Annotated in this window: 49 protein-coding genes and 1 tRNA gene; 23 read left to right on the top strand and 27 right to left on the bottom strand. The window is 41.8% G+C overall.

From position 1 onward, the window contains the following. Nucleotides 1–367: 367 nt before the first annotated feature. Nucleotides 368–2,290 (bottom strand): CHU_0125 family OmpA-like outer membrane integrity protein, encoded by a 1,923-nt coding sequence (locus ACFFIP_RS14505; protein WP_382388412.1) that lies wholly within the window; start codon nt 2,288–2,290, stop codon nt 368–370. Between the two features lie 53 nt (nt 2,291–2,343). After that, nucleotides 2,344–2,835 (bottom strand): hypothetical protein, encoded by a 492-nt coding sequence (locus tag ACFFIP_RS14500; RefSeq protein ID WP_382388411.1) that lies wholly within the window; start codon nt 2,833–2,835, stop codon nt 2,344–2,346. Nucleotides 2,836–3,098: 263 nt separating this feature from the next. On the opposite strand from ACFFIP_RS14500, the gene ACFFIP_RS14495 reads away from it, so the two are divergent. Next, nucleotides 3,099–3,587 carry a hypothetical protein gene (locus ACFFIP_RS14495; RefSeq protein ID WP_382388410.1) on the top strand — a complete coding sequence of 163 codons (489 nt, stop codon included), beginning with the start codon at nt 3,099–3,101 and terminating at the stop codon, nt 3,585–3,587. Nucleotides 3,588–3,778: 191 nt separating this feature from the next. Here ACFFIP_RS14495 and ACFFIP_RS14490 read toward each other — a convergent pair whose 3' ends face one another. Together ACFFIP_RS14490 and ACFFIP_RS14485 are read right to left on the bottom strand one after the other, a co-directional pair. Next, the gene (locus ACFFIP_RS14490; RefSeq protein WP_382388409.1) at nt 3,779–4,570 is read right to left on the bottom strand and encodes a (Fe-S)-binding protein; all 792 of its coding nucleotides are present in this window, start codon (nt 4,568–4,570) and stop codon (nt 3,779–3,781) included. Between the two features lie 106 nt (nt 4,571–4,676). Continuing rightward, on the bottom strand, nt 4,677–6,011 hold the full coding sequence (locus ACFFIP_RS14485; protein ID WP_382388408.1) for a 4Fe-4S dicluster domain-containing protein: 1,335 nt from the start codon (nt 6,009–6,011) through the stop codon (nt 4,677–4,679). Nucleotides 6,012–6,114: 103 nt separating this feature from the next. On the opposite strand from ACFFIP_RS14485, the gene ACFFIP_RS14480 reads away from it, so the two are divergent. From ACFFIP_RS14480 to ACFFIP_RS14450, 7 genes are all read left to right on the top strand, one after another. Next, nucleotides 6,115–6,187: transfer RNA gene (locus tag ACFFIP_RS14480), tRNA-Phe, on the top strand. Between the two features lie 210 nt (nt 6,188–6,397). Beyond that, nucleotides 6,398–6,880, top strand: coding sequence for a GFO_1088 family ECF-type sigma factor (locus ACFFIP_RS14475; RefSeq protein WP_382388407.1), 483 nt, complete (start codon nt 6,398–6,400; stop codon nt 6,878–6,880). After that, nucleotides 6,877–7,302, top strand: a complete 426-nt coding sequence (locus tag ACFFIP_RS14470; RefSeq protein WP_382388406.1) for a PG0215 family putative anti-sigma factor — start codon at nt 6,877–6,879, stop codon at nt 7,300–7,302. The genes ACFFIP_RS14475 and ACFFIP_RS14470 overlap by 4 nt, the downstream gene beginning before the upstream one ends. A gap of 3 nt (nt 7,303–7,305) precedes the next feature. Beyond that, nucleotides 7,306–7,830, top strand: a complete 525-nt coding sequence (locus tag ACFFIP_RS14465; RefSeq protein WP_382388405.1) for a DUF4252 domain-containing protein — start codon at nt 7,306–7,308, stop codon at nt 7,828–7,830. 202 nt (nt 7,831–8,032) lie between these two features. Further along, nucleotides 8,033–8,563 carry a hypothetical protein gene (locus ACFFIP_RS14460; RefSeq protein ID WP_382388404.1) on the top strand — a complete coding sequence of 177 codons (531 nt, stop codon included), beginning with the start codon at nt 8,033–8,035 and terminating at the stop codon, nt 8,561–8,563. A 7-nt stretch (nt 8,564–8,570) separates the two neighbouring features. Continuing rightward, nucleotides 8,571–9,059, top strand: coding sequence for a DUF4252 domain-containing protein (locus ACFFIP_RS14455; protein ID WP_382388403.1), 489 nt, complete (start codon nt 8,571–8,573; stop codon nt 9,057–9,059). A 420-nt stretch (nt 9,060–9,479) separates the two neighbouring features. After that, entirely contained in the window at nt 9,480–10,067 is a 588-nt protein-coding gene (locus ACFFIP_RS14450) for a T9SS type A sorting domain-containing protein (RefSeq protein ID WP_382388402.1), read from the top strand. Between the two features lie 59 nt (nt 10,068–10,126). Here the strand turns inward: ACFFIP_RS14450 and ACFFIP_RS14445 are convergent, their stop codons facing one another. The 7 genes from ACFFIP_RS14445 to accD all read right to left on the bottom strand — a co-directional run bounded on the left by ACFFIP_RS14445 (nt 10,127) and on the right by accD (nt 17,271). Then, on the bottom strand, nt 10,127–11,761 hold the full coding sequence (locus ACFFIP_RS14445) for a pseudouridine synthase (protein ID WP_382388401.1): 1,635 nt from the start codon (nt 11,759–11,761) through the stop codon (nt 10,127–10,129). A 112-nt stretch (nt 11,762–11,873) separates the two neighbouring features. After that, on the bottom strand, nt 11,874–12,683 hold the full coding sequence (gene murQ, locus ACFFIP_RS14440; protein ID WP_382388400.1) for an N-acetylmuramic acid 6-phosphate etherase: 810 nt from the start codon (nt 12,681–12,683) through the stop codon (nt 11,874–11,876). Continuing rightward, entirely contained in the window at nt 12,680–13,522 is an 843-nt protein-coding gene (locus ACFFIP_RS14435; RefSeq protein ID WP_382388399.1) for an N-acetylglucosamine kinase, read from the bottom strand. Before ACFFIP_RS14435 ends, murQ begins: the two co-directional genes overlap by 4 nt. A gap of 1 nt (nt 13,523) precedes the next feature. Further along, on the bottom strand, nt 13,524–13,754 hold the full coding sequence (locus ACFFIP_RS14430) for a cytochrome b5 domain-containing protein (RefSeq protein ID WP_382388398.1): 231 nt from the start codon (nt 13,752–13,754) through the stop codon (nt 13,524–13,526). Then, on the bottom strand, nt 13,755–14,906 hold the full coding sequence (locus tag ACFFIP_RS14425) for a formimidoylglutamase (protein ID WP_382388397.1): 1,152 nt from the start codon (nt 14,904–14,906) through the stop codon (nt 13,755–13,757). An 87-nt stretch (nt 14,907–14,993) separates the two neighbouring features. After that, nucleotides 14,994–16,289 carry an NADH:ubiquinone reductase (Na(+)-transporting) subunit F gene (gene nqrF, locus ACFFIP_RS14420; RefSeq protein WP_382388396.1) on the bottom strand — a complete coding sequence of 432 codons (1,296 nt, stop codon included), beginning with the start codon at nt 16,287–16,289 and terminating at the stop codon, nt 14,994–14,996. A 139-nt stretch (nt 16,290–16,428) separates the two neighbouring features. Next, nucleotides 16,429–17,271 (bottom strand): acetyl-CoA carboxylase, carboxyltransferase subunit beta, encoded by an 843-nt coding sequence (gene accD / locus ACFFIP_RS14415; protein ID WP_382388395.1) that lies wholly within the window; start codon nt 17,269–17,271, stop codon nt 16,429–16,431. Between the two features lie 411 nt (nt 17,272–17,682). Between accD and ACFFIP_RS14410 the strand changes: the two genes are divergently transcribed. Then, nucleotides 17,683–19,314, top strand: a complete 1,632-nt coding sequence (locus tag ACFFIP_RS14410; RefSeq protein ID WP_382388394.1) for a carbon starvation CstA family protein — start codon at nt 17,683–17,685, stop codon at nt 19,312–19,314. Between the two features lie 42 nt (nt 19,315–19,356). Here the strand turns inward: ACFFIP_RS14410 and ACFFIP_RS14405 are convergent, their stop codons facing one another. The 3 genes from ACFFIP_RS14405 to ACFFIP_RS14395 are packed head-to-tail and all read right to left on the bottom strand — an operon-like array spanning nt 19,357 to nt 22,991. Continuing rightward, on the bottom strand, nt 19,357–20,475 hold the full coding sequence (locus ACFFIP_RS14405) for a hypothetical protein (RefSeq protein WP_382388393.1): 1,119 nt from the start codon (nt 20,473–20,475) through the stop codon (nt 19,357–19,359). A gap of 39 nt (nt 20,476–20,514) precedes the next feature. Next, nucleotides 20,515–22,056, bottom strand: a complete 1,542-nt coding sequence (locus ACFFIP_RS14400; protein ID WP_382388392.1) for a vanadium-dependent haloperoxidase — start codon at nt 22,054–22,056, stop codon at nt 20,515–20,517. A gap of 11 nt (nt 22,057–22,067) precedes the next feature. Beyond that, nucleotides 22,068–22,991 (bottom strand): transporter, encoded by a 924-nt coding sequence (locus tag ACFFIP_RS14395; protein ID WP_382388391.1) that lies wholly within the window; start codon nt 22,989–22,991, stop codon nt 22,068–22,070. An 80-nt stretch (nt 22,992–23,071) separates the two neighbouring features. Between ACFFIP_RS14395 and ACFFIP_RS14390 the strand changes: the two genes are divergently transcribed. After that, a complete protein-coding gene (locus ACFFIP_RS14390; RefSeq protein ID WP_382388390.1) occupies nt 23,072–23,209 on the top strand; it encodes a hypothetical protein in 138 nt (45 codons plus the stop codon). On the opposite strand, the gene ACFFIP_RS14385 is transcribed toward ACFFIP_RS14390, so the two are convergent. From ACFFIP_RS14385 to rimP, 5 genes are all read right to left on the bottom strand, one after another. Next, nucleotides 23,206–23,751: a hypothetical protein gene (locus ACFFIP_RS14385; protein ID WP_382388389.1), complete on the bottom strand. Its 546-nt coding sequence runs from the start codon at nt 23,749–23,751 to the stop codon at nt 23,206–23,208. The two genes, ACFFIP_RS14390 and ACFFIP_RS14385, sit on opposite strands and share 4 nt — an antisense overlap. A 139-nt stretch (nt 23,752–23,890) precedes the next feature. After that, nucleotides 23,891–24,049 (bottom strand): hypothetical protein, encoded by a 159-nt coding sequence (locus ACFFIP_RS14380; RefSeq protein WP_382388388.1) that lies wholly within the window; start codon nt 24,047–24,049, stop codon nt 23,891–23,893. 103 nt (nt 24,050–24,152) lie between these two features. Next, nucleotides 24,153–27,107, bottom strand: a complete 2,955-nt coding sequence (gene infB / locus ACFFIP_RS14375) for a translation initiation factor IF-2 (protein WP_382388387.1) — start codon at nt 27,105–27,107, stop codon at nt 24,153–24,155. Between the two features lie 70 nt (nt 27,108–27,177). Continuing rightward, nucleotides 27,178–28,422, bottom strand: a complete 1,245-nt coding sequence (gene nusA, locus ACFFIP_RS14370; protein ID WP_382388386.1) for a transcription termination factor NusA — start codon at nt 28,420–28,422, stop codon at nt 27,178–27,180. A gap of 5 nt (nt 28,423–28,427) precedes the next feature. After that, nucleotides 28,428–28,898 (bottom strand): ribosome maturation factor RimP, encoded by a 471-nt coding sequence (gene rimP, locus ACFFIP_RS14365; RefSeq protein WP_382388385.1) that lies wholly within the window; start codon nt 28,896–28,898, stop codon nt 28,428–28,430. 222 nt (nt 28,899–29,120) lie between these two features. Here rimP and ACFFIP_RS14360 point away from each other — a divergent pair, with 222 nt between their 5' ends. From ACFFIP_RS14360 to rodA, 5 genes are read left to right on the top strand one after another with little or no spacing between them, the layout of a single operon-like run. Next, complete coding sequence (locus ACFFIP_RS14360) at nt 29,121–30,149, top strand: rod shape-determining protein (RefSeq protein ID WP_382388384.1); 1,029 nt, start codon at nt 29,121–29,123, stop codon at nt 30,147–30,149. Between the two features lie 7 nt (nt 30,150–30,156). Continuing rightward, nucleotides 30,157–30,990 (top strand): rod shape-determining protein MreC, encoded by an 834-nt coding sequence (gene mreC / locus ACFFIP_RS14355; RefSeq protein ID WP_382388383.1) that lies wholly within the window; start codon nt 30,157–30,159, stop codon nt 30,988–30,990. Continuing rightward, nucleotides 30,983–31,501, top strand: coding sequence for a rod shape-determining protein MreD (locus tag ACFFIP_RS14350; protein ID WP_382388382.1), 519 nt, complete (start codon nt 30,983–30,985; stop codon nt 31,499–31,501). The genes mreC and ACFFIP_RS14350 overlap by 8 nt, the downstream gene beginning before the upstream one ends. Further along, a complete protein-coding gene (gene mrdA / locus ACFFIP_RS14345) occupies nt 31,501–33,300 on the top strand; it encodes a penicillin-binding protein 2 (protein ID WP_382388381.1) in 1,800 nt (599 codons plus the stop codon). The genes ACFFIP_RS14350 and mrdA overlap by 1 nt, the downstream gene beginning before the upstream one ends. Before the next feature lie 4 nt (nt 33,301–33,304). Continuing rightward, complete coding sequence (rodA, locus tag ACFFIP_RS14340; protein WP_382388380.1) at nt 33,305–34,579, top strand: rod shape-determining protein RodA; 1,275 nt, start codon at nt 33,305–33,307, stop codon at nt 34,577–34,579. A 65-nt stretch (nt 34,580–34,644) separates the two neighbouring features. Here rodA and ACFFIP_RS14335 read toward each other — a convergent pair whose 3' ends face one another. The 5 genes from ACFFIP_RS14335 to ACFFIP_RS14315 form a co-directional block, all read right to left on the bottom strand. Next, nucleotides 34,645–37,407 (bottom strand): M14 family metallopeptidase, encoded by a 2,763-nt coding sequence (locus tag ACFFIP_RS14335; protein WP_382388379.1) that lies wholly within the window; start codon nt 37,405–37,407, stop codon nt 34,645–34,647. Beyond that, on the bottom strand, nt 37,408–38,031 hold the full coding sequence (locus ACFFIP_RS14330) for a hypothetical protein (protein WP_382388378.1): 624 nt from the start codon (nt 38,029–38,031) through the stop codon (nt 37,408–37,410). Between the two features lie 36 nt (nt 38,032–38,067). Next, nucleotides 38,068–39,654, bottom strand: coding sequence for a SusD/RagB family nutrient-binding outer membrane lipoprotein (locus ACFFIP_RS14325; protein ID WP_382388377.1), 1,587 nt, complete (start codon nt 39,652–39,654; stop codon nt 38,068–38,070). A 20-nt stretch (nt 39,655–39,674) separates the two neighbouring features. After that, nucleotides 39,675–42,929 carry a SusC/RagA family TonB-linked outer membrane protein gene (locus tag ACFFIP_RS14320; RefSeq protein WP_382388376.1) on the bottom strand — a complete coding sequence of 1,085 codons (3,255 nt, stop codon included), beginning with the start codon at nt 42,927–42,929 and terminating at the stop codon, nt 39,675–39,677. Nucleotides 42,930–43,471: 542 nt separating this feature from the next. Then, entirely contained in the window at nt 43,472–44,587 is a 1,116-nt protein-coding gene (locus ACFFIP_RS14315; protein WP_382388375.1) for a DUF8457 domain-containing protein, read from the bottom strand. A gap of 36 nt (nt 44,588–44,623) precedes the next feature. Here ACFFIP_RS14315 and ACFFIP_RS14310 point away from each other — a divergent pair, with 36 nt between their 5' ends. The 3 genes from ACFFIP_RS14310 (at nt 44,624) to recO (ending at nt 46,299) form a co-directional block, all read left to right on the top strand. Continuing rightward, a complete protein-coding gene (locus ACFFIP_RS14310; protein ID WP_382388374.1) occupies nt 44,624–44,950 on the top strand; it encodes a 2Fe-2S iron-sulfur cluster-binding protein in 327 nt (108 codons plus the stop codon). 6 nt (nt 44,951–44,956) lie between these two features. Then, nucleotides 44,957–45,544 carry a thymidine kinase gene (locus ACFFIP_RS14305; protein WP_382388373.1) on the top strand — a complete coding sequence of 196 codons (588 nt, stop codon included), beginning with the start codon at nt 44,957–44,959 and terminating at the stop codon, nt 45,542–45,544. A gap of 65 nt (nt 45,545–45,609) precedes the next feature. After that, on the top strand, nt 45,610–46,299 hold the full coding sequence (gene recO, locus ACFFIP_RS14300; protein ID WP_382388372.1) for a DNA repair protein RecO: 690 nt from the start codon (nt 45,610–45,612) through the stop codon (nt 46,297–46,299). Nucleotides 46,300–46,596: 297 nt separating this feature from the next. On the opposite strand, the gene ACFFIP_RS14295 is transcribed toward recO, so the two are convergent. The 3 genes from ACFFIP_RS14295 to ACFFIP_RS14285 form a co-directional block, all read right to left on the bottom strand. Continuing rightward, the gene (locus ACFFIP_RS14295; protein WP_382388371.1) at nt 46,597–46,848 is read right to left on the bottom strand and encodes a hypothetical protein; all 252 of its coding nucleotides are present in this window, start codon (nt 46,846–46,848) and stop codon (nt 46,597–46,599) included. A gap of 159 nt (nt 46,849–47,007) precedes the next feature. Continuing rightward, a complete protein-coding gene (locus ACFFIP_RS14290; RefSeq protein ID WP_382388370.1) occupies nt 47,008–47,367 on the bottom strand; it encodes a cupin domain-containing protein in 360 nt (119 codons plus the stop codon). Between the two features lie 215 nt (nt 47,368–47,582). After that, nucleotides 47,583–47,915, bottom strand: a complete 333-nt coding sequence (locus ACFFIP_RS14285; RefSeq protein ID WP_382388369.1) for a winged helix-turn-helix domain-containing protein — start codon at nt 47,913–47,915, stop codon at nt 47,583–47,585. 227 nt (nt 47,916–48,142) lie between these two features. On the opposite strand from ACFFIP_RS14285, the gene ACFFIP_RS14280 reads away from it, so the two are divergent. From ACFFIP_RS14280 to ACFFIP_RS14260, 5 genes are all read left to right on the top strand, one after another. Next, nucleotides 48,143–48,307 carry a hypothetical protein gene (locus tag ACFFIP_RS14280; RefSeq protein WP_382388368.1) on the top strand — a complete coding sequence of 55 codons (165 nt, stop codon included), beginning with the start codon at nt 48,143–48,145 and terminating at the stop codon, nt 48,305–48,307. A 386-nt stretch (nt 48,308–48,693) separates the two neighbouring features. Beyond that, complete coding sequence (locus tag ACFFIP_RS14275; protein ID WP_382388367.1) at nt 48,694–48,996, top strand: transposase; 303 nt, start codon at nt 48,694–48,696, stop codon at nt 48,994–48,996. A 137-nt stretch (nt 48,997–49,133) separates the two neighbouring features. Beyond that, the gene (istA, locus tag ACFFIP_RS14270; RefSeq protein ID WP_382388366.1) at nt 49,134–50,705 is read left to right on the top strand and encodes an IS21 family transposase; all 1,572 of its coding nucleotides are present in this window, start codon (nt 49,134–49,136) and stop codon (nt 50,703–50,705) included. Between the two features lie 2 nt (nt 50,706–50,707). Next, nucleotides 50,708–51,430, top strand: coding sequence for an IS21-like element helper ATPase IstB (istB, locus tag ACFFIP_RS14265; RefSeq protein ID WP_382388365.1), 723 nt, complete (start codon nt 50,708–50,710; stop codon nt 51,428–51,430). 97 nt (nt 51,431–51,527) lie between these two features. Next, nucleotides 51,528–52,772, top strand: a 1,245-nt coding sequence (locus ACFFIP_RS14260) for a transposase (protein WP_382388364.1), incomplete at its 3' end; no start/stop codon positions are given.

The raw sequence follows: 52,772 nt of genomic DNA, 5'->3' as shown, positions 1-52,772 counted from the left end.
GACAAACATGGACTAATTTAATAAAATCATCCCCTGGGACACCCAAAACCGAAACTTAAGAATCCATAAACATTGAAATTCAATAACTTAAAAAATTACGGTGAATAATCTGCGGAAGTCAGGAAAGTAACAAATTCTATTGTGAATGACAGCCACTAGCCGCAAAAATAAGAAAGGGATCCCTATCAAAAGATCCCTTTCCGAAAATTGTAATTGAAGGAACAGGAAACCGTCACTCTGAGTGAAGCGAAGGGTCTCCTGTTACATGAGAGATTCTTCTCCCGGATTACTCGGGATCAGAATAACGGTACCCTAGATGTCATTCCTTTCTCTAAATGTTAATTTTATGAACTCAAAGTGGGGGTAATCACTCTCTAATCTCAATCACCTTAAACTCCGTCCTTCTATTGACCTGATGCTCTTCTTCTGTTTGGGCTTCCTTGATGATCAGCTGACGCTTACCATAACCTTTGGCCACCAGCCTGCTGGCATCAATGCCTTTGGAGACGATATAGGCAACTGCTGATTCAGCCCTTCTCTGAGATAAGGCATCGTTGTAGGCATCAGATGCACGGGCATCCGTATGTGAACTCAGCTCAATTCTGATACTTGGATTGTCTTTCAGGATCTGCACCAATTTATCCAATTCCAATGCAGCATCCGGACGAATATCTGCTTTATCTAAATCGTAGTAGATGTTTTCAAGTACAATGGATTTCTCCAAAATCAAAGCATCCAACACGATTGTTGTATCCAAAGTAATATTGGTCACATCTTGGATCAGATCCTCAGGCCTTGGAGTTTTTCCTCTAGTATCATAGGTGATGCTTTTGGTGAAATAACCTGCTTTGGAAGCGATCATGGAGAAACTTTGCTCTGGGGCAAGGGTAAATCTCAATCGGCCATTGGTGTTGGAGAAGTCACCTCCCACATTTTTATTGTTCTGGTCATATAGCACCACTCTGGTTTGCGGCAACACTACCTCTGTACCATCGTCCTTTTTCTCCTTCGTGGTCACATTCAGGAATACATTAACGATTTTAGGTTTAGGCGTCTTGTCCTCAAAGTAATAAATGTCATCATCTCCTAAGCCGCCTTCACGGTTGGAGGATAGGAATCCCTCAGTAGGATATTTTGTAAAGTAGATACCAAAATCATCCGCATTGGTGTTGACATTTGGTCCAAGGTTTTTCACTTCCCAACCTTTGTCAGTTCTTTCGGCCACATAGATATCCAGTTTTCCATAGCCGGCATGTCCATCAGAGGCAAAGAAAAGCTTACCGTCAGGGGCGACATAAGGGAACATTTCATTTCCCGGTGTATTGATCTGAGGACCTAAGTTGACGGCGTTCCCAAAATCCCCATTCGCCAGTTTGGTAGCCCTATAAAGATCCAAGCCTCCCTGACCCTCCGGCCTGATAGAGGCAAAATACAGTTCATTGCCATCAGGACTAAAGGCTGAGGTCTGATTGGTATAAAATTCATCCTCATTTACCGGCATCCAAATCGGCTGCGTATAGCCACCTCCTCTGAAATAGGAGGCAAATAAATGGGTATCCGGCAGGTCTTTATTGCTCTCGGAATTAGATCTGGAATAAATGAGGGTATTACCATCAGGACTGATGGTCAGAGAACCTTGGTTGAGGTTGGTTTCATTTTGAAACTGCGGAAGTAACTGCACATTTTGCGCATCTACTTTGATGCCTTCCGCTTTGGCCCGGAACATTTTCAGAAGCGGAGTTCCCGTGGCCTTGTAAATTCCAGAAGGGATCCTGTTGCTGGTGAAATACACAAAACCCTCACTGACTACCGGCCCGTATTCTGCATATGGGGTATTCAGTAAGCGATAGTTTTCTACTTCGAGATAAGGATAATAAGGCTCAATGTTGCTGATTTTTTCCAGGTTGTTCAGCTCCAAGTTGACCAGTCTCTGATAGTTGTCATCCAAGGTGAGCTGTTGGGCTTTTTTGAAGGCCTCTTCGGCTTCTTCGTATTTGGCCTGGCTTTTTAAGCTCAATCCCAATCTATAATAGGATTCAAAGGTTTCATCTTCCGCCAACAGTTTGGTATAATAGGCCTCAGACTGTTCGATGCGGTTACTTAATCGGTAACTTTCGGCCATGTAAAAATTGGCCTGTTTGTTATCAGGGTCATTTTCCAATATTCTCGAAAAAGTATTGATGGCCACCTGGTATTCTCCTGCACTAAATTGGTTTTGACCTTTCTGGTAAAGGCTGGTACAAGAGCCAAGAATCAGCATCACTACAAGAAATAGAGCACTTCGCGTCATGGGGCTTTTCAAAAGATTTTTGTCAATTCTTTAAATATAGGACAATATGATAATTAATTCATAAAGAATTTGTTCATCCAACTATCTTTTGCAGGGATAAGCCATTTATCACTGAGATCAGATTTCCGCTGGACTACAGGATTTAATACGATGGTTTCGGCCTGAAGGATGCCATCGGACACCTTGGATTTGACGCCCATGAGGTTACTTACTTCCAAAGCATCTTCTTTCAGCAAAAAGGATACTTTGCCCTGATCCAATAGATTGATAGCGAATTGCTGTTCCAATTCCCTAAGGGTCCTGACGGAGGAATCAATAGAGCATCCCGAGGCACCCAATTGACTTTCGTCCACGGCCAGGATGATGACCTGATCAAAGCGGATATCGAAAGAAGTGGGCATCAGGCTGCCGTGTGTATTCCACTGATCGCAAAAAGCTTTCAGTCGCTCACTGATGGCTGCTTTCTCCTCAGGGGTGAATTTTCTATCCGATTGGTAAACCCAGATACGGGAATGTCCGGGCATTTGATCAAAAGCAATGTACATATTTCAGTTATTTTTATTCCTCAAAATAAGGTCTTTTGGCTCAATTTAGTTCTCTTTTTTAACGGAGAAATTTGAGAGAAAGGTACAAAATCCTGGTATAATCCTTGGGCACTGTCTAAAGTAAAGGTGCTCCGTGTGGTTCTGGGCATGGCATAAGGGATTGGTATGATTGGGTTTCTAGGATTTTAAGTTTAAGTTTAGGTGGTTGAAACATTCAGACATTCAAGGATGACATAGTAGAATAAAGTAAATTTTCATTAGAAATGCCCTACCAATTTTTAGACCTCATACTCCCCTATGCTATCTTAATTGACTTGATCTTGATTGGGATTTTATGGCTATCTACAAAGCCTGTAAAGCAAAAGCATCAAAGCATTATTTATGGTTTAGCCGTTTTAGCTTTCATAGTGTTTAGCTTTTTTAAATTGCTTTTCACTGTACCCCATCCCATTGCTTCGACTCCGGTTGACTTGGAAATCAGGTCAAATTCGACATATACAAGCCTATATTACCTTACTGATTCTAAGAATGAACCAAAAGTATTTTGGAAAGATCATATCATCGGAAAAGTAAAAGAACAATCCTTTGATTTGGAAAACAGCCTACCGGATGGACTTACAATTGCCTGTAAATTTGATGGGGTCTGGTACTTTACGAGCATTCCTATGAATATAGAAAGGGTTTCGTCAATAGTTATTGAAAAGTCCAATTTTGAAATAGCCCAACCTGAAATTATAAATGCGATTGATTAATATTTATGGACAGAACTTGGAAACTATTTTTCTAATTTTTTGACATTCCTATTTATTCCAGTACTGATTTGGAGAATAAAAAAATACGGATTCTAAAAAGTGTAGCTGTTGGGCACTAAATAAAAAAAACCTGCCAAGTTTAACAACCAACCTGACAGGTCTAAGTCAATACAAAATCTGATAACCAAGCGTCAAATCCCCATATCCTTGGCGATCATCTCGGCCAAGTCGTAGACTTTGACATCATGTTCACGGTCTTTATTTTTCACGCCATCGGACATCATGGTCAGGCAGAATGGACAGCCTACTGCAATGGCCGATGCACCGGTGGCCAAGGCCTCTTCGGTACGCTCGATATTGATGTCTTTTTTGCCAGGTTCGGGTTCCTTAAACATCTGCGCCCCGCCAGCTCCACAGCAAAGTCCCTTGGTTCGGCAACGCTTCATTTCGACCAATTCCACATCTAAGGCTTTGATCACTTCCCTTGGGGCTTCGTAAACATCATTGGCACGACCAAGATAGCAGGAATCATGGAAGGTAATCTTCTTGCCTTTGAATTCCCCACCACCCTGAAGGGCCACTTTACCCTCATTGATCAGTTGCTGTAAGAATTGTGAGTGGTGGATCACTTCATAATTACCGCCAAGTGCAGGGTATTCATTTTTGATGGTATTGAAGCAGTGCGGACATGCGGTGACTACCTTTTTGATATTGTAGCCATTCATCACCTGAATATTGGCTACGGCCTGCATCTGGAACAGAAACTCATTTCCAGCACGTCTTGCCGGGTCACCGGTACAGGCTTCCTCTGGACCAAGGACAGCGAAACTCACCCCCACTTTATTCAATATTTTGACAAAAGCCTGTGTTACGGCTTTGTAGCGATCATCAAAAGAACCGGCACAACCTACCCAAAACAGGATTTCAGGACTTTCACCGGATGCGGCCATCTCGGCCATGGTTGGTACTTTATATGTTGACATTTTTTAGACTATTTGATATTAGACATTAGAAGCGGGAGGCGAGAACCGAGAAATAAGAAGTGAGAATTTCTGATTTCTAATCTCTTGTCTCTAATCTCTCGTTTCTTTATTTCATTTCCTCACTTTTCACCTGATCTGCCCAGTTGAACCTATCAGAAGGGGAGAATTTCCAAGGAGAGAAGGAGGTTTCCATATTTTGGAACATCGCGTTCCATTGCGCTGGTGTTCCTGACTCCTCCATAGCCACATACCTTCTCATCTGCAGAATGATAGAAAGCGGGTCAATATTCACAGGACAGGCTTCCACGCAGGCATTGCAAGAAGTACAGGCATTGATCTCTTCTTTGGTAATGTAATCGCCCAAGAGGGATTTGCCGTCTTCCAATCCAGGGCCTCCAGCATCGATGCTTTTACCTACTTCCTCTGCACGGTCCCTCACATCCATCATGATTTTTCTTGGGGAAAGTTTCTTACCCGTAAGGTTGGCAGGACATTCCGAAGTACATCTACCGCATTCGGTGCAGCTGTATGCATTCATGACATTAACCCAAGTAAGGTCATTGATATCTTTGGCGCCAAATCTTCCAATTTCAGCTGGAGGTTCAGATCCACCTTCTGATGCAATTCCCAGCATCATATTCACCTCATTGGTGACTTCTGGCATGTTTTTAATTTCTCCCTTAGGCTTCAGGTTAGAATACCAGGTGTTCGGGAATGCCAAGAAGATGTGCAAATGCTTGGAATAGGTCACATAAATGGCAAATCCCAGAATACCGACAATATGGAACCACCAGGCAAATCGCTCAATAAAGACCAAAGCGTCATCACTCATCCCTGAAAAGAGGGGTTGAAGCATGCTGCTGAAGAAAAGACCATCCAATAAAATGTAGTGTTCTGCTCCTCTTGAAGCCAAAATCTGATCGGTAGCATTCATGGTCAGGATGGCCATCATCAAAATGATTTCAATCACCAAAATCAGGTTGGCATCCATGGCAGGCCAGCCTTTCATTTCAGGCTTGGCAAACCTTTCCACTTTCATCACATTTCGCCTGATCAAAAATGCAATACAGGAAACCAGCACAGCGATGGCCAGAAACTCAAAAATATTCATCGCCACACTGTAAGCCGTACCAAGTGCCGGAGCAAAAATACGGTGAGTACCTGCGATGCCATCGATGATAAATTCCAATACTTCCAGGTTGATGATGACAAAAGCCACATAAATCATCAAATGGAGCAATGCAGGAATAACTCTTTTAAACATCTTTTGTTGACCTAGGGCTACCAAAAGCATGGTTTCCCATCTTTTGTCAGGCTGGTCATTTCTAGTTTCGGCCTTTCCCAGAAAAATATTTCTTTTCAGGAAGCTGACCCTTTTGTAAATAATAAAGCCAGCCGCAGCAAAAACAAGGAGAAAAGCCAATTGAGGTAAAATGCTCATATTGTTTAGTTTAGCGTTTTTGTATTGGGTTTATGATAAATTTTTTCTGAAAATGATTTGCATGAAAGTTTCAAATACCTACCTTTGCATCACTTTAACGGACGGTGATGTAGCTCAGTTGGTAGAGCATCGGACTGAAAATCCGTGAGTCGGTGGTTCGAGTCCACTCATCACCACAAGCCCTGAAATCATTCAGGGCTTTTTTTATGCCCTTACTTTCCGGTTTATTTTTGATGCATAGGTTCATAGTCTTCCAATTTCTTAGGTGCAAAATAATAAATAGTAGGCATGCATACTATTTATGTCAATAATTTAAATTGAATCTAATTTGAGAATTTTTTTCAAATTGCTGTAACATTTACCAAACCCGTTCATCATCTACCTGAATGAAGTCATTTTTTGAAGCACATATTTGGCCTTTAAAAAGCAAGCTGTATCGCATGGCATACCTCTGGGTCAAAGATAAGGAGGTGGCAAATGACGTATTACAGCAGGTTTTTGAAAAAGCCTGGACCAAAAGAAATGACCTACAATCCATGGACAACCCCACCGGTTGGATAGTCCGCACACTCAAAAACGAAAGCATGCAACACTTTCGTCGATTGAAGAAAATAGTACCAATCACTGATCTGGATGTTGCGGAAGATACGGCTGAGGGTGATGAGCCGATTTCAGAAAAGTTGAAATTGGTAATGGGATTTATAGAAATGCTGCCCGAAAAACAAAGGGAAATCTTTCAGCTCAGGGAGGTGGAAGGCCTGACTTATGAAGAGATTTCTGACTACCTGGAGATCAGCCTGGATCAGGTCAAAGTAAACCTGCATAGGGCCAGGCAAACATTGAGAAATTATCTGACAACTGGAAAATGAAAAACCGACTGGACATACTGCTACAACGCTACTGGGAAGGGGAGACTTCTTTGGAAGAAGAAAAGGAACTCAGAAGTCTCCTCCTTCAACCTGAAGGCTATGAAGCCGAAAAATCCTTTTTTCTGGGTATAGCGGAATACACCAACCTAAAAGAAGACATCCAGCACCCTCAGGGTAGGGTCAAAAGATGGAATCCGATGTGGTACCGAATTGCGGCGGGTTTGTTGGTTTTGTTGGTTTCTGGCATCAGTATCTACTTCTATCAGCAAAAGCAGGCTGAAAAAGAAGCCTATCAACAGGTAATGGATGCTTTGACGCTGATTCAGACCAATATGCAAAAAGGGACTGAAAACTTACATTTGTTGGAAGAGTTCAGGCACCTCAATACCACCAATGAATTGTTCGACATTGAAACTCAATAAGCTATGAAAAAAAGTATCCTATTTATACTGTTCTTCCTGATCTTTTCAGGGATACAGGCGCAGGATGATGCGATCGTCAAATTTTTCTCCAAATATATGGAAGATGACCGATTCTCCAGGGTATATATCAGCCCAAAGATGATGCAGATGGCAGGAGGTTTTCTGAAATCAGGTGAAGCAGCGACAGATAAAGAAGCCAAAGACTTGGGCGAACTGATCACCAAAGTCAGGGGTATCCGCATCCTGAGTGCGGAAAAAATAGATGGGCTACCTCTTTATAAAGAAGCTATGGGAACCCTGACTAAAAATAAATACGAAGATCTGATGGATGTGGCAGACAAGGGTTCAAATACCAAATTTATGGTCCGGGAGGAAAACGGAAAAGTGATGGAACTCTTGATGATTTCAGGTTCAGGCAATGATTTTACCCTGCTCAGCATGTTGGGCAATTTCACCTATCAGGATTTGAATATCCTGGCGGAAAAAACCAATGTGCCGGGAATGGATCAGTATAAGAAAGGAAAGTGAGATGCGAAAGACGAGATGCGAGAAGGGGGATTTCGAAAGGGGGATTTCTGAAACAAAATGCAATCCTCATAAGTCAAGAGCGTAGATGCTAGAAACGAGAAACTAGACTCAAAATATTGCCCTGAGGATCGAAGATTCAAAAAGGAAAGAGTGAAAAGTAGGAAAGGGAGGATTTTAGAAAATTTTATAAAAATCAAAAACGATGAAACAAAATTATTTCATTTTGACAGTAGTCTATTTACTGTTGAGTATTCAAAATGGATTTGGACAATCTGATCCTTATGATGCTATAAATAGGAATTTGGAAAGTCACGTGGAATCAAAATTGCTTTGGCCATGGGAAGATACTGATTTGATCAAGGGGATGAGAAATGCTGAAATTAGTGCCACCTATAGACTATCTTTCAACGATCAGCAAAATTCAGAACTTGCTATTGACTTCAGTAATTTTGAGAAAATGGTCTCTGCTGTTTATCCTAGAGAAGAAGTTTCCGGAAAATTTTTAGCTGAAACATTAGAAAAATCCATCTCTGCTGAATTTAAACCTGTTTTTGAACAGGCAAACGGAGAAAATATCTTCTACATGTTCTCAAATGGCAGCAAAGACCAGGAAGAGGTTTATTTTTTGACAAGTACAAAAGATAATTATGAGCTATTATATTTCAAGTATAAGCCAAATACCCGAGAGAAAGATAGACTTCAATTTCAGATAATGAACATATTCAATAACTAACCCCAACATGATGAAAAAGCACCTCATTTTAATAGCGGCGTCCTTGATGCTATTTGCGCAAAACAGCTTTGCGCAGAGTAAATCTGTGGAAGCATTGTACCAAAAGCATAAAAGCAATCCAGACTTCTTCCACCTTGATCTTGGAGGTAGTTTTATGAATTTTGCCAAAAGCATGAACGTCAAACTGGATAATGGGCAGGCAGAAGCCATTTCCAATTCTATGGAAAGGCTCAAAATGTTTAAGCTCCCTGGAGATGCACAAATGGCAAGCACTGAATTCAAAGCATTACAAAAAGGACTCGAAAGAGAAAGGTTTGAGTTGATGATGGAGGCTACTGAAAAAAAGAGCTCATTTCTCATTTATACCAAAGGAACAAGGAGAATCAGTGATGTGGTGGTCATGGTCAAAGATGACAATGGCGAAATGCTGGTTCTTGAATTGAAAGGAGACTTTGATTCCAAAACCTTGGCAGAGGTTGGAGGCAACATCAAATAACTCTTCACCAATATCTTCCATAAATAGCAAAAAGTTCAGGCCCTGAGGTCTGGACTTTTTGTTTTGATACCCCTGTTCTATATGCTTTTTTGATGGATAAGAATAATTTTTCACATAAAATTTAATTCTGTTTGGTACAGGTATTTCATGTTAAAATTTCTCATGACATCGATTCCGAAAAAATTTAGCCATATTTTTGATATGTTAAAAAATATAATGTAAAAATATTGAATCGGTAATAAAATAGAGTTTTTATTAACATATTTGTAATTATAAAATATTGATTTTACATTTGTACCGTAGCTATTGAAAATTCAGGCTATCTCCCCTAATAACCGACCTCTACCACTTTGAATTGGGAAAATCCCATGAGAGGTTCAATCAACAGAAATTTCTTAAACCTATTAAATTATTTGTAAAATGAGAGTTTTATTCACATTCATCATGGCTATTGGTGTTATATATAGCACCATGGCAAACGACGCAGGTAATTTACCTGAAAAAGCACCGGTATCCCTTAGAAAAGTGGATCAAAACAAAGTTCAGCTGCTTTATGGAATCCTTCCAGAAGGAACTGTAACTGTGAAAATTTATGATGCCAACAATGCTTTGGTACAGAAAGATAGAATTACAGCCAAAACTGCCTTTGCGAGGTACTATGATGTTTCCCAACTGACCCCAGGAAATTATACCATGGAGGTGATTGACGGTACATCTGTTGTAGATTATTTACAACTTCAGGTTAATCCGGCAAGTCCAGCACCTGTAATCTATTCCAGACTAGAAAAAGTAGAAAATAACAGCTACAAGCTACTGGTCAATTCCTTGTTACCAACAGCAATGTCTGTTTTGGTTTTTGAGAATGATAGATTGGTCCATGAAGAAAAACTGAATGATGTGAGTGGATTCCAAAAGTTATATAAGCTTCAGGGAATAAGCCCGACTGCCAAGGTAGAATTCTTTGTCAAGACCAATGAAGGTTATGCAAAAACTTTAGCAATAAGGTAGTTTCCTTCATTAACCTAATAAAAAAGGCCACAATTTTATTTGTGGCCTTTTTGCATTAATTAGAAGTATTTTAACCTGATGACTTCTTTTTCTGTCAGGAATCTGTAATTTCCTCTCGGTATATCTTTTTTGTCCAGACCTGCATACATGACCCTATCAAGCGCGATGACTTCATAGCCCAAGTGTGCGAAGATCCTTCTCACGATTCGGTTTCTTCCTAAGTGGATTTCCAATCCAAGGATAGTTCTGTCTTTTGACAAAACTTGCATGTCATCTACTTGGGCAGGTCCGTCCTCCAAAGTCAGTCCTTCAAGAATCGCCTGTTCATCACCTTGTGTGATCGGTTTATCCAAGGTCACCTGATAGATCTTCTTAATATTGTTTGAAGGATGGGAAAGTTTGGCAGCAAGATCTCCGTCATTGGTGAATAGCAGCAATCCTGTTGTATTTCTATCCAGTCTTCCTACAGGGAATACCCTTTCTTCACAGGCATGGGCGATCAGGTTCATGACTGTTTTCCTTTCCATGGGATCATCCGTTGTCGTGATGAAATCTTTTGGCTTGTTTAACAAGAGGTAAACTGGCTTTTCAGGATTGATCAATTTACCCTTATAAGAAACTTTATCAGTCTTGTTAACTTTATAACCAAGCTCTGTTATCACCTCGCCATTAACCTTAACTTCTCCTCTTTGTATCAGGGAGTCAGCTTCACGTCTTGAGCATATTCCCGAATTGGAAATGAATTTATTAAGACGGAGCATGTCAGAAACATTCTTCTTTCCATGGTTTTTCTCCAAGGCCTCAAAATTATAATCCGGTCTCTCTTCGTCTGCTTGCCTTATAAAAGGCTTATTAAATTTCTTCTTGTATTTGGATTCATCCGCAACTTTGGAGGCAGGAACCCACTCATGAATAGGCTTTTCGTCCTTTCCCCTTCCTTTGTAGACTTTTTTGTAGTCGCCCCCCTCAGGCTTTCCTGTGTCTGATTTTGGCCCCCATTTGGCTTTGTCGTAAGATGGCTTACCACCTTCATCTGTTCTGGATCCTTTACTAAAATCTTTTTTGGGATAAGTTCTGTCTGAATCTGATTTGGATTTCCAGTCTCCAGATCTTTCAGACCTACCCTTATCAGACTTATCGTACTTGTTATATTCTGTTTTGGGTTTCCAATCACCGGACTTCTCAGGTCTTACACCTTCATCTGTCCTGGATCCTCTACCAAAATCTTTTTTAGGATAACTTCTACCTGTATCTGATTTGGATTTCCAATCACCAGATCTTTCAGGCCTGCCTTTATCAGACTTATCGTATTTATTATACGCTGTTTTAGGCTTCCAATCTCCCAATCTCTCAGGTCTTGCACTTTCTTCTGACCTAGATCCTTTACTAAAATCTTTTTTGGGATAAGTTTTGCCTGAATCTGATTTGGGTTTCCAAGCTCCTGTTTTTTCAGATCTACCACCTTCGGCGTTATCGTATTTCTTAAAACCAGGTTTACCGTAAGTTTTTCCTGAGCTTGGTTTGGATTTCCATTCTCCTGATCTTTCAGGTTTCCCCCCCTCAGTATTTCTGGATTCCTTGAAATCTTTCTTCTTTGAAAAATCTCTTTTGGAGTCAAATTTTCCACTTCCTCTTTCAGGTCGGGAATTGCCTTCTCTTTTAGAATCAGGCCTTTTGTTGTTGTCTTTTCTCATGTTATTGCAGCATCTCTGCTGGGATTTGTTTTTATCCTTTTATCAGGTTCTAAGTTCCTGAACTTAAAAGGGATGCAAAGATAGTGAAACTATTTTGAATATCTTTGATTACTTATTTCTTACTGAAGAAAGCTTCAACTGCAGACCGCACGGATCCGTGTTGCATCAAATATGCCTGAGCTTCTTTTTCATCAAGACCCGTTGCCTCCATGATCATTTTGGTACCTCTATTGACCAATTTTTGATTGGAAAGCTGCATGTCCACCATTTTATTGCCTTTTACCCTTCCCAATTTGATCATAGTGGTGGTGGAGATCATATTCAGGACAAGTTTTTGAGCAGTCCCTGCTTTCATCCTGGTACTTCCTGTCACAAATTCCGGTCCCACTACCACTTCGATGGGACAATCTACTGCAGCGGCAAGTGGGGTGCCAAGGTTGCAGGTAATGCATCCGGTCAGAAGGCCAGCTTCCTTGGCAGCTTTGACACCACCAATGACATAAGGGGTAGTACCTGAAGCTGCAATTCCTATAACGATATCATGCTTATTGAAGCCATATTGTTGGATATCATGCCAAGCTTGATTTGCATCATCCTCTGCATTTTCAACGGCCTTCCGAATAGCAGTATCCCCCCCAGCAATAATGCCAACTACCCAATCAAAAGGCACTCCATAGGTCGGGGGGCATTCAGAGGCATCCAGAATTCCCAATCTGCCACTTGTTCCGGCTCCTATGTAAAATAGTCTGCCCCCTTCATTCATTCTAGGAACAATCATTTCTACCAATCCCTGAATGGCAGGAAGTTTTTCTTCAACTGCTAAGGCTACTTTTTTATCCTCTCTGTTGATGTTTTGGAGCAAGGACAACACATCCATTTTCTCCAGATTGTCGTATAATGAGCTGCTCTCTGTAGTACTCATGGCATTTTTTGGTGGTAAAGGGTTAAACCGGCAATTGGGCTTTCTATAATCAAATTGACTTGAATTTCAGCATCAAAGGCAGCATTTCTAAGAATATCACTGTTGTAGAAAGCGATAGACCCTACAAAGTTTACCGGTTTGTTTTTGTAATCTTTGTACTTCATGACATGCTTTCTAAAGAAATCCTGAAAAGCGTTGTAATAAAGCATATAACAATAGGGATCGCTTTTATTTTCTGAAATAAAACGGCAAAAACTTGCCATATATCTTCCAGGGAAAGGTCTTTGATAGACATTTTCAATGATGGTCTGATAATCCAATTGGAATCTATCCAACATCTGTTCCCTTATTTTATTCGGCATATCTTCATGTATAAAGTCAGCCAGAAACTTTCTACCGATATAGGCCCCTCCTCCTTCGTCTCCTAAAATATACCCAGGTGCAGGCCTCTTGTCAATAATGATTTCTCCATCATAATCACAACTATTAGAACCCGTGCCTAAGATACAGGCAATACCGGCTTCATGCCCACAAGTCGCCCGTGCTGCCGCCATCATATCATGGTCAACATTGATCTCCTGAATTTTGAAAATACTTCTCAATGCCTTTTCTACTTGCAACCTGTTTTTGGGAGTGCCACATCCTGACCCGTAATAATAGATGGTGTCAACTTCATGGCTGATACCCAATAAGAATTCATCCTGCAGCTCGCTGGCCATTTCAGCAGCAGTTTGGTAATTAGGGTTAAACCCAATTCCCCTGTGCTGTTCAATTTTTCCTGTATTTCTAATCAAACGCCAATCGGTTTTACTGGCGCCACTGTCTGCAATAAGTATCATCCTAGTTTGTAAGAATTCCCACCTTCTCAAATTTCAGAAAAACATTGGCCGTATGGGGAGCATCCTGTAATTCATCAGTAAGGTCCTGACCTGCCCAATGCTCATAGTGTTTGCCATTTTTCCAAAGCCTGGACTGGGTCACATCATAAATTATTCCTTGGTAAGCAACCCAAATTTCGGGTTTGTCCTGCCCATTCCTGAGGGCAAGTTGTTGCCTGCTGTAGGTTTTCATCTACATAAGCTTAAGCTGTGCGTTTATCCATCTTTCAGGAATTTCACCGGACTGTGCCAATTGATAATCCTGATAGCTGCAAGGAATGATGGTAGACCTGTCGAATTTATGTTGGTCCGATTGGGGGATCTCCATCCACCATTTGTCGCTTCTTTTACTTTTGTAAAAAACCAAAATGGAAGGTTTCGTGTCCAAAGATACGGTATATTTGATATAATCGCTGCTTTTAAAGGACAAGCTGTCTTTCCGGTCATAAAAGCCCTCAATAAAATACCACATCATAGTGGCAATGATTGATGCAGTTTTATTTCGGTTGTCATCGAAGTATGGCTGATATCCATAGATGCCTATAGAGGACAATTTTTCATTCATGCCGGCAAATCTACAGATCTGACAGGCTTCTTCTCCTGACAGGCCAAAGGGTTGAGCTTCTGCAGCACCGGGAGCATCTGAAGAATGAATAGCAGATACATCGATACTGATCAGGTCAGCATTTCTGATAATGGGCTCCACCTCTTTGAAGTTACTTCGAAGGCTGCCTAACCTGACATGTTCAAAATAAAGTTTTTCCATCACGTTTACCACGTCCTGATCTACCAAGAAACTTTGGTAAGCCAGATGGCTGTAGCTGAACAGAAAGTTGGGTTGGTGCAAAATGATATCCTGTGAATGTACTTCATGCGGGTGCCCCTCATCTTCCATATCAAGTTTGGAGTCTACAGTCACCATAGACACCAGTTTCTTCAGTCCTTCGTAGGACATATATTGACCATAGTCAAGGTCATGTGTCCCTCCAAAAAATATGGGGACAATTTGTTTTTTGATCAGATATTCTCCAATACTCTGAAGGTATTTGATGGATTCATCCCTGGTTTCTCCAAGTTTCAGATCTCCCAAATCCACAATCTTGTAGAGCCCATGTCCTTTTTTGAGGTGGTATAATTTTTCACGGATTTCTAAGGAAGCCCTTTCAATGGTATCGGATTTGGGCATTCCTCTTTTTTCCCTCAAGCCAATCAGTGCGATCTGGACGCCTTTGATATCAGGAAATGTTTCTCCATAGAAGTGGATATAGTTAAAAAAGGAGTTGTGCAAATACGTTTGATTGGTCAGGTATTCAGGTATAGGATCAAAGAAAGACTTGAGGTTCATAGATTGGATTTAAGCTATTGTCAAAAATAAAATAAAAAAACGGGAGAAAAATAAAAAAGTCCCGCGAATGCGGGACTTGAATATGTATTAACCACCGAAGTCGTCAAATCTGATGTTTTCTTTCGGAATACCCATGTCATCCAAAAGTTTCAACACTGCCGCGTTCATCAAAGGAGGACCGCATAGGTAGTATTCAATTTCATCTGGCTCAGGGTGGTTTTTCAGGTAATTGTCAAACAATACCTGGTGGATAAATCCAACATAACCATCGCCATTATCATCCAAAGACTTTTTGATATTCCAGTTGTCTTCCGGAAGTGGTTCAGAAAGTCCAATGTAGAATTTGAAATTCGGGAAATCTTTTTCGATATCTCTGAAGTGAGGTACATAGAAGAGTTCTTTCTTAGATCTACCACCATACCAGTAAGATACTTTCCTGTCTGTTTTCTCAGTATGGAAAAGATGGAAGATATGTGATCTCAAAGGCGCCATACCTGCACCACCACCAATGTAGATCATTTCTCTTTGTGTAGGATTGATATGGAATTCACCATAAGGACCAGATATTGTTACTTTGTCACCTGGCTTACGGGAGAACACATAAGAAGAACAAACACCAGGGTTGACATCCATCCATTTGTTGTTAGCCCTATCCCATGGAGGAGTAGCGATACGAATGGTCAACATCACGATGTTACCTTCAGCAGGGTGGTTGGCCATTGAGTAAGCTCTGAAGAGTTCTTCGTCATTTTTCATGACCAAATCCCAAAGTCCGAACTTATCCCAATCACTCTTGTAAACATCAGCAGGGTGACCCAACTCTGGATGTGGCGTAATGTCCATTTCCTTGAAGTTTACAGTGATGGCAGGAACATCAATCTGAATATATCCTCCTGATTCAAAGTGAAGGGTTTCACCTTCCGGCAATTTCACTTTGAATTCTTTGATAAAGGTAGAAACATTGTAATTGGAGATAACTTCACAATCCCATTTCTTAATACCAAAGATTTCTTCAGGAATTCTGATGTGCATATCCTGTTTTACTTTCACCTGACAGGAAAGTCTTACATTACCTTGCTTCTCTGCACGGCTAAGGTGACCTTCTTCTGTAGGAAGAACTTCCCCTCCACCATCTTCGATGACGCACTTACACATAGCGCAAGTACCACCGCCACCACAGGCAGAAGGAAGGAAGATTTTGTTGTTACCTAGAGTACTCAAGAGGGTGGACCCCGCAGAAGTTACGAGGGTTTTTTCACCATTGATGACGATTTTCACATCACCTGATGATACCAATTTCGACTGGGCAAACAACAAGATAAAAACCAGTAGCAATATAATCAGAGTAAATGCTACTATTGAAGTGATAATTACTGAACCCATTTAATATTAAATTTTACTTTTAATTTTCAGTATTCCGACCTTGTTAGGGCACACAAATATATTTATAAATCGATAAAATCGGCTATTATTCCTCTTTATTTTAACCAATTATCAATTGCACTAATAACGATTAATACGGTTAATTGTTGAGAAGTTTCAGCAAAGTTGTCAATCTGTTTTTCAACTGCCTCCTATCGATGATAAAATCAAGAAAACCGTGTTCAAGAACAAACTCAGAACTTTGAAAACCTTTAGGCAAATCTTTACCGATGGTCTCACGGATTACTCTTGGACCGGCAAAACCAATCAGCGCACCAGGTTCAGCAATATTGAAATCTCCCAACATGGCATAGGAAGCTGTAACACCGCCAGTAGTGGGATCCGTCAACAAAGAAATGTAAGGTATTCCAGCTTTGTCCAAAAGGGCCAGTTTGGCAGAAGTTTTGGCCATTTGCATCAAGCTGAAGCCAGCTTCCATCATCCTTGCACCACCTGATTTTGAAATCATTAGGAAAGGGATTTTGTGTTTCAGGGAATAATCAATTGCTCTTGCTATTTTTTCCCCAACTACTGAACCCATGGATCCACCTATGAAACTGAAGTCCATACAGGCCACCACAACTTCAAGACCGTTCATTTTACCAACTGCGCTGCGTACTGCATCATTCAGTTCAGATTTATTGATGGTTTGTTCAATTCTTGAGGTGTATGGTTTGGAGTCCACAAACTTCAAAGGATCTCCTGACTTCATGTTGGCGTCAAGTTCCTTGAATTTGTTCTCGTCAAAAAGAATTTCAAAGTATTCTTTTGATCCTATTTTGACATGGTAATCATCGTCCGGGCAGACGTATGAATTGTTTTTCAATTCACGGGTGTGAATGATATTCCCTTTGGGTGTTTTGAACCATAACCCATCAGGAGCGTCTTTCTTCTCCTCAGTGGATGTTTTGATTCCTTTGTCTGTTCTTTTAAACCAAGCCATATGAAAATGTTTAGTTCCGAAATTTCCATTTCAGGGACTACAAATTTATAGGTATTATCCATTAAATAAAATTTAAGGACTGGCAAGCCGTACATTTCATAAACCTTTTAGTGGTGAAATCATTGTTTAGCCCTTATTAAAATATTGCTGCTATTCTCATCTGTTTATTATTTCATCATAAATTTTGCCCCTATTAGGAAATAATAGTCTGTAATTTCTGCAAATTGCAGGAAATTCATCCAGCTGTCTGTAGCACAAAATATAGTATTAGCTCCTTTTGAATAAAAGAAAATATATTCACTTTAAACTTTAACTGTGACATGTACAAAATCTTGCCTTCGGGGTCTTATGAGATTTCGACCTTGGTAAGCTAATGATCAAATAAAACCCAAAATCCTATTATTCAATTATATGACCCTAACTGCTCTTCTCTTAGTTTCAGGAATAATTCTTATTGCGGCCTACTTCACTTATGGGAATTTTGTCTACAAAAAATTCGGGTTATCAGACAAACGAAAAGCGCCTTCCCATACTTTTAAGGACGGTATAGATTATGTCCCAAGCAAGCCTATTGTGGTACTGGGGCATCATTTTGCCTCTATTGCGGGTGCAGGCCCAATCGTAGGGCCCATTATTGCCGTAACATTTGGATGGATTCCGGCTGTGATCTGGATTTTGTTGGGTGGAATATTTTTCGGAGCTGTACATGACCTGGGTAGCATGGCTGCCTCATTGAGAAATCAGGGAAAATCCATTGGCGTGATCATTCAGAAGAATATTGGCCAGCAAGGCAAACAGCTGTTTATACTCTTTAGCTTTTCTACTCTGATTTTAATCATTGGGGTATTTGCAGATATCATCGCCAAGACTTTTGTGAACAACGCAGGTGTGGCTTCCGCTTCTATTTTGTTTATCATATTGGCAGTAGCATTTGGCTTGGTGAGTAGGATTATAGGAAACAGCAAGACTTCTTTTGTCATCATTTCCATAATCGGCGTCGTCCTGATGTATTACTTTGTCTATCTGGGAATGCAGCTTCCTTTTGAACTGGATTATCAGATTTGGGTTTACATTTTATTGATTTATGCCTTTATTGCTTCTGTTACTCCTGTTTCCATGCTTCTTCAGCCGAGAGATTATCTGAACAGCTTCTTGCTTTATGGATTGATCATCTCCGCAGTAGTCGGTGTTTTCATTGCCAACCCGGAAATCAAGATGGATACCCAAGTCTATATCTCTGCAGATAATTTGGGGTATTTATTCCCTGTTCTATTTGTGACCATTGCCTGTGGAGCCATTAGCGGTTTTCATTCTTTGGTGGCTTCCGGTACTACTTCCAAGCAATTGGATAAGGAAAGTGATGCAAAAATTGTGGGATTTGGAGGAATGTTGATCGAATCATTCTTAGCCATTATCTCTGTAGGCGCAGTTATCGTATTGAGCAGAGGAGAATATTTGGGCAGATTGGGTGAAGAAGGGCCTGTGCCTTTGTTTGCTACCGGTCTTGGGAACATGATCTCATCGGTAGGGATATCGGAGCAATTTGCGATTGGTTTTGTAGCATTGACCGTTTCCGCATTTGCCCTTACCACTTTGGATACCTGTACACGGTTGGCAAGATTTACCTTACAGGAATATTTTGAAGATGTCAAACATCCTGTGGGAGCGACAATTTCCCAGAACAGGTATCTTTCTACAACAGTAGTCGTGATTTTATCAGTGATGCTTTTAGCATCCGGTAGCTTCAGCACTTTATGGCCGATCTTTGGTTCTGCCAATCAGTTGCTGGCAGCCTTGGCATTACTCACCATCGCTGTTTGGTTATTGAGGCAAAAAATCAATGCCACCTTTGTTACCATTCCGATGTTTTTTATGTTCACAGTCACCTTAACTTCCCTTGGCCTATTTGCCTGGAACAATTTTAAAAATGAGGTCTATGTCTTGGCCATTATTGCAGCTTTATTATTTATCCTCTCCGTTTCGTTAATCGTGCTTGCCTCAAAAAGCTTAAAAAAAGAAATTGAAAAACCGATGGATGTATGAAAATAAAATGGCTGCCCGGTTTAAGGCAGCCATTTTGGGTTTTTAAAAACTATTGAATAGGTCACTGTCTTTTTTTGCAATTCTCCAGGCCAAGGACAAATTCACTAAATAGTCCGCAAAGGCTGCATCTCCATGCACCCTGTTATCTGGTGTAGAATCAGCAATATCGGTGAGGCTTCTGGTCCTGTTTCTCAAAAGCGCAATTGGGACATTCAACCCTATGGTGAAATCTTTGATCATATAGCTTGCACCTGGTTCAACAGAAACAATGTATCCTGGCCTCCTAAATCCGTCGCTTTTTCCCAGGATATCCCTGACAGGTACACCTTCTATTCTTCCTCCAAGACTGAGGGCCAATCCATGAGCAGAACCAACAGGTTTAAATAACCCTGCTCTCAAAGCATATTGATCAGGAACACTCATGATTGCTTCGCTTTCTCTTCTTCTGAATGTTTGGACACCATTTGTATTTCGGGGATTCAACATGTAAAACCCGTCGTAATACAAAAAGGTGGTTTTTCCGAGGTTCCAAACCCCTTGTCCATTGATGATGAGACCAAGGCCCCCATCGCCAAGTTGGATGGATTGGTCAACCGGTCGGATTTCAGATTCCCCATTTGGCCCCACATTATAAAACCTGCTAGTGGCGCCGTAATTCCCAGTAGGAAGCTTCAGACCTCCCCCGATTGCCATATTTCCTTTTGGACTTTTTTCCCCTGTAAAAAGCCAGTACCCTCCGCCTATAATCAAATCAGTCAAGCCTTGGGAATATGTGGTATGCCTTTCGGTTCTTCCATGTTCATACAATGAGCTTCTCTCATTATAAGCATAAGGAACTGACAATATCCCAAAAATCCTTTCCGTAAAGGCGTAACTGATATTCAAGTCTATCAAATGTGTCCAATTGATCACTTCTGTATTGTTGGTGAGTCTATCCGGTTCTTCATGGGTACCCCTAAAATGCCGGAAGGATTTGAAATAACGGTAGTTAGCACTAATGTTTAGCTCCCCTTTTTCAAGGATATTTCCCTGACCGACGGCATTCCCTATTCCCGAAAATTGCCTGATGGCGACACAGCCCTGGGCAAAAAGATCTTCAGGGAAGAACATGATAATTAATGTTACGATAATATATTTTATGGCACTAATAAGATTTTTCATGACGACAATGATTTTTGGGTTGTTTAAAAACATTTTCATTTAAAGTGTCCCGTCTGCTTTTGCTTTATTAACCGCATAAGTTCCTACCAATTTTCCTTGTACCGTTCCGGCTATAGCATCAAACCGGTAATGAATCCCACCATAAATCCTTGAAACTGCGGCCTCTTCTGCCCACTCCCTAAATTGCTGTGCATCATTAGGAAAGAAATAAGATAGTACTTCCGCACCAGCTGCTGAGAAAGTTGAGTGTCCTGATGTGTATGCGGGGAAATTGGGCGTTCCGAGAATGGTTTTAAATCCTGAAATGATTTCTACAGGTCTGGGATAGTGATAATAATACTTGGTATCCCAGCAAGCCACTCCTGCATCCATAATTGCTGTATTCATGTAGGCAAATACTTTTGCCGTTCTCAATGGGTTTAGCCTGTTTTTGACAATGGAGAGTTTTGCGAATTTATTCCAATGGCCTGGAGGTGTATAAGAGCCAATCCCATCTTCCCACCAATTGGCAATTCGCCTTTGTTCTACAGTCATGTGTGCGGCATATCTTTTGAGTTCTTGGGCATCGGTCTCAAATTGGGCAGATCCTGGCGCAGGCGGAGGAGATGACCTTACTTCTTCCACTGTCGGAACGTGCCACATTTTCACCTGTCCGAAAAGCGGCGTTAAGCCCACTGGCCTTTGAGGGGTTTCTGTGTTTTGCCATTTCCAGCCAAATCTTTCAAATGCAGCATTGGCGATGGAATCTGAAACTGACTTTGGGGTTTGGGCTTTCGCCATTCCATCTGTTGAAGCACGCTGCTTAGCCAATTTTACAACTTCGTTCCCAATAATAATTCCTGCATCTATATCGCTTTGGACATTTATTCCGGCATGAATAAGACTTGAAATATGTTCCTGATACTTTCTTTCCAGATATTGTGCCTCCAAAGGAAACATTGCCGTAAGGATCTCTTTGGAAACCAGCGCGACCGTAGCACCATCGGATGGATAAGAAGGAAGCTGACTGGGACTATATGCCGGTTTAATTTCCTGGTTCACTTGATAAGGAGCAGGTCTGTTGTATTGGAATTTATAATGCCAGGACACTACCAGCCCATCATATTGTGCCACACTCAGGTAAGCCAGCATCCTGCTGGTGTAAGGTGGATGTGCAAATGGAAATGGAGGTGGTCCTACCGGACTTGCAGGATTGGGTAAGGTATAGGTTCCGTCAGGGTTGGGACCCGGAATCAGGTTATATTTAGCTGCCAGCTCCAGGGCGATTTCATTCCACCTCAAAATAGGGTTACTGCTCCAGTACTGGACTGCTTGCTTTTCAGCAGCAGAAATTCCATCCATTTGTTGCCTGAGTTCAGCCAATTCGGATTGATAAGTGACAGAGCTAGTTGACTGTGGTTCCGGGATGTTGATCTGACCAGGGGAATTTACCAAAATAGTTGCCCAAGATCCTCCGTTTTCATCGAGATTCTCAAATGTATAATCATCGAAATCGTAAAAATTAGGCGTTTCCTCCAAACAAGAACTGATGATCAAAAGGAGGAATAATAGGCTTATATAGTGTTTTATAAAATTTTTCATGATTATGGCTTTTAATAGACTTTAAACTGATAGGTAAGGCCAATGCCGATTGTAGTGGCTTTACCCATATTCCTTCCACTTAATGTTTGATTTACATAAGCCAAAGCACCTAGACCCCTATCTTCTTTGATATAGTATTGGGCCCATGCACCAATCTGACTGACTTCCATTTTGTTGGTAGGCTGTGGTCTGTTATAGGCACGGATATCATCTCCTGAAAGACAATTGAAGCTCATATACGTGGCTTCCAGCCTTAATCTTTTCTGTAAGGTCCAGTATCCAATTGCGCCATGAATATTCAGGGCATTGGGCACATTCATAAAGGAGGAATAAACACTTCCGTTTTGGTAGTAATAATTCCGCTCCACTTCAGTCTGTCCTCTCCAGATATAGGCCAAGGCAGCCCTGAAAAACAAACCATTATCCATTTTGTAACCCCCGATGCCCCTTACACCAATTTCAGGAGCTCCGACACCGATACTAAAAGGCATGTAGTCCGAGAGGTAATTACCAACTGGAGTGCTATAATGAACATTGGTTAAAAACAATAGACGACCACTGCCTATTTGTTTTTTGAGCCAATCTACTTTAAGGGAAACACTTAAATCCTGAAGGCCCGATTGCCCCACCTGTGTACCTCCAGAGGCTTCGGTACTTACATATGGTAAGCTGGCGATGATATTGATTTTTTGGGTAAGACCCATTGCCACCATGGGCATCAACATTTGTCTAGTAAAGGTTCCTATGTTGGCGTTTTCCCTTAAGTAGTCACCCTCCCAATATTGGTTCCATCGGCTGCTTTCAAACATGCCGGCAATACAGATTTCTCCCTTTGGCATCATGATCTCATCAAAGGGCATTTGTGCTTGAGTTGTTGGTATATAGTATAGAAATAGAAAAGCCAGCACTATTACTGAGCAGTAAAATTTTTTCATAATCATAGGTTTGGTTGAATCAAAAATGTACTTGAGCTATGCTTTTGAAGCATGCATAGCTTCTAACCGTCCACTCTATCATGAATCCAATAGGTACGATTCCGCTGCCATTTTTATGTAATGGGAATACCAAGGAAGTTCAGGGCTTCATAGAAGCCATGTCTTCAATTATCCAGAAAGAATTGATGGAAAAGGTTAGAAAAGAAAATTCAACTTAGATAAGCTGTGGAGGAGGAGAATTTACTTCTAGAGACTGATTTTTATAAGTTGAAAAAATAAACCCTATCAATTGTTTTTCTTCAATGAGTTTAATGCCCAAATCAATTTTGTTGATTGGCTGTGTATAGTCTTTGACAAATGCTTTGGAAAGGAGAGAATTATTGCCTGAATCAGGAATCTCATCCTGTACAAGAGAGCTGACCCAAAGTTGAATCGTATTGTTCAGCGTTCTCTTAGCAGTATCCGGAACATAAATGATCTGCAAGGTATCTTTCACATACCTTTGCTTAATGGCACGGAAGTGCTGACCGTCTTTTTCAAAATGGGTATTGGTAGCCCTGAACTCCTCTTCATCGGCCATATAGGGAAGGCTGATCGGAATCTCCATCATCCTTTCCTCCCATTCTTCAGATGAGTCACTGTATATTTTTTCAACCCAGTTATTTTCTATCTGTAAGTTAAAAGAATAGTAGGCCACATAGTACCCGAAATGGTACATTGCAAAGCAACAAAGGAGCAATATGGCGCTGATTTTTCTCAAATGAATTTTGATAATAAGACGAAAAGTAATAAATAATTTTGATTTTTATGTGAATGTGAAAATAAAAGTAATCAACATCTATTTAGAAAACTTCTTGAGTGATCGATTCAAGACATAATATGTTAGAATGATGACAGATCTAAAATACCGAAAAGAGAACTGACAACAGCAACCAAAACAAAGCCATCCCTCCGTAAACCTTGATTACTTTCAATCTATTGAACCTGTCCAAAAACCAAAGTACCAATACGGGCTTGAACAGTCCTGCAATCAATGAAATCAGGCTGAGCCACAACATGATTTGACAAAAAAGCAGAAATGCTGCTAACATGGGAGTAGATTGGTAATTTGGAAAGGGTAAAAATAAAAAAAGGAGCCTTTCGAGCTCCCTTTTTGTGTTTTTATTTTTTCCTTTTTATTTCCTGCATCATGTATCCCTCAATGGTATCATCGATTTGGATATTATTGAAGTTTTTGATGGAAATACCACATTCGTACCCGGCTTTCACTTCAGCAACATCGTCCTTGAATCGCTTCAATTGGTCGATTTCACCATCGTGGATAACGATTCCGTCACGGATGACACGGATTTTGTTTTTACGGGTGATGTACCCATCAGTCACGTAAGAACCTGCAACCGTACCGATTTTAGAGATCTTGAACACTTCTCTGATGACCACGTTACCTGTGATGACTTCTTCGAACTCAGGTTCCAACATACCTTCGATGGCATCTTTGATCTGATTGATGGCATCGTAAATGATGGAATAATGTCTGATCTCGATTTCTTCCTGCTCAGCGAGTTTCTTCGCATTGGAAGAAGGTCGAACGTTAAATCCGAGAATGATCGCATCTGATGCAGATGCAAGCAGGACATCAGATTCAGATATCTGTCCTACACCTTTATGAATGATGCTTACTGATACTTCTTCTTTAGAAAGCTTCAATAGGGAATCAGATAGGGCCTCCACAGAACCATCCACGTCACCTTTGATGATGAGGTTAAGTTCCTTAAAGCTTCCGATAGCAAGACGTCTACCGATTTCATCAAGCGTGATGTGCTTCTTAGTTCGCATGCTCTGTTCACGAAGAAGTTGCTCTCTTGAATTGGCAATTTCTCTAGCTTCTCTTTCAGTCTCGTACACCTTGAAGGTATCACCTGCCTGAGGTGCGCCACCAAGACCCAATACCTGAACAGGAGTAGAAGGTCCTGCTTCGGACAATTTCTTTCCTTTATGGTCAAACATGGCCTTGACACGTCCATAATGTGGTCCGGCCAACATGATGTCACCGACTTTCAAGGTACCCGCCTGAACCATGATGGTAGCAACGTAGCCACGTCCCTTATCTAAGGAAGCTTCAATCACAGTACCAACTGCACGCTTGTTTGGATTGGCTTTTAATTCAAGGATTTCAGCCTCCAGCAATACTTTTTCAAGAAGCTCATCTACACCTAGACCTGTTTTGGCTGAGATATCCTGAGACTGATATTTACCGCCCCAATCTTCCACCAATAAATTCATATTGGCCAATTCTTCCTTGATTTTTTCAGGATTAGCATTAGGCTTATCCACTTTATTGATGGCGAAAATCATAGGTACCCCCGCAACTTGAGCGTGGTTGATCGCTTCTTTGGTCTGCGGCATGATACTGTCGTCAGCAGCGATCACGATAATCGCAACGTCTGTGATTTTGGCACCACGGGCACGCATCGCTGTAAAGGCTTCGTGACCTGGAGTATCCAAGAATGCGATCTTATGGCCATCTGAAGTTCTTACATCATATGCACCAATGTGCTGGGTGATACCACCTGCCTCATCTGCTGTAACTTTTGACCTTCTGATATAATCGAGCAAAGATGTTTTACCGTGATCTACGTGACCCATGATGGTAACGATAGGAGCTCTGTCCTGTAGATCTTCTACGCTATCCTCCTCCTCTGCTGCTTCTATTTCTTCATCAGGCTTGGCGAATTCGACTTCATACCCGAATTCGTCAGCAATGATGGTGATGGCTTCTGCATCCAACCTTTGGTTGATGGACACAAACATTCCCAATGACATGCAGGTAGCGATTACCTGATTGACGGAAACATCCATCAAAGATGCCAGGTCATTGGCAGATATAAATTCTGTTACTTTTAATACTTTGGAATCTTCAATACCCTCAAGTTCTTCGCGGATTCTTTCAGCTTTTTTGTCTCTTCTTTTTGACTTTCCACTTCCAGGTTTACCACCCCCCTGCAATCTTGCCAGGGTCTGCTTGATCTGATCTTGAATTTCTTTTTGGGTTGGCTCTGCCTTTTGCATTCTGCCCACATTTTGAGCAGGTGCTGGTTTGCCTTTCCCTCTTCTATTGTCTCCTTGACCTCCTGGTCTTCCTCCTTGGCCGGGACCACCTTGACCTCCCGGTCTTCCGCCCTGGCCTTGTCCTTGAGGACCTTTGGCCTGACCTGCATCAGCTGGCCTGTCTCCAGGTGCCTTGCTGTCAATTCTCTTACGAGGTCTTTTCTTTTTGTCTTTACCTCTTTCATCTGAAGAAGCTACTGGTTTTCCTTTTTTCTTGGACCTATCAGCTGGTAATTCGATTTTTCCCAAAACCGTGAGCCCCTTCAAGGCATCGGCTTTGGCAGAAATCAATTCACTTGGAACTTTTTCCTCTGAAGGAGTTTCCGGTTTTTCAACTTTCACTGGTTTTACTTCAGGTTTGCCTTCCGGCTTAACTTCCGGTTTAGAACCAGTTTTTGGTTGTTCTGGCTGTCTTTTAGCCTCAGGTTGAGAGATTGGCTGTTTTGCTTTTGCGTTGTCATGAGTATGAGGCTTCACAGCCTGAGGTATTGGTTCCTTTTTAGGTTCCGGAGCAACGGATTTTGGCTGCTCTTTTGGTTTTTCCGGCTCTACAGCCTTTGGTTCTTCTTTGGGGGCAACTTCTTTTTTGCCACCTAGATCTATTTTACCCAGAACCTTGATGCCTTGTAATTTTGGTGCCTCAGGCACAACTTTTTCAACTTCAGGCTCTGGTTCTTTTACAGGTTCCGGCCTCGGTTTCAGAGCCTCAGGTGCTTTGGCTTCAACAACTGGTTCAGGTTTCTTCTCCTCCTTAACATCGGACTCTGCCTCAATGGTAAAAGTCTCATGATGACGCTTACCTATAGACAAATGAGATGCCTCCTCCTTTTCAAGTGCAGAGGATTTGAATTCCTTGGCCAACATGTTGAATTGTTCCATGTTGATTTTGGAATTCGGGTTGTTTTCTACTTCAAAGCCTTTCTTGGCAAGGGATTCCACAATCGTAGATATACCTACGTTGAGTTTCCTAGCCACCTGGCCCAATCTCATTGTTTTTTCTTCTGACATACGCGCTTAAAAACTCTCTCTATTTATTTTGGCAAATATAGGCCAATTATTTGTGTAATTAGGCCTTTATTTATTGTTCAAATTCTTGTCTCAAGATTCTAAATACCTCGTCAATTGTCTCTTCCTCAAGCTCTGTTCTTCTCAACAGATCTTCTTTAGTCAAGGACAATACGCTTTTCGCAGTATCCAATCCTGTTTTTTTCAATTCATCAATGACCCATCCTTCGATTTCATCTCCGAATTCTTCCAAATCCACGTCTTCCTCTTCGTAATCGTTCAACTCACGGAATACATCTATTTCGTAGCCTACCAATCTGGAAGCAAGGCGGATATTGAAACCTCCTTTACCGATAGCCAAAGAAACCTGGTCTGGTTTCAGGTACACGGAAATTCTCTTATTGTCTTTATCAACAGTAATAGATGATACTTTTGCTGGACTCAAAGCCCTGGAAACATAAAGATCCAAATTGTCCGTATAATTGATCACATCAATATTTTCATTCTGTAATTCACGCACGATAGCATGAATCCTGCTTCCCTTCATTCCCACACAGGCACCTACTGGATCAATTCTATCATCGTAAGACTCCACTGCCACCTTCGCTCTTTCTCCTGGTTCCCTAACAATTTTCTTGATCGTGATCAGTCCGTCAAATACTTCAGGCACTTCATTTTCAAATAATCTCTCCAAGAAAATAGGTGAAGTCCTTGAAAGGATAATTTTTGGATTGCCGTTCACCATTTCCACTTTGTGGACGATGGCTTTTACAGTATCCCCTTTACGGAATCTGTCCTTTGGAATCTGTTCTCCTTTAGGAAGAATCAATTCATTACCTTCTCCATCAATCAACAGTACTTCTCTTCCCAAGATCTGGTATACTTCAGCAGAGACAACTTCTCCTACCAATTCCTCATATTGATTGAAAAGGAGGTCCTTCTCAAGGTCTTTGATTTTTTGGATCAATGTCTGCCTGGCCATCATGACCGCTCTTCTTCCAAACTCCTCCAGCTCGATTTTTTCGTACACTTCTTCTCCAACCTCAAAATCCGGCTCGATTTTACGGGCATCACTTAGGCTGATTTTATCAAAATCCCAGATGTCTTCAGAATTGTCATCAACAATTTCTCTGATCCTGAGAATTTCCAAGTCACCTTTGTCAGCATTGATGGTAACATCAAAGTTTTCATCGGTTTCATATTTCTTGCGAATCATCGCTCTAAACACATCTTCCAGAATACGGATCATTGTAGGTCGATCCACATTTTTAGATCTTGCAAACTCTGCAAATGATTCTATAAGAACTTTAGCATCCATTTTTTTTATTTAAAAGAGACTAACACAATTGATTTCTTTATTTGGTCCAATGGCAGCGGCATTTCTTCTTCCGATGCTTTTTTACCTTTTTCCTTTACTTTCACTTTTAGACGAATCTCAGCATCACCTACCGCAAGCAGTTCACCTTCAAGGTCTTTTCCGTCCTGAAGGGACACCTTCAGTTTTCTGCCAATATTTTTCAGATATTGTCTTTTGGAAGACAATGGGAAATCCAGCCCAGGAGAAGAGACCTCCAAAACATAAGCATTTGAAAGCAATTCTTTGGCTTCTATTTCCTCTCCCACAAGTCGGCTTACCGTCGCACAAGTGTCTATATTAAGACCGGCATCAGCATCGATCAGGATTTTAACCTGAGACTTGCTTCCTTTATCCAGCACTTGGACATCAACCACGAAGTGGCTGTCATCAGGCAAGTGCTTTTCTGCTATTTCTTCTATGGTTTGTTTCAGACTCATAAACTTCTATGCTATGAAATGTAAAGAGGGGACTCGGGTCCCCTCTTTGTAAAGCACGGATAATATGCCACAAAGATAATAAAATTATTCCCATAAAAAAAAACAGGTTTCTTGTAATAAATTAGGAATTAGATAATAATTTTGCCGACCCACGTTGAATGTTCTGCACAAAGAGTGTTAAATTTAGCGATCAACCAAACTCCAAATCAATAAAATACTGTAATGGGATTATTCGATTTTTTTTCAAGTGATATAGCTATTGACTTAGGTACAGCGAATACGCTGATCATACATAAAGACAAAATAGTAGTGGATGAACCTTCCATCATTGCTATTGACAGGACCACCAACAGGGTTTTGGCAGTAGGTAAGGATGCGATGAACATGCACGAAAAAACGCACGAAAACATCAAAACTATCCGTCCTTTGAAAGATGGGGTGATTGCGGACTTCTATGCTGCTGAGCAAATGATCAGGGGATTGATCAAAATGATCCCTGGTCATACAAAAGGAATGTTCCCAAAATCACACAGAATGGTTATCTGTATTCCTTCCGGTATTACAGAAGTAGAAAAAAGAGCGGTAAGGGATTCTGCAGAGCATGCGGGTGCCAAAGAGGTTTACATGATTTATGAACCGATAGCTGCAGCTATCGGTATCGGCATCGATATTGAAAAACCAATGGGCTCCATGATTGTCGATATCGGTGGCGGTACTACAGAAATCGCTTTGATAGCACTTTCCGGTATTGTCGCTGATCAGTCTATCAGGGTAGCGGGAGATACTTTCACCAAGGACATCCTCGATTACATGAGAAGGCAGCACAATTTACTGATCGGTGAGCGATCTGCCGAAAAAGTAAAAATTGCCATCGGTTCTGCTTTGACGGAATTGGAAGATGCTCCTGAGGATTATGAAATCCGAGGAAGGGATTTGATGACGGGTATTCCTAAAGTCATCAAGGTTTCCTATTCAGAAATCGCATTTGCGCTGGATAAATCTGTGTCAAAAATAGAAGAAGCAGTATTGAAGGCTTTGGAAATTGCACCACCGGAACTTTCTGCTGATATTTATGACAATGGTATCCACCTCACTGGAGGAGGAGCATTGCTCAAAGGATTGGATAAAAGATTACATCAAAAGACCAAGTTACCTATCCATATTGCTGAAGATCCATTAAGAGCTGTGGTAAGAGGTACAGGTACCGCACTGAAGAATATTCATAATTTCAGAACCGTTTTGATGACCTGATGATTGGATGCAACGCATTTTATTATTTCTCTATCGTATAAGAGCTTTCCTTTTGTTTGTTTTATTGGAGTCAGTAGCCATTTGGCTGATGGTCTCCAATAATTCACAACAGGGATCTGTATTTTTTAACAGCGCCAATCAATTGAGTGGCGGGATCCTCAGCACACAAAACAACATTGTAGAATACTTTTCCCTATCTTCCGTTAATAAAAGTTTGGTGGACAAGAATGCGGAATTGCTTGCAGAATTGGAGTATTACAGGAATCCTGCTGACAGTATTTTCATTCCGGTAGATAGCCTGATGGCCGCCACATTCAATTTCAAAGGCGCAAAAATCATCAACAATTCGATCAACCTTTCCCAAAACTTCATCACCATCAACAAAGGATCCAATTACGGAATCAAAGAAGGAATGGGGGTCTTTAATGAGGAAGGAGTGGTCGGAAGGGTAAAAGGCGTGACTAAAAATTTTGCCACAGTCATCTCTCTTCTGCATACCGAATTGCTGGTTTCCTCCAAAATAGCCTCTACTGAAGTCTTTGGCTCCACCAAATGGGATGGCAAAGATTCAAAAATAGCCAAATTGTTATATGTCCCCAGGCATGCTGTGGTAGAAGTTGGCGACCAAGTCGTTACTTCCGGATATAATGCAGTTTTTCCAGAAGGGATCCCGATTGGTACTGTTTTGGAAGTCAAGGCAGGTTCAGATGCAAACTACCTGGATATTACCATTGAATTGGCCACAGATTTTTCCAGGTTATCCTATGTCTACCTAGTGGAAAATTACCTTGAAGATGAACTGGAATTACTCAACGAAAACGGAGGTGACATAAATGAATAGCAGGAATTTTTTATTGGTAGGAAGCTTGCTGATTTTCTTGGCAGTCCAGGTCCTGTTGCTTAAAAACATGGTCCTTTTTGGATCTGCATTCTGCTTCTTGTACCTCCTGTATTTATTATTGCTACCAGTAGAATCAAAAACCGTCCCTACCCTACTTATCGCTTTTGGTATGGGAATGGTAGTGGACCTGTTTTATGATACTTTGGGGGTTCATACAGCAAGCATATTGGTGATAGCTTTTATCAGAAAGTTTTGGCTGAATGTGCTTACCCCGACAGGTGGTTATGATGAAAACCTACAGCCTTCCATGTTGAACATGGGTTTTGGATGGTTTGTCACCTACAGCTTACCATTAATAGTGCTGCATCATTCCTTGTTTTTTTATATTGAAAGCTTGGGAACGAATTTATTTCTCCCTGTGGTTCAAAAAATTATAGCAAGTGCTATTTTTGTGTTTATTATGAGTATCATTGTCCAACTATTGTTTTATAGGAGAAGGAGGGGAATTTAATGAATGATCAAAGACCTTTAATTATCATCGTAGCCATCGCATTGGTGGGGGTGGTATTGCTTACTAAGCTGTTTTTGATTCAAGTAGCAGACGATAGTTTTTTGAAAAGAGCTGAAAGAAATGCCATTCAGCGTGTAGTAGACCATCCTTATCGGGGCTTGGTCTATGACAGGAAGGGCAACATCATGGTTTACAACAACCCGCTTTTTGACCTGATGGTCATCCCAAGGGAGTTTAGTGTAAAGGATACTGCCCGCTTTTGTGAAATATTTCAGATCAGTAAAGAACAATTGATTGAAGGATATACTGCCGCAAGGAAATATTCTCCGGTAAAACCATCTCCTTTGATCAAGCAGATCTCCACGACTGATTTTGCCAGAATTCAGGATTACCTGATTGATTATCCGGGGCTTTTTGTGATGACGAGAGCGGTACGTTCTTATCCTCAGCCCAGTGCGGCAAATGCTCTTGGTTATATCGGGGAAATTTCTGCCAACCAGCTTGAAAGAGACACCACAAAATATTACCGACAAGGAGATTACGTGGGGCTTAGCGGGGTAGAAGGCTTTTATGAAAAAGAATTAAGGGGAGTCAAAGGTGTCAAGTACAAAATGGTCAATGTCCGTGGAGTGGATAAGGGCGCATTTAAGAACGGTGAATATGATACTGCTTCTGTCGCGGGTCATAACCTTACCTCTACCATTGACCTTGCTCTCCAACAATATGGAGAAATGTTGATGGCGGGGAAAAGGGGTTCAGTGGTTGCCATTGAACCCAAAACAGGAGAGGTTTTGGCCATGATCTCATCTCCTACCTATGATCCAAACCTTTTAACAGGTGCTAAATTTGGAACCAATTATCTGGAGCTTAACAGGGACGAGAGCAAGCCATTATTCAATCGTCCAATAATGGCGATGTATCCCCCAGGATCCATTTTCAAGATTGTACAGTCCCTTGTAGGTTTGCAAATGGGGGTTTTGAATCCCAATACCACCTATTCCTGCAATAGGTCATTGGTGGCCTGCCACAACCACCCTAGTCCAGTGAATCTCTTTGGTGCGGTAAAATATTCCTGCAACCCCTATTATCACCAAGCCTACCGTGCGATGATCAACAGGGAGGTATCTTCGAATACTTTCAAGGATACTGAGTTGGGTCTAAATGCGTGGAGAGAGTATGTGCTTAAGTTTGGTCTAGGAGGTCCGCTAGGTGTGGATCTATACAATGAGAAGGGGGGGTCCATTCCCTCCAGTAATCTCTATGACAGGAAATACGGTGCTGGACGATGGAAATATTCCACCATTTATTCCTTATCCATTGGTCAGGGAGAAATGCTGGTAACACCGCTGCAGATGGCAAATTTGGCTGCCATTTTTGCCAATAAAGGATATTACTATGTCCCTCATTTGGTGAAGGCTATTGACGGTGATCCCAATAAAATTCCTTCCCAATATAGAACCAAGATGGATGTTGGCGTGGATGCCCATCATTTTGATATGATCCAGGATGCCATGGCAGAGGCCATTTATGGAACTGCAGCAAGGGCAGCTATACAGGATATTACGATTGCAGGTAAAACCGGAACTGCCCAAAACCCACAGGGAGAGGATCACTCGGTCTTTGTGGCCTTTGCTCCAAAAGAGGATCCTAAAATTGCCATTGCAGTATATGTAGAAAATGCCGGTTGGGGAGGTAGAGCAGCTGCGAGTACAGCGAGTTTGATGATTGAAAAGTATATCCGAGGAGAAATTACCCGACCTGCCCTGGAAGAATATGTTCTGGCAGGTAAATTTATGTAGGAAAGTGAGGCAGGACGATATATATATCAAGAAAATAGATTGGCTGACCATAAGCATTTATGCACTTTTGGTGGTTATTGGATGGTTTAATATATATGCCGCGGTCTATGACGAGCAGGCAGCCAAAAGCATTTTTGATTTTTCCATCAATTCAGGAAAGCAGCTGGCATGGATCGGTACCGCATTGCTGCTAATCACCATTATCATGGTGGCAGACTATAGAATTTTTGAAAACCTTTCTTGGATTTTGTACATCATTCTCCTGGTATTACTCATCGTAACACCCATCTTTGGAAAAGAAGTGAAAGGTCAGGTCCTTACGATAGGATTTGGTTCATTTAGGATACAGCCATCTGAATTTGCAAAATTTGCCACGGCTTTGGCTCTGGCTAAGTTTATGGAAAGGCCTAGCTTGGATCTCAGTCAATTTAAGCACCAATTACAGGTCCTAACCATTATTTTTATTCCGATAATCCTCATCATGTTGCAACCGGACACGGGAACGGCTATGGTATATACCGCATTTTTTATCATGCTTTACCGTGAGGGAATGCCTCAACGCTATTATGTCCTTGCCCTAACTTTTATCACGGTTTCGCTTCTGGCACTTGGCGTTGAAAACAACTTGTATATTGTAATCGGAGTGGTTGCTTTAGTAGTCATCCTGATTTTGATGGGGAAGAAAAAAATCTCAAGAATCATCGGCCTTTCTCTTTTAGGCCTGATCATCATCGGATATACCTATAGTTTAGATTATGTGGTGTCTAAACTTCCCGAGCACCAACAAAACAGGATCATGGTACTCTTTAATCCTGATCTAGATCCGCTTGGAGTAGGCTGGAATGTTACCCAATCCAAGATTGCCATAGGTTCTGGAGGTTTTCTGGGTAAGGGCTACCTAGAAGGTACCCAGACCAAATTTGACTTTGTTCCTGAGCAACACACCGATTTTATCTTCTGTACTTTGGGAGAGGAATTTGGATGGATTGGAAGCCTTGTGGTTATCTTCCTTTTTTGTGCTTTATTGATCCGCTTGGTCTTTTTGGCTGAAAGGCAAAAAACAAGGTTTTCAAGGGTTTATGGATACAGCGTGATTTCGATTCTCTTTTTCCACTTTATGATCAACATCGCCATGACCATTGGATTATTCCCGGTGGTGGGTATTCCTTTACCTTTCTTTAGTTATGGAGGCTCATCCCTATGGTCCTTTACCATTCTCCTCTTTATTTTTATCAAATTAGATTCCCACAGGATCCAGTTACTGGGAAGAATGAAATAGAAAAGAGGCTGTCCCAAATTAATGAGACAGCCTCTTTTTATACACTTGATTTAAGATCTATTCCTTTATTGATACAGGTTGTTGAAGAGCATTTTGAAAGTGCCATGGGACTGCGCTCTGTAGGTGATTTCAGGACCATAGACATATAAGGTACCTTTACCTACCGGTGCAGAAAAGGCTGTGATGCCATCTTCCAAGTAGGATTCTCCCCAAGCCCATCCACTTTTCAGTGGAGTTTTGGTATCAAACCAGCTCAACACCTGGAATCCTTGAAGTTTTGCTTCTGGCTTCAATTTGAAAACAGGGCTATTGTTGAAAAGGACATCAACATGATTGGTCAAACCCCAGTTGGCAGGAATAGAAGTATCCACTCTGGTCACCAGAACACTTCCCGGTACATAGTATTTCTCTCCCGGTAATACTCTTTCAGAACCATCTCTCTGTACTTCTACCAGCGCATTCTTAACAGGCAAGTCCAAATGGTAGGCCAGCATAGAAGCACTTCCCACAGCTACAATTTTGCCGCCATTTTCCATAAAGGATTTGAGTTGCGGGATGGATTTCTCTGCTGTAATGCTGCCCAACATGTGGTGGTATTCGGCTGGAATAGTGCTTTCGTCCGGTGGTGATCCCCATCCTCCTCCTGCATTTCCTCTACCCGGCGCAGGAATACCTCCACTGATAAAGAGGATGGCATCGTATTTCTTATTCAGGTTGCCCGCATCGATTTCCTTGGCAAAGATCAGTTCAAATTCAAAATTATATTGTTCCAAAATCCATCTCACCCAACCGCTTGGCATAGATCCACCATAAGTGTCAAACAAGGCAATTCTGGATGGCTTGATGGTTTTGGCATTTGCGGGAGCAGATTTTGCAGATGTAACCGTTACCCCGAATTTAGAAGCTTGCTCTCCAAGTAACCTGGAAGCACTTGCAGGGATGTAGAAGGAACCTGCAGGCATTCCGTCCACTGGGGATTGGATTCTGGATACCCTCACGCCTTTTTTCAGGAGTTCATTGACCACAGAGAAGGCATCGTTCTGCGCACTGCTCAGATAGAATCCTGATCTTGAAGATGGCACCTGTACAGCAGGCACAGATTCAAGTTTTCCGTAAGGAAGTGTCTCAAATGGTCCAGAGAATCCATCAAGTACCCTATCCACATCTATTCCCATTTGGTAAGCCAAGGTCCAGCCAGCGGCATCGTATGGTCTGATAGGAGGTCCTCCTGGATATTGGAAGTCATTGGGATAATCCTGTGGCTCAAACATGTCAATGATATGTGGCCTGAAAGCCTGATCTGTCTTAACGATATAAGATCCTTTAGGGAATGTTTTACCATTCACTGTAAAGGATGATGTAGCTTTTTCAATCCTAATGCCTGTCTTGATCAGGGCATTGATGAATTTGACTGCTGTAGCAGGGTCTTTTTGTTCGGCACTGATGATAAAACCTCTTGGATCTCTTTTTTCTTTTGCCTGATACACGCTGTCATAAAAAACAGCAGGAATGGCTCCTCCTCTCATGGAGAAAGGATTTGTTGGAGCAGGGTACTTGTCCTTGTTTTTCTCATAGGCGGTTTTGATGGCCTCGATTTTCTTAGGGAAAGGTGTCCAATAGTCATCACTACCCCTTTCAATGGAGCCCTTACCCATCACATAAATATTGTACAAGAGATGATCGCTGTTTCTTGCAGCATAATCCAATACAGCGAAGTTCATCGAAACCGAATAATCAATAGATTGCTGGAAACGCCATGTCTTTTGCGGCGTCACGGGGAAAGGTGTATTGCTGTTTGGCAACAATCTATCCGGCACCAAAGGAATCTCCTCAGGATTAGGTCCGCCCACAATTTCGGTCAGAATTCCGATGATGTTGTGATAGTGGGTGGTAGTCCTCAGGCCACCGTTGTACCAAGTGGAAAAAGAAGAGCCATTCATTCTGGTGAAACCAGGTTTGTTTTCAGCATTAAGCCTATTGTACATGGCTGCACCCACGGCATCAATGCCGGTTACCATCATGGGATCAAACACATAATTAAAAGGATCGCGGTAAGGAGGTCCTGCCAGGACAGAACCTGCAGGTCCTCTTTGGTGGTGGTTGTACATCACCTGAGGTATCCATTCCACAAATAGCTGGTATCCCAAATTGGTGGATTCCTTCATATTTTGGATGTAGAAATCCCTATTGTTGTCATGTCCTATATATTTCTGATAAAGAACAGGCAGGTTGGAAAGACTCCTTTTTTCAGGTACCGATTCTCTCATGTACCAATTGCCGATTTTCTCGTGTCCATCCGGGTTGGCGTGGACAAACAAAATCACCACATTTTCCAGGATTCTTTTTGTCTCCGCATCATCTCTGGTCAGTACTTGGTAAATCGTCTCAGTGAGTTGGTGGATGCCGACTGTTTCTGTAGAGTGAAGGCCTCCGTCAATCCAGACGATAGCCTTGGCATCTTCAGACAATTTTCTGGCCTCTGCTTCGGAAATACCTTCCGCTCTTGCAAGTTTGACTGAAATTTCCCTGTATTTATCCAAATTGGCATGGTTCTCTGGGGAGGTAACGATCATCATCCACTGGTCCCTGCCCTCTTCGGTTTTGCCAATGGATACCAGTTTGGCCTTGTTGGAGGCTTCTGCCAGTTTTTTGAAGTAGGCTTCAGTAGCAGTATAATTACTGATGTGGTAATCATCTCCCATTCCAAAGCCGAAATGCTCTTTGGGGGTGGGTAGCTTTTGGGCGTAACTGAGGTTAGCTGCCCAAAACAAAAGGCCCAGGAGGAATATTCCTCCCCGGGTCCAAGATTGTTTTGTTAAATGTTTCATTTAGGGTATGTTTTTAAATCTGACGCCAACCCTGCAGTCGCAAGGTTCACCTCGGGACTCGTCGCAGGAGTTGTCATTATATTGAACAATTCTGGTTCCGTCCTCCATGATAACAATAAATTTGAAGAGGAAATAGTCATTTACATTAACGGTAGATAAATCAGTACCAGTAAACGCTGCCAGTTCCTGAGCTGTGAAGCTATAGCTTTTTGGAAATGAAGTTACTTTCTCAAATAACTTGTCATTTGACCTGATGACACTTGGTAAAGGAAACTGTCTTTCATTAGGCTCTACTTTAGCCAGAGAAAGGATAATCGGATATACGGGAGGAGTTCCTTCTCTTCTGTTGAAGCTTAAGTAAACCTCTATTTCTTTAACTTTAGCCCGTCCTTCGGCATCATAGTAATCCAAAGACCACTCAAATTTTTGCGCAGTGGCATAATTAGGGTCAGCCAAGTTAAAGAATGAAACTTTGGCAGTCTGAAATGTGGGGAGCGCTGATGCGCCCACATTCAAAGTTACTTTTGGAGTAGCTGCGTATTTAAAATCTTCCCACTCGTAATCTACGATTTTGCAGGAAAACATCAGCAGGGCTGCAATGGCTACAAATATTTTTGTCTTCATGATTTTTCAAATTAAAGTTTAATGGAATTAGATCGGTTATTTTCTCCAGAATACCGGAACAATCTGTTGGTTTCTCTGAAGTTGGTCCCTTCCTTCAATGACGCTTTCATTTGAAGTCAACTCAGTTTCTGCAAAGTAGAACCTCTCAGGAAATACATCCAAAGGCGCAATGAGATCTTCAAGAGCAGGAAGGCCTGTTCTCCTGTAATCATTGTAAGACTCCACGCCGTTGCCATACATGGCAATCCATTTTTGCATCATCAGAAGTGCTAATTTACCTTGTGCATCGGCAGCATTATACTGCTCCAGAAGTCTGGCTGTAAATCCATTTATTGTAGCGGCAGACATCTGGAAAGCAGGAGAAAGACTATTGATGACCTGCATATTGGCCGTTACGGCTTCTACCATGAGTTGCCCGGCATCTTCACCAGTACCCAATGTCAAAGCAGCTTCTGCCCTGTAAAACTTCATCATGGCATTTGTAAGCAGCGGCTGTATCCCGGCACCTGTACCATCCCCATTGGCGAAAAGTACCAGTTTGAAGGAATTGTTTGTAGTACCGGCTGTAGCGCCTACATTGTTTAAGTAAACATTGGAACTGCTCAAGGAAGGAATAAGTCCATTGTCATACACCCCTCCTGAAGGATAAATCCCGATGATTGCTCTGGTATTTTGATCTGCCGGTGATGCCGCACCATCGCCCGGATATCTACCATAGTATCCTTCACCTGTTTGGGAGTTAGCCAATCCGGCCCTTTCATTGATGCGGAAGACATAATAACGCAACCTCGGATCATCTTGCGCCTTGAGCCTATCTACTATCACCATACTTACATAGCCATCTCTACTTGGTGAATACCCTGAGGTAAACCAAGGATGTCTGGTTTCGGGAGCAGGATTACTGCCATAACGAAAAGTGAAATCATCGGCATTGGCACTGATCAAATTTCCAGTTTGTAAAAGGGCAGTTATCGCTTGCTGTGATTTTGCGGGATCTACTTTTCTGGTTTGTAGGTACAATTTGAATTTCAATGAATTCGCAAATCTTTCCCACCTGGCTCTATTTCCCTGATAGAACAGATCGGAGGAAGACACTACAGAGAATCCTTTTTTCATATCCTCCAAAGCTTCATCTATCAACAATAAGGCATCATTATAAATAACCTGGCCATTGTCAAATTTCGGATTCAGGGTTTTTGCAGCCTCAAAATAAGGAAGGTCTCCCCACAGATCAACCATCATAGTGTAAAGAAAAGCTTTTTGTAGTTTGGCTATAGCTACATAACCCCAAGATGATTGCTCGGTTCCTACTTTGATCATTTCTTCCAAATCCGGAATGGCTTGGGTGTAATATCCCAGCCAAGTGGATTGAAAGGTGGTGCCGGATTGGTCCCATCTGTTGAGGTTCCCAGCTGCCCAATGCTGAATGACATTTGATGCTCCCCTGTTGACAGCATTGAAGTTACCTACAATGGACAATTGGGTAGCAGGTAGTAACAAGGATAACTGCGGAACCGTAGGGTTGTTTGGGTCATCATTGATGTCCACAAAATCTGCGCATGCTGACAAAAACAGCATTGACAACAGGTAGAAGGAGAATATTTTTATTTTTATCGTTTTCATAGTATTCGTCTTTAGTGGGATTAGAATGTGACTCTCAAGTTCACGCCGTATCTTTTAGTCGGAGGCACACCCAAGAGGTCATAGCCAAGGTTATTGGCACCTGCTGTACTCACTTCAGGGTCATATTTCATCGCTTTAGGTGTATTTGGCGCTAGGTACCATAGGTTCCTGCCACTGAAAGAAATAAAGGCTGATCCAAATGGCGTTTTTGACAACAAAGTCCTAGGCACCATATACCCCAGGGAAATCTCCCTTAACCTCAAAACTGTCGCATCAAAGATAGCGGATTCATTTACCCAGCCAGCAGAAGGACCGCTTGGACCAAAACCACTACTGAAGAAATAATCATTGTAATTGAGGGCGGTGTTATTAGGAATTTTATTGCCATTCTCATCCAATAGCGGGGTACGGGTATTGATATCTCCTAAGACTCCTTTACCAATTCTGAAGGACTCACGGTCTTCAGTATCTTTCAGCACGCCTCTGGCGTAAGTTTCACCGATGGTGGAAGAAAGAATTTGTCCCCCCTGCTTCCAGTCAAACAACACATCCAGTGTTAGTCCTCTAAAGCTGAACGTATTTGTCATACCGGCAATAAAGTCAGGAATTGGATTGCCAATTGGCCCATTGGTGGTGGCAAGGATTGGTTTTGCGGTGATAGGGTTAACCAAAATATTCCCCTCATCATCCCTGGCATACCTGGTTCCAAAGATCTGACCGAATGGTTGGCCCGCAATATGCACATTCCCTCCGTAAACCAACTGAGCAAACTCTCCAAGATCCAACACCATGTTACGGTTCCTGGTAAAGTTGGCGTTAATACTCCAGTTCAGGCCCCTGTCGGATACCAATGGATTTGCAGTCAAACCAATTTCAACTCCCCTGTTTCTGGTTTCACCTAAGTTGATGATCCTGGTCAAGAATCCTGAAGATGGTGCGGAATTCACCACAAACACCTGAGAAGAACTCAGCTTGTTGTAATAAGTCATGTCGAGGGTAAACAAGTTTTGGAAGAACCTCAACTCAGTTCCTACTTCAAACTCAGTGATAAATTCAGGTCTTAGCGTAGAATTGGCCAAGCTGTTGGAAAGGGTTTGAGTACTTACCCCTGAATTATTGGCATTGCTATAAGGAGAACCGATGCCTCCAAAACTGGCATTAGCGTTGAATACATTCACAGTCTGGTAAGGAGAAGCTTCATTTCCTACCTTGGTATACCCTGCCCGGATAGTTCCGAAATTCAGGACACTGCTATTCATTTTCAATGCTTCAGTGAATACCAACGAACCATTGACACCGCCGTATAAATAGCTTCTGTTTTCAGCAGGTAATGTTGACGACACATCGTTTCTGGCCACAAAATTCAGGGAAGCATAGGATTTGTAATCAAAGGTCAAATCCCCAAAGAAGGCATAAAACCTTTGCTTGACCAAGGTTTGGTTATTAGGAATGCTTCCCAAAGTGATGGTAGTGGTATTCCTTATGTCGTTCAATCCTGCGACAATAATCCCATCACCGGAGAAAGCTGCTCTTCTGGTAAATCTCTGGTTGATGTTATTACCTAAAATCGCCCTGACACTGATATCTTCATTGATTTTGGTGGAGATGGTTGCTAAGAACACATTGTCCAGTTCTTCTCTATAAATGTTGTCTGTATTAATGGTTCCGTTGGCATATTGGCTGGATCCTTTACCCAAAACACTTAGTCTGTTATCTGTATAACTGTTGAAACCAAAGGTATTTTGAAGGGTAAGCCAAGGGGTCACTTCCTTTCCAATTACCAAGCTACCGAAAGTCCTGTCGACTTCGGAAGTAGCGGGGCTGTTTTTAACTGACCAATATGGGTTGTCCAAGGCTCTGTAATATACATTGGCACCGGTTACTGGGTTTTCAAATGGATAATTGGTCAGGTCATAGCTGGTTGGCATGAAAAGCAAATTGCCCATGATGGACCCTGTACCACCGATAGGAGGACTTTTTTGGTTGGTTTTGACATAATTGAGTGTACCTCTGATAAAGAAGCCATTGTCCAATTTGGCATTACCACCAACATTAAATGAGGTTCTGTTGATGCTGTTTCCCGGAACAACCCCTTCATTGGTAGTTCTGGTAAAGCCGGCGATCAAACTTGTTTTTTCATTTCCTCCATTGACCATGATGGAGTTTTCGAAAAGGTTACCATTACGGAAGAAGTTTTCAACATTTTCCTTCATATAGGAGCGATAAGGAACCTCTACTGGAGTCCTCCCATCTGCTTCATAGAATTCGGGGAATTGAGAAGCTGGATTTGAAGTCAAAGCCAATGGATGCGGAATGGTCGCCCTACTGGAATATGGCGATCCATAAGAACCATACACACCGGCCCTGTAATCTCCATTGGTTCCCTGGCCATATTTATCCTGAAATTCAGGAATGCCTGAGAGTCTTTCAGTAGAATAGGAAGAATTATAGGTGATTTCCATACCTTTTCTTCCTTTTCGGGAGCCTGTTTTGGTAGTGATGATAATGGCACCATTGGCTGCCCTGGATCCATAAAGTGCCGATGCGGCTGCCCCCTTCAATACAGTTAAGCTTTCTATATTATTTGGGTCAATATCAAAAGCACGGCTTGAAGTGGATTGCGCACTTTGGGTTTGCCTATTGCCTCCTGATTCAAATGTGGTATTATCAAAAGGTACCCCATCCACAACAAAAAGCGGTTGGTTATTATTTCCTAGTGAGGAATTGCCCCTGATAGTGATATTGGTAGCACCACCGGCTACACCGCCTGATCCCTGAATATTCACCCCGGCAATTTTCCCTGTCAGTGCACGTACTGGATCCGGTTCGTTTCTTTGGGCCATCTTTTCGGAATCCAAAGTAGATACCGAATATCCTAAGGTATTGGTATTTCTCTCAATACCGGCGGCAGTGATGACCACTTCGGATAGTTGGATGCTCTCATTGAGTTTGATGGTGATTTCACTTTGGTTGGCCACATTGACTTCTACTTTTTCATAGCCAATATAGGAGATGACCAAAGTATTTTCGCCTGGGCCTAACTCCAATGAAAATAGGCCGTCAAGGTCAGTGACGGTACCTTTTGTAGTCCCTTTGATCAGGACATTGGCTCCCGGTATTGGAAAACCTGTTTCGTCCTGGACAGTGCCTTTAATCTGTCTGGATTGGGCAAATGATTCTGCCTGAACTAAGAGCAGGCAGAACATCATGATACTGAGGAGGAAGCTTTTTCCGATCGGAATTTTCTCCCCCAAGCTGGTAGAGCTTGTTTTCATAGAATGTAATGTTTTAGGGTTGGAAAATGCACACCTTTTCCAGGTCGCCAAATGAAGATTTGGCGAAAAGGGTGCTAATTAGTGGTTTTTTTGGGACTATTACTGGATTCTCTATTTATCTTGATGGGCCCTCAAAACAAATAACATGTTTGAACCATGCTTGATAAAATTACCCTAATTATCTTTCAATAAACAACCATTAGTGTAATTTGAATCTTTGAATACCGCCTCATTCCAAAGATTATTTTTTCCAGAAAATTGAATTAAATTTTGAATAAGGTATACAAATATCAGATCGAAATGTTAAAAATTGTTTTTTTAGGCAATACCTATCCCGATATAAAGCTGTCAACAAAACTTTGTTCTGCCGTTCATCATAATCCCCGAAAAAATTGAAAGGTAATTTGGTGAGTATTACTATTAACAATGTTCAAATTGAAATTATTTGCTTACTTAATTGAATATTGAACATCTGAGTTGAATGCAGGATAATGAAACCCGATTCAAGGAATAACTTTTGCATGCATTTCAAAAAAAGGGGCTTAGCCCCTTTGATCAAACTTTCTAAATACCAATTGCAAAAACTCATGAACCGGTTCTGCATTTTTATCCCACTTCAATTCGTCCACATATCGCTGATTGATCAGGTTGATGGCATCCATAAAGCTCTCACATTGATCTATGGATTTTAGCGCATGTTGAAGCAGGTCCGGGTTGCCGACAAAAAGTTCTTTGGTAAACATAAACCGCTGATTGATACCGACACTTTCAGAAAGGTCTTTGATCGTCCCTTTCATGATAGAATACTCCTCGGATTCAAATCTTGACCAGATTTCAATAGGATCAAAGGCATTAGGGCTACTAGATGTAGTGTAGGATTGTTGGGCTTCTGTTTTCTTTTCGGCCAAAATTGTTCGTTCCAAAACCGGCTCTTCCTTTTTTCCTGAAGCTTTGATTTCTTCAGATATTTCGGAAGTAGCCTCTTCAACAGCAGTATCTTTTTCTTCCAATTCTGCGGATATCTGTTCTTCCTGTAATTTAAACAAAAGGCTATTTTCTATCGGAACCACATGGCTTATCGTACCAAGAAGAGACTCTTTGGATTCAAGACTGTTTTTTTTCTGTTCAAAATTTTGCTGAAGTGCTTGTTTATAGGCCTGATGGGTATGGCTGATGCTTGCCCTATCAATCAGGTTTTCGATCAGGTTCACATGCCATTTGAAGTACTTTTTATTTTCTTTCAGGTATTGGTTGAGCTGTGAGGCATGACATCTGTCAAGCTCACTTTCATAAAAAGCCAAAGGATTAACGGCCAACATGACGGCATCTCCAACCGCCTTCCTGAGCAAAGGCTCAAAATCTTTGCGTTCTATTTTGATGGTACGGGAAAGCACATTCATAAATTCTTTGAGTGCATTGTGCACGGCAATGTCCCTGTAATCAAAATAGGGATTACTTTTGAGTTTTTCCAATTCAAGCTGCCAGGCTTCAAATAAAGCCTTAATGACAAAAAAATTGACCTGAACAGAAGGGGTTAGTTGAACTATTTCCTGCCCTGTCATGTATTTTTTCTGCGAAAAATAGGCATCACAGATTTTGCCTGTAAATTTATCAGCGTATTCTCTAAGGTATTGATTATTGATATCGGTACTCATCATGATTGAAAAGGTTAATGCTATTCTGAAACGAAATTCATGTATAAAATTATTATAGAAAATTTATACTCCCACGAAATTATTTCTTCTGAAAGCGGTTGTAAAGTTATTGAATTAATCCATGAAAACTATATAGACTGGATGCATGCCTGCGGAAAAAAGGGCAAATGCACCTCCTGTAAGATGATCGTCAAAGAGGGAATGGATAACCTTGCACCCATGACAGACCGGGAGATTTTTTTCCGGGAAAGAGGAAGGTTAAACGAGACCGAAAGGTTAACTTGCCAAGCTAAATTGGAGAAAGGGGAAATTGTCATCCGTGTCGCTGATGTCAACAAATTCCCCCACATGGATTACAGCGAGTAGAGAATTATGTTTATTGAACCTTCCATAGGCAAATCAAAGTCCAAAGATAAAAAAGGCCAGATCGAAGTGATCTGCGGTTCTATGTTTTCGGGTAAAACCGAAGAGTTGATCCGTAGGCTGAACAGGGCCCTGATTGCCCGCCAAAAGGTGGAAATTTTTAAGCCAACAATAGATAAAAGATACCATGAGTTTGATGTGGTGTCCCATAATGACAATGCCATACGCTCCACACCGGTGAATTTTGCTGAAGACATCATCTTACTGGCAGGCGATTGTGATGTAGTGGGAATTGACGAGGTGCAGTTTTTTGACAACAGGGTCGTGCATGTGGCCACCGTTTTGGCCAATGCGGGAAAAAGGGTAATCCTTGCTGGTTTGGATATGGATTTTGAAGGAAATCCTTTTGAACCCATGCCACAGCTTTTGGCAGTGGCAGAGTACGTGACCAAGGTGCATGCGATCTGCATGAAATGTGGTGACCTTGCCTCCTATTCATTTAGACTCTCTGATACCAAAGAAAAGGTCGTCTTGGGGGAAAAGGAAAGCTATGAAGCGAGATGTAGAAAGTGCTTCTTCGAGGACAAACAAAAATAAGCGAAGAAACATGAGGATCAGATCAAAACACACTCCTCTGAGGCTTATTATATAGTCAATTTACCATGCTGACCAAAACCCAAGGCATAGTCATCTCCTATATCCGATACCGGGAAACCTCTATCATTGTCAAAATATTTACCAGGGAACTGGGGTTGAAGACTTATATTGTAAATGGGGTCAGAAGCAGTTCCGCCAAAACAAAAATGGGATTTTACCAGCCGCTTACAATGTTGGATTTGGTTGTCTATGACAAGGAGGGGGCTAGCCTTAACCGAATTTCAGAAGTAAAACTGTCCAAAGCTTTTCAGCGGATTCCCTTCGATTTTCTGCGATCCGGAATAGCCATGTTTATTTCCGAAGTACTGGGAAAGTCCATCTACGACGGTTACCAAAATGAGGAACTTTATGACTTTCTGGTGGATAAAATAAGTCTTTTGGATGAAAAAGAGGCATCTTTATCACATTTCCCCATCTCTTTTTTGTGGGAAACTTCCCGGTTTTTGGGCTTTGTGCCCCATAACGCTGAAGGATTTTTTGAAGAACTCCAAGAAAACCTCACCAAGCAAATGGATTTTTCACAAGAGATTGATTACTTGGATAAGCTGATTGCAGCACCATTTGAATTTACCGAAAAAGTCCCTGCATCCACCCGTAGGAACCTGTTGGACCACCTCCTGTTTTTTTATTCCAAGCACCTAGACCAACAGGCTGATTGGAAATCAATCAAGGTGCTCAGGCAGATGATGGGGTAGAGGGAAGGTGGAGGTCGAAAGGCGGATTTCGGAAGTAGTTAACATTAAGAAATTGAGGACTTTAAGAGTTCATTAAGTATTGGAGAGGAAGGGAGAATTTTGGAAACAAGTAAGGATTCTAAAAGTATCGGGCCTGAAAGTCCGGATAACAAATCAATAGGAAAAGCCTATTGGAAAAAACTGCTGCTATCAATTACTCAAGAAGTTGATAGCAAAAAATAACTTGAACCGCCATCTAGTTTGTCACAACGCAGTCTAATGTCTTGCTTCTTGTGTCTTGCGTCTTATACCTACCCCTCACGCCACCCTCGACTCCGAATACAGGTCATAGGCCGCCACCAACAGGCGATGGTCCGGTGCATCTCCGTAGCGTGCAAACTGCTGGATTTCACTCCTGTTTTCGGTATAGACAGGTATGTACTTGGACTCCAGTTCATCCCAAATGATCAATAAGTAGGCGTAAGGGATGAGGCTTGCACGCCCTTTTTCCAGCCAACTTTCAAAAATGGATTCATCCAGGGCCTTAGGATAATCTGGTCCGTCAAACATGCAATTAAGTTTTGGTATTGGTTTCGGGTTTAAAGATAGGTCATCCCTTTGGGAATCCGAGGGAGAAAAAAGAAGATTTTTTTACAATTTCAGGCAGTCAGGAATGATTAACCACATAGCAACAGAGGACACATAGGATTTCGACAGGAGCCATTTGATTTATAACCTGTCCAGGTCCTTTTTTGTCATGGCATTCACTTGGTCACCCGTATTCAGGGTGCTGGCAGGCTCAAACAACATGATATGCACCTCTTCCAGTGCCACGGGTCTGTGCTCTACACCCTTGGGAACGATCAAAAATTCATTTTCATTCACCACGACCGTCCTGTCCCGAAACTCCATGTTGAAACTTCCTTTGACAACAAAAAACAGTTCATCTTCATGCTCGTGCTGATGCCAGACAAACTCCCCTTTGAGTTTCGCAAGCTTCACCTGCTGTCCATTGAGCTCTCCCACGATCTTGGGTGACCAATGCTCCGAAAATAGGGAAAACTTCTGTTCAAGGTTGACTTTTCCCATGGCTGAGGTTTTTTTTAGGTGGATTGATAATGGCTTCTTGAACCACTTGAGCTACTGTTTCTGAAGTTATCTTATTCTTTTTACAATAATAACTGAAAGAAGTTTTGAACCTTTACTTGTTTTTCAATTTGATCAAATCCCTCATCTATTAAGTCCTGCGGTGTCGCGTTAACGATTTTTGAAGGAGTGGTGTCCAAATTTTTATTCTCTTCATCTTAAAATTCGAAGAAACCACTAGAGTTTTCTATATCACTTAAGGTTAGGGATTTATTTACGTTTTCCTTACCCTTCTCAGTAATTTTAACCAAGCCACGCTTTGGGTATTCAATAAAACCGCCCTTTTTTAGATATGATTTTCCCCAAGCGACACGATTATTGATTAAAGTATCACCACTCTTCGTTTTTTGCTCCAGTTGCCCTTTTGATAAATTGGAATAAAATTTATCAATTACTTGTTGGTACAGTTCACGAGCAGGAAGTGTTTCTCCATTTTCTAACACCTTCAAAATTGGAATGAATGTTTCATGGAACTTCGGTATTTCAATCATAGATGGTTTCTTTTATTAACGGTAGGCGAATTGCCGTCGGGCCCTTTCCGTAGTTTGCTCTCCTGGGGGCCTGACGGCAATTCGCTTGTTATGTGTCCGTTCAGTTGTCCGCTACAATATAATCTTTTTCCGGCCCTATACAGTTTTACAGGGCCTCCTTTTCCAACTGAACCAGTTCAGGCGGCAACTCCTTTTTCCTCATAGGCTTTTTCTTTTCCTTCCGTCCTATGGCCCCAACACCTGTGTTGGCGATCGTAGGCGGAGGAATTTATCCGAACGGTCAGGTTATGATAAAAAAAGATGCATCGAAACTCCTGGAAGTCAGACCGGTATTGACTTTGTCATTTTATTCGGCTAACTTCATCACAAGTCTGTTGAACGCACCGTTCTGAAAGCAGATCTGCTTTCCCACGGCATCGCCGAACAGACTTGAGGTCTTTCTCTTTTCTTTTTTTTAGCCCCACCGTTCACCTTCCTGCACAATTACAGAAAAAGCCTTGTAACAGGTTGTCCGCCTGAATTGCACATCAACGTTTTGCCGCTTGCCGCAGTGGGGGATTTCGAAGCACTTCACTGTCAATCAAGCACAAATGATATTAGAAGTCCTGCACTTGAATTAACCACGTCAGCCCCCATTGCGGCAAACGGCTGTGCCTGTTGCACAACTCCTAACTGTAAGATACATAAAATATTAGTTTTTGAGTGAAAAAATATCAATTATTGTGTTAATATATTGATATACAATTGTTTATGTTGATATTTCTTGCTATTTTAAATCATGCAAGGACGACAAGAAATTCAGCCCAAACTCTTTTACCAGATCAATCTGGAGAGCCTCGTTCCCCAAAACAAATACTACCGAAAACTTTCAGATTGCCTTGACCTAACTTTTCTTTACAAAGAAACCGACCATTACTATGGTTCTGAAGGCCAGGAAAGCATCGACCCTGTAGTGTTTTTCAAAATGTTGCTCGTAGGTTATCTCAACAACATCAATTCCGACCGAAAACTGGTGGAATATTGTGCCAATTCCCTGGTGGATATTCCGGCGGATGTTGACCCCCTAAAGCACGAATTTTGATAAAATTCCGGAGGATATTGACCCCTTTGAGTCAAGATTCCGGAGGATATTGACCCCTCTGATTAATGGTTTTGGTTTTTTAGCGGACGATTTCGATAACCGCTAACTATAATCTAATGGCCGGAAAACCAAAACCAATGAGTCAGATAAAGCAATTGATAATACTTAACAGACAGGGCAAGGGAATCAAAACCATTGCGCGCATTCTGGATATCAGTAAGAATACGGTCAAAACATATCTTTTTAAGCTTGATAAGCTGCTGACAGGCAAAAGGGCCGAGAAGATGACAATAGAGGCTCTCTTAAACCTTGATGGGCCTGAATTACACGCCCTTTTTCATCCTGGAAACCCTTCATATAAAGATTCAAGGTATGAATACTTTAAAGCCAACCTTGGGTATTACCAAAAAGAGCTGGAAAAGACCGGGGTAACAAGAATGCTCCTTTGGGAAGAATACCGGCAGTCTAATACAGATGGATACAGCTATTCCCAGTTCTGTTTTCATCTTGACCAGCAACAAACAGCAAAAGGAAAGCCGGCCATGGTGCTGGATCACAAGCCGGCAGAGAAACTCTTCATAGATTTTGCAGGAAAGACCATTCCCTATATCGACAGAGAAACAGGAGAAGTGATATCATGTCAGCTTTTTGTTGCCTGTCTCCCTTACTCTGATTATGCTTTTGCTATTGCTGTACCATCCCAGAGCATATCTGATTTTCTTTATGCACTCAGCAGATGTCTTGAAGATTTAGGAGGCGTACCTCAGCTATTGGTACCTGATAACTTAAAAGCAGCTGTGATTAAAGCAGATCAATACGAGCCCGATATCAACCAGGCTCTTGAAGATTTTGCCAACCACTACGGAACAGCGGTCCTTCCTGCAAGAGTGAGGAAACCCCGGGACAAAGCTCTGGTAGAAAACCAGGTCAAGATCCTTTATTCAAGGGTATATGCCAAGCTCAGGAATATGCAGTTCTTCGATATGACATCCCTTAATCAGGCCATCAGACTGAAAGTGAGGTCACATAATCAGACACGGATGCAGAAGAGGCCATACTGCAGGGAAGAGAAGTTCATCGCAGATGAAAAAGCGCTGTTGGCAGAGCTGCCCGTAGAGCGTTTTGAGCTACGCAGTTACTCGGTGCTTAAGGTTGCCAAAAACAACCATATCTATCTGTCTGCCGACAAACACTATTACAGTGTTCCCCACACCCTTATGGGGTGTACCGTGAAAGTGGCTTATACCAGATCTATGGTCTACATCTATCATGAAGGCAGTAAAGTGGCCGTTCATTCCAGAAACTTCAAACTCGGGGCTTATTCCACAGTCAAAGAACATCTATGCTCACATCACCGGCACTATAGGGACAGAAGCCCTGACTATTACAGGAATCTCTCAGCCAAGATATCAAAAGTCCTTTATGAATATGTGTGCCTGCTTTTTGAACAGAAAAGATATCCCGAGCAAGTCTACAGATCCTGCGATGGATTACTTGCCCTGGCCAGAAAATCAGATACCGAAGCTTTGGAAAAAGCATGCAAAACAGCAATGGAGAATGGGGTCTTCTCTTACAGGTTCATCAAAAATATCATCGAGAACCATATGGAAGACGAGTCTTTACAAAACAACATCACAAACCTACCCAGGCATCAGAATGTAAGGGGTAAATCATATTACAGTAACCAACAATCAATAAATTTTAAATAATTATGACGAACCAGATCGAATCGCAGTTTGCCAAACTCAAGCTGCACGGTATGTCCAGAACATGGACAGCCATCAAAGAAACAAGAAAAAACCAAAGTCTGTCACTATCTGAGGGGCTTGAACTGTTGTTGCAGGCCGAAGAGCTTGAAAGGGATAACAGAAGGTTCAGAAGACTTGAAACCAATGCGGCATTCAGATACAAAGCATCTCTGGAAGAACTCAAGCTCGACAGGACAAGGGGTCTGGATGATATGGTCCTTACAACTCTCGCTACAGGAGAATACATCACAAAGGGAGAAGCGGTTCTGATCACAGGAGCCACAGGCTGCGGAAAAAGCTATCTGGCTTCTGCATTGGGGCATCAGGCTTGTGTTTTGGGCTATAGGGCCGCCTACTTCAATACACAAAAACTCATGCTCAAAACCAAAATGGCAAGACTTGAAGGAACTATACTTAAGTTCTTTGATAAACTTGCCAAAACAGATCTCCTGATCATTGATGACTTTGGTCTGACACACCTGGAAAAACAGCAACAGATGGATTTTATGGAAATGATAGAAGACAGACACGGAAAGAAATCAACGATTATAGTCAGCCAATTACCTGTATCAAGTTGGTATGATATTATAGGAGAAGAGACAATTGCAGACGCAATTCTTGATAGACTGGTCCATTCTTCCTACAGAATAGAGTTAAAAGGAGAAAGTCTCAGAAAAAAAATGTAAAATTGTCAGCCTAATAGATTATAGAAACAAACCCATTTTTAGAGGGGTCAATATGCCCGGAACGGGGGTCAGTATTGTCCGGAATATCCACCTGGATGTGCGCCTTTTTTTAAAATATGATATCGATGAGCCTCTTCCTTGGCACTCAACCATCAGTAGGACCAGACAGCTTTACGGAGAAAAGGTCTTTCTCCTGCTTTTCCAGAAAGTACTGGCCATGTGTGTGCGGAAGGGTATGGTGAAGGGGAAAAGACAGGCGGTTGACTCCGCTTTCATAAAGGCCAATGCCAGTATGGACAGCCTGGTGGAGAAGGAAGTGGTGGAAGATGCAGGAGCCTATGTGGAAGAGCTAAATGAGGGCTCGGTATACAAGGTGAACAAATCGGTAAAGAAAGCTGTCGATCGTCACCATAAGTGGAAAGAAGAAGCCTATAAGAGCCAGCATGGGGGTATCAATACCACAGGCCACAGCAATAAGATAGACGCACCAACAGATGAAAACGGCAATCTGATCAGGCCGAAGTTTCTGAGTAATCACACCCATTATAGCCCTACCGATCCCGATGCTAAAATCAGCACAAAGCCGGGCAAAGCACGCCAGCTCAACTATAGCGGTCAGGTAGCAGTAGATGATGCTCATCATGTGATCACAGGAGCCTGTGCGAGTAGTGCGGGAAACAGGGACAGCCAGAACCTTTCCCAAATCCTGGACCAGACCATCGATAACCTCAGTAAAAATGAAATGCCCATTGATCAGGTCACCGCAGATGCGGGCTACAGCAGCGGAGAATCACTCAAGTATCTTGAGGAAAACAATATCGATGCTTATATCCCTAATTTTGGACAGTATATTCCCCAAAGGGAGGGGTTTCGCTACAACAGTGAGCTGGACCGTTACGAGTGTACCAAGGAGGGTGGGAATAAAGCATTACTGCCTTTCAAAGGTGAAAGGACTGACAGCAAAGGATACACCAAAAAAACATATAGAAGTTCTGAAAGTGACTGTAAAAACTGCCCTTTCAGACAGGCCTGCTGCGGTGCCAAAACCAAATTTAAGAAAATTGATGACAGCATATACAAACCTTACTACGACCGGATGCATGCCAAACTCCAGGCAAATCCGTCCTACGCCAAAAGGATCAGCAAAATCCGGAGCAGAACTGTAGAACCGGTCCTCGGAACCCTGATCAACTTTCTCAACATGCGCAAAATCAACAGCAGGGGAATGGAACAGGCAAACAAACATGTCCTAATGGCGGCGCTAACTTATAACCTTAAAAAATACCTGAACTTTGAACGCAGAACAGTATTAAGGGCCGCAGCAACAATGAAAATAGACTTA

Source organism: Fontibacter flavus (assembly GCF_042432905.1).
In the GTDB taxonomy this organism is placed as follows: Bacteria; Bacteroidota; Bacteroidia; order Cytophagales; family Cyclobacteriaceae; genus Fontibacter; species Fontibacter flavus.
The sequence above is the reverse complement of the archived record's forward strand: the minus strand, read 5'-3'. Positions and strand labels throughout refer to the sequence as shown.

Coding starts and splice junctions, on each gene's coding strand:
- ACFFIP_RS14505 (WP_382388412.1), bottom strand. CDS start 2,290: ATGACGCGAAGTGCTCTATTTCTTGTAGTGATGCTGATTCTTGGCTCT.
- ACFFIP_RS14500 (WP_382388411.1), bottom strand. CDS start 2,835: ATGTACATTGCTTTTGATCAAATGCCCGGACATTCCCGTATCTGGGTT.
- ACFFIP_RS14495 (WP_382388410.1), top strand. CDS start 3,099: ATGCCCTACCAATTTTTAGACCTCATACTCCCCTATGCTATCTTAATT.
- ACFFIP_RS14490 (WP_382388409.1), bottom strand. CDS start 4,570: ATGTCAACATATAAAGTACCAACCATGGCCGAGATGGCCGCATCCGGT.
- ACFFIP_RS14485 (WP_382388408.1), bottom strand. CDS start 6,011: ATGAGCATTTTACCTCAATTGGCTTTTCTCCTTGTTTTTGCTGCGGCT.
- ACFFIP_RS14475 (WP_382388407.1), top strand. CDS start 6,398: ATGAAGTCATTTTTTGAAGCACATATTTGGCCTTTAAAAAGCAAGCTG.
- ACFFIP_RS14470 (WP_382388406.1), top strand. CDS start 6,877: ATGAAAAACCGACTGGACATACTGCTACAACGCTACTGGGAAGGGGAG.
- ACFFIP_RS14465 (WP_382388405.1), top strand. CDS start 7,306: ATGAAAAAAAGTATCCTATTTATACTGTTCTTCCTGATCTTTTCAGGG.
- ACFFIP_RS14460 (WP_382388404.1), top strand. CDS start 8,033: ATGAAACAAAATTATTTCATTTTGACAGTAGTCTATTTACTGTTGAGT.
- ACFFIP_RS14455 (WP_382388403.1), top strand. CDS start 8,571: ATGATGAAAAAGCACCTCATTTTAATAGCGGCGTCCTTGATGCTATTT.
- ACFFIP_RS14450 (WP_382388402.1), top strand. CDS start 9,480: ATGAGAGTTTTATTCACATTCATCATGGCTATTGGTGTTATATATAGC.
- ACFFIP_RS14445 (WP_382388401.1), bottom strand. CDS start 11,761: ATGAGAAAAGACAACAACAAAAGGCCTGATTCTAAAAGAGAAGGCAAT.
- murQ (WP_382388400.1), bottom strand. CDS start 12,683: ATGAGTACTACAGAGAGCAGCTCATTATACGACAATCTGGAGAAAATG.
- ACFFIP_RS14435 (WP_382388399.1), bottom strand. CDS start 13,522: ATGATACTTATTGCAGACAGTGGCGCCAGTAAAACCGATTGGCGTTTG.
- ACFFIP_RS14430 (WP_382388398.1), bottom strand. CDS start 13,754: ATGAAAACCTACAGCAGGCAACAACTTGCCCTCAGGAATGGGCAGGAC.
- ACFFIP_RS14425 (WP_382388397.1), bottom strand. CDS start 14,906: ATGAACCTCAAGTCTTTCTTTGATCCTATACCTGAATACCTGACCAAT.
- nqrF (WP_382388396.1), bottom strand. CDS start 16,289: ATGGGTTCAGTAATTATCACTTCAATAGTAGCATTTACTCTGATTATA.
- accD (WP_382388395.1), bottom strand. CDS start 17,271: ATGGCTTGGTTTAAAAGAACAGACAAAGGAATCAAAACATCCACTGAG.
- ACFFIP_RS14410 (WP_382388394.1), top strand. CDS start 17,683: ATGACCCTAACTGCTCTTCTCTTAGTTTCAGGAATAATTCTTATTGCG.
- ACFFIP_RS14405 (WP_382388393.1), bottom strand. CDS start 20,475: ATGAAAAATCTTATTAGTGCCATAAAATATATTATCGTAACATTAATT.
- ACFFIP_RS14400 (WP_382388392.1), bottom strand. CDS start 22,056: ATGAAAAATTTTATAAAACACTATATAAGCCTATTATTCCTCCTTTTG.
- ACFFIP_RS14395 (WP_382388391.1), bottom strand. CDS start 22,991: ATGAAAAAATTTTACTGCTCAGTAATAGTGCTGGCTTTTCTATTTCTA.
- ACFFIP_RS14390 (WP_382388390.1), top strand. CDS start 23,072: ATGAATCCAATAGGTACGATTCCGCTGCCATTTTTATGTAATGGGAAT.
- ACFFIP_RS14380 (WP_382388388.1), bottom strand. CDS start 24,049: ATGTTGTGGCTCAGCCTGATTTCATTGATTGCAGGACTGTTCAAGCCC.
- infB (WP_382388387.1), bottom strand. CDS start 27,107: ATGTCAGAAGAAAAAACAATGAGATTGGGCCAGGTGGCTAGGAAACTC.
- nusA (WP_382388386.1), bottom strand. CDS start 28,422: ATGGATGCTAAAGTTCTTATAGAATCATTTGCAGAGTTTGCAAGATCT.
- rimP (WP_382388385.1), bottom strand. CDS start 28,898: ATGAGTCTGAAACAAACCATAGAAGAAATAGCAGAAAAGCACTTGCCT.
- ACFFIP_RS14360 (WP_382388384.1), top strand. CDS start 29,121: ATGGGATTATTCGATTTTTTTTCAAGTGATATAGCTATTGACTTAGGT.
- mreC (WP_382388383.1), top strand. CDS start 30,157: ATGCAACGCATTTTATTATTTCTCTATCGTATAAGAGCTTTCCTTTTG.
- ACFFIP_RS14350 (WP_382388382.1), top strand. CDS start 30,983: ATGAATAGCAGGAATTTTTTATTGGTAGGAAGCTTGCTGATTTTCTTG.
- mrdA (WP_382388381.1), top strand. CDS start 31,501: ATGAATGATCAAAGACCTTTAATTATCATCGTAGCCATCGCATTGGTG.
- ACFFIP_RS14335 (WP_382388379.1), bottom strand. CDS start 37,407: ATGAAACATTTAACAAAACAATCTTGGACCCGGGGAGGAATATTCCTC.
- ACFFIP_RS14330 (WP_382388378.1), bottom strand. CDS start 38,031: ATGAAGACAAAAATATTTGTAGCCATTGCAGCCCTGCTGATGTTTTCC.
- ACFFIP_RS14325 (WP_382388377.1), bottom strand. CDS start 39,654: ATGAAAACGATAAAAATAAAAATATTCTCCTTCTACCTGTTGTCAATG.
- ACFFIP_RS14320 (WP_382388376.1), bottom strand. CDS start 42,929: ATGAAAACAAGCTCTACCAGCTTGGGGGAGAAAATTCCGATCGGAAAA.
- ACFFIP_RS14315 (WP_382388375.1), bottom strand. CDS start 44,587: ATGATGAGTACCGATATCAATAATCAATACCTTAGAGAATACGCTGAT.
- ACFFIP_RS14310 (WP_382388374.1), top strand. CDS start 44,624: ATGTATAAAATTATTATAGAAAATTTATACTCCCACGAAATTATTTCT.
- ACFFIP_RS14305 (WP_382388373.1), top strand. CDS start 44,957: ATGTTTATTGAACCTTCCATAGGCAAATCAAAGTCCAAAGATAAAAAA.
- recO (WP_382388372.1), top strand. CDS start 45,610: ATGCTGACCAAAACCCAAGGCATAGTCATCTCCTATATCCGATACCGG.
- ACFFIP_RS14295 (WP_382388371.1), bottom strand. CDS start 46,848: ATGTTTGACGGACCAGATTATCCTAAGGCCCTGGATGAATCCATTTTT.
- ACFFIP_RS14290 (WP_382388370.1), bottom strand. CDS start 47,367: ATGGGAAAAGTCAACCTTGAACAGAAGTTTTCCCTATTTTCGGAGCAT.
- ACFFIP_RS14285 (WP_382388369.1), bottom strand. CDS start 47,915: ATGATTGAAATACCGAAGTTCCATGAAACATTCATTCCAATTTTGAAG.
- ACFFIP_RS14280 (WP_382388368.1), top strand. CDS start 48,143: ATGGCCCCAACACCTGTGTTGGCGATCGTAGGCGGAGGAATTTATCCG.
- ACFFIP_RS14275 (WP_382388367.1), top strand. CDS start 48,694: ATGCAAGGACGACAAGAAATTCAGCCCAAACTCTTTTACCAGATCAAT.
- istA (WP_382388366.1), top strand. CDS start 49,134: ATGAGTCAGATAAAGCAATTGATAATACTTAACAGACAGGGCAAGGGA.
- istB (WP_382388365.1), top strand. CDS start 50,708: ATGACGAACCAGATCGAATCGCAGTTTGCCAAACTCAAGCTGCACGGT.